Here is a 54,025-nt window from a genome sequence, read left to right as displayed (position 1 = left end):
CGGATCCGCGCCTGGACGACCTCGTCCGGATCGCGAGTTCGAAGGAAAAAATCCCGACCCGGCTGACCTTCGTGGACATTGCCGGGCTGGTGCGCGGCGCCTCCAAGGGCGAGGGCCTGGGCAACCAGTTCCTGGCCAACATCCGTGAGGTCGACGCGATTGCCCACGTGGTCCGCTGCTTCACCGACGGCGACGTCACCCATGTCGAGGGCAAGGTCGATCCGGCGGCCGATATCGAGACCATCGAGACCGAGCTGATGCTGGCCGATCTCGACAGCCTGGAGCGCCGGGCCGTCGCCTTGGAGAAGAAGGCCAAGGGTGCCGACAAGGAGGCCAAGGAGAGCCTCGACCTCGTCAACCGCGCCCTGCCGCTGCTGCGCGAGGGCAAGCCGGCGCGGCTGGTCGAGCGCAAGCCGGACGAGGAAAAACTGTTCCAGTCCCTCGGGCTGATGACCGCCAAGCCGGTGCTCTACGTCTGCAACGTCGACGAGACGGATGCCGACAAGGGCAACGCCTACTCGGATGCGGTGTTCGCCCGGGCCAAGGCGGAAGGCGCCATCGCGGTGGTGGTCTCGGCCAAGATCGAGAGCGAGATCGCCGTGATGCCCGAAGCCGACCAGGCCGAGTTCCTGGAGGCGGTGGGGCTGACCGAGCCCGGCCTCAACCGGGTGATCCGCGCCGGCTACGATCTGCTCGGCCTCGTGACCTATTTCACGGTCGGTCCCAAGGAGGCCCGGGCCTGGACGATCACCAAGGGCACCCGCGCCCCGGGCGCCGCCGGGGTGATCCACTCGGATTTCGAGAAGGGCTTCATCCGCGCCGAGACCATCGCGTTCCAGGACTACACCACGCTGGGCGGCGAATCCGGCGCCCGGGACGCCGGCAAGCTGCGGCTCGAGGGCAAGGACTACGTTGTGCAGGACGGCGACGTGCTGCATTTCCGCTTCGCCAACTGAGCCCCTCCCCCTGACGCACTGGACGAGGCTGCCATGCCGGACCCCGCGGTCGAGGACTTTTCCGTCGGCGACGTCATCGTCGGCGAGCCCCTGACGGTCAGCCGCGACGCCATCGTCGGTTTCGCGCGGGCCTTCGACTTCCAGCCGTTCCACCTCGACGAGGCGGCCGCGGAGGCGACCTTCGCGGGACGGCTGATCGCGTCGGGCTGGCACACGGCGGCGCTGGGGATGCGGCTGCTGCAGCGGGGGCCGTTCCAAGGCGGCTCGTCGCTGGGCGCGCCCGGGATCGACGAGCTGCGCTGGCTGGCGCCGGTCCTGCCCGGGGATGCCCTGACGCTGACCTTCCGGGTCGTGGGGATGCGGGATTCGGCCTCGAAGCCGGGGCTCGGCTTCGTGACGGCCGAGGTCGCCCTCGGCAACCCGCGCGGCGAGACGGTGCTGACCCAGCGCTTCACCTTCATGCTGGCCCGCCGCGGCACCGATCCCCTGCCCCCGCGCCCCGTCGAGATCGGCGAGCCGGAGCCGGTGGCGGAGCCGGAGGATGTCGAAATCCTGCCGTTCCTACGCGACGCCGAGATCGGCTGGGTCCGCGACCTCGGGGCCTACCCGTTCAGCGCCGCGGCGATCGTGGCCTTCGCCGAGGCCTACGACCCGCAGGCGTTCCATCTCGACCAGGCCGCGGCCCGGCGCAGCCATTTCGGCGGCCTGTGCGCCTCCGGCTGGCACACCGCCGCCGCCTACATGAACCGGCTGCTCACCACCCGCGCCCGCGACGCCGCCTACACGGCCACCCGCGGCCCCGTCCCGGAAGCCGGCCCCTCCCCGGGCTTCAAGAATCTGCGCTGGCTGAAGCCGGTCTACGCGGGCGACACGGTCCGGTTCAGCACGAAGCTCACCGACAAGCGCGCCTCCGCGTCCCGCCCCGGCTGGGGCCTGGCCTTTGCCCGCAACACCGGGGTGAACCAGCGTGGCGAGCCGGTCTTTTCGTTCGACAGCGCGGTGTTCCATCGCTGGGAGCCGTGAGGCGCAGCCTCGCGGTTCTCGACGTCCACCTCCGATTGCAACGCGATGGGCCGTGGTTCGAGGATCAGGCAGAGGTCAGCCGATGACGGATTTACTCGAGAAAGCGGTGGCGGCCGTGCGGCAGATGTCGACGGACGATCAAGATGCCATCGGCCAAGCTATGCTCAGCATGGCGAAGATCGCGGACCCGCTTGCTATCGAGCCCGAGCACGTGGCCGCCGTTATGGCCGGGCTGGAACAAGCCGAGCGCAGTACGTTCGTGGAGGGCGAGGCCCACACGATCATCGCTCGGGCCTTCGCCCGCGTTGCATCTGCTCAGCCATCGATATCCGCGTTCATCACGCATCCGGCATCGAACCGGGATCGCGGGCGCTGTGGCGAACGGCATGAACGATGATGGCCGCGTCCGTGACTTCGTAGAAGATCAGGTAAGGATAAGGGATCGTGGTCAGGCGGCGAATGGTCGGATCGTCGGTTTGCTGTCCGAGCATCGGGTAATCTGCGAGCCGCTCCAATGCGTCCTTGATCCGTCGCCGGACATGCCGAGCACCTTCCGGCGATCGAGCCTCGATATACTCGGTCAGCGCGGCAAGGTCGGTCAAAGCAGGACGGGTGAAGCGAAGTTTCACAGGCCGTGCTTCGTCCAGATCGCCCTCACTTCCTCGTCCGTCGCGAACTCGCCCCGCGCCGCAGCCGACTTCGATGCGGCGATGGCATCCCGTTCGTCCCGCGTCAGGATGACGGGCTCGGCCTCATCGCTGGCGAGATTCAACAGCATGCGCGCGAACGCATCTTGCGTCTCCGGGGGAAGCGCGCGGACACGCGCGATGGCCTGATCGAGAAGCTCAGTCATGCGCTCATCATGCACAGGATTGCCACACACACCATGTCGCCTCCGAAGCTCCCCTCACGCCGCCTTCCGCCGCTCCGGATACAGCCCGTACAAACCCTCTTCGGTGGCCGCGCAGATGCCGCGCTCGGTGATGATTCCGGTCACCAGCCGCGCCGGCGTCACGTCGAAGGCCGGGTTGGCCACCGGGCTGCCCGGCGAGACCACCTCGATCGTGGCGAAGCCGCCATCGGCGAGCCGGCCGGTCATGTGGGTGACCTCGCGGCCGTCGCGCTCCTCGATCGGGATCTCTCTCACGCCGTCGTGGAGTGTCCAGTCGATCGTCGAGAACGGCAGGGCCGCGTAGAACGGCACGCGGTTGTCGTGGGCTGCCAGCGCCTTCAGGTAGGTGCCGATCTTGTTGCAGACGTCTCCGCTCGCCGTGGTCCGGTCCGAGCCGACGATGCACAGGTCGACCCCGCCATGCTGCATCAGGTGGCCGCCGGCATTGTCGGCGATCACCGTGTGCGGCACGCCGTGGCCGTGGAGCTCGAAGGCGGTGAGCGCCGCGCCCTGGCTGCGCGGCCGGGTCTCGTCCACCAGCACGTGCACCGGCACGCCGCGCTCGTGGGCGGCGTAGATCGGCGCCAGCGCGGTGCCCCAATCCACCGTGGCGAGCCAGCCGGCGTTGCAATGGGTCAGCACCGTGACCGCCCGCCCGCCATTGGCCTTGTGCAGGTCGGCGATGATCTGGCCGCCATGGGCGCCGATCGAGCGGCAGCTCGCCACATCCTCCTCGGCGATGCGGCCGGCCTCCGCGAAGGCGCGCACGAAGCGCTCGGCCGGCTGGATCTGCCGCAGGTTGCCGGCGACCCGGTCCAGCGCCCAGCGCAGGTTGATCGCCGTCGGGCGGGTCGCGGCGAGCACCGCCACCGCCCGGTCGATCCCCTCCATCGAGGGATCGGCCCGCATCGCGAGCGCCAGCCCGTAGGCCGCGGTGACGCCGATCAGCGGCGCGCCGCGCACGATCATGGTGCGGATCGCCAGGGCGGCGTCGTCGAGGGTGGCGAGCCGCTTCAGCTCGAACGCGAAGGGCAGGCGTGTCTGGTCGATCACCTGGACGCTGACGCCGTCCGGGTCCGGGAAGATCGTGCGATAGGGCGTGCCGTCGATGTTCATGGCGGTTTCTGTGCCATAGCGGGGCGGTTTTTGCACCACCCCGCACTGGGTCCCGCGCGATCCCGGTGGGCACCGGGTCAGGCTTCCTCAACCTTAGCAGGTCGTTAAGGCCGGCATGACTAGCCTCGGGCGAGAGTCCCCGTTCGCGTCCGGTCCCGCATGCGCTCGCTTCGCCGTCCCGCGTCGCCCTACGACACTTACGTCGACAGCGTTCGCCCCTTCCTGGGCAAGCGCCTGACGGAGCTCGGAGGGCTCGTCCTGTTCACCGGCGCGGTCGCGCTGACCGTGGCGCTTGCCACGTGGTCGATCGACGACCCGAGCCTGAACCACGCCACCGACCATCCGGCCCACAACGTGCTCGGCCAGCCGGGCGCCGTCGTGGCCGACCTCGCCATGCAGATCCTCGGGCTCGGCGCCCTCGCCTTCGTGCTGCCGCCCGTGCTCTGGGGCGTGCGGCTGATGCGGGAGCGCGACCTGCCCCAGGGGGGCATGCGCCTGGCGCTCTGGATCATTGGCTTCTGCGCCGCGAGCGCGGTGGCGAGTGCCCTGCCCCCCACCGCCCGCTGGCCGCTCCCGACTGGGCTCGGCGGCGTCGCCGGGGACGGCCTGCTGTCGATGGCCCGGGTGATCGTCGGGGCCGTCTCGTCGGCGGCGGCCCATCTCGTCGGCTTCGTCTACGCCGCGGTGGCGATCCTCAGCCTCACCGGCGCCTGCCGGTTCGGCGCCGTCGAGGAGGATTCCTTCCACGACGAGCCCTATCCCGCCCGGCAGCAGCCCGTGCGGGGCCGCGACGAGCGCGAGGATGCGGACGAGCCGAGCCTCGGCCTCGTCGGCATCGGCGCCCTCGCCCAGGGCCTGATGCGGATGCGCGTCGCCTTGGCGCGGCGGATCGAGACCTGGCGGACCGGCCGAGTCGAGCCGTTCGACAGCGCCTCGCCGGCGCTCGCGGCACGGCGCGCCTTCACGGATGCCGACCTGCCCTGGGCCGAGCACCTGCCCGAAACCCCCCACCATCCGGGCGCGGAGCGGCGCGAGCCGGTGTTCGAGTCCCTCGATGAGCCGGCAGCGGCACCCGCCCGTCGGCTTGCCCTGCCCCCGGAGGACGACGAGCCGGACGCGTTCGAGACCTCTTCCCGCGAGGCCCCGCCCCGGCCGGCGCCGCCGCGCGCCCCGGAGCCGACCGCCTCACGGGTCGCGGCGCCGGCCGCCGCGCCGGTCCCGGCCCGCCGGGCGCCCGCACCGCAGATGCGGCCCGAGGATTACGCCCTGCCGGCCCTCGACCTGCTGGCCGCCCCACGCGGTCCCTCGCCGGCGAGCCAGGTCTCGGCCGATGCCCTGGAGCAGAACGCGACCCTGCTCGAGGCGACGCTCGGCGATTTCGGCGTGCGCGGCGACATCCTGGCCGTGCGCCCCGGCCCGGTCGTGACCCTCTACGAGCTCGAGCCGGCCCCCGGCACCAAGTCCAGCCGCGTGATCGCGCTCGCCGACGACATCGCCCGGTCGATGTCGGCGGTCTCGGCCCGCGTGGCGGTGGTCCCCGGCCGCAACGCCATCGGCATCGAATTGCCGAACGCCAAGCGCGAGACGGTGTTCTTGCGCGAGCTCCTGGCCTCCACGGACTTTGCCGAGAGCAAGCACAAGCTCGCCCTGTGCTTAGGAAAAAACATCGGCGGCGAGCCGATCATCGCCGACCTCGCGCGGATGCCGCACCTCTTGGTCGCCGGCACCACCGGCTCGGGCAAGTCGGTCGCCATCAACACCATGATCCTCAGCCTGCTCTACCGGCTGAAGCCGGAAGAATGCCGGCTGATCATGGTCGATCCCAAGATGCTGGAGCTGTCGGTCTATGACGGCATCCCGCACCTGCTCTCCCCCGTCGTGACCGATCCCAAGAAGGCGGTGATCGCCCTCAAATGGGCCGTGCGCGAGATGGAGGAGCGCTACAAGAAGATGTCCAAGATCGCGGTGCGCAACATCGACGGCTACAACGCCCGCGTGGCGGAGGCCGCCGCCCGCGGCGAGGTGCTGACCCGGACCGTGCAGACCGGCTTCGACCGGCAGACCGGCGAGGCGATCTACGAGGACGAGGCCATGGACCTCGCCCCCCTCCCCTACATCGTGATCGTGGTCGACGAGATGGCCGACCTGATGATGGTGGCCGGCAAGGACATCGAGGGCGCGATCCAGCGGCTCGCCCAGATGGCGCGCGCGGCCGGCATCCACCTGATCATGGCGACCCAGCGCCCGTCCGTGGATGTGATCACCGGCACGATCAAGGCGAACTTCCCGACCCGCATCTCCTTCCAGGTCACCAGCAAGATCGACTCGCGCACGATCCTCGGCGAGATGGGCGCGGAGCAGCTTCTGGGCCAGGGCGACATGCTGTTCATGGCCGGCGGCGGACGGACGACCCGCGTGCACGGGCCGTTCTGCTCGGACAGCGAGGTCGAGAGCGTGGTCGCCCACCTGAAGCGCCAGGGCCGGCCGAGCTACCTCGACGCCGTCACCGCCGATGACGAGGAGGGCGCGCCCGAGAAGGGCGCCCAAGGGAACGGCAAGGGCGGTAAGGCCGGGGCGGCAGAGCTCGAACTCGACGGCGCCGTGTTCGACCAGGGTTCCTTCGGCGAGGCCGGCGGCGACCTCTACGACCAGGCCGTGCAGGTGGTTCTGCGCGATCAGAAGGCCTCGACCAGCTACATCCAGCGCCGCCTCCAGATCGGCTACAACCGCGCCGCCTCGCTGATGGAGCGGATGGAGACCGAAGGCATCGTCGGCCCGGCCAACCACGCCGGCAAGCGCGAGATTCTTCTGGAGGATGCCGCGGGCTGAGGGCCTCTTGGCTCGGCCCGCGGTGGTAGCCCCGATCCCGCCGGCCTACGGTCTTCACACAATTCCGGACGAGGCGCGGGTTCCCCCTCTCCCCGCAAGCGGGGAGAGGGGAGGCTCACCCACGGACCGAATCTCAAAACAGCCCAAAAAAGAAACGCCCCTCTTGCGGAACCACCCCGCAAAGCAAACGTTACGCGCGTGCGAGGCTCGGAAACGAGTTCGCCGATTGGGCGCCGGTCCTGGTGTCCGGCGTCTCTTGTAGTCACGTTGCTCAACGGAGGATGTGGTTATGAGGACTTACGACGTTGCGCCCCTGTTCCGGTCGTCCATCGGGTTCGACCGTCTGTTCGAACTGCTGAACCAGGCCGAACGGGTCGAGACCACGGCCGCCTGGCCGCCCTACAACATCGAGAAGGTCGCGGACGATCAGTACCGCATCACCATGGCGGTGGCGGGCTTCACCCCCGACGAGATCGAGCTGACCCAGCAGGATACGGTGCTCCTCGTGTCGGGCCAGAAGGCGGCCCCGGAAACCGAGCGGCAGTACCTGCACCGTGGCATCGCGGCCCGCACCTTCCGCCAGACCTTCAACCTGGCCGACCACGTGAAGGTCGTGGGTGCGAACCTGGAGAACGGGCTCCTGACCGTCGCGCTCAAGCGCGAGGTGCCGGAGGCCCTGAAGCCCCGCCGCATCGCCATCGGCGGCGTCACGGCCACCTCCGGCCAGGACAACGCCCCCACGCAGATCGCCGAGGGCAAGGTTGCCCAGCCCAAGATCGCGGAAGCCAGGGTCGCCGAGGCCAAGGCTGCCTGATCGCGGGCGGTCCGGGTCCGGGCCGCCCGATCCGCGGGCCGCCCAGGCCCCCCTTTGGACGAAACGACACGCCGTGCGGGCCCTCAGGCCCGCGGGCCACCGACGGCTATCCGAATGAGAAGCCCATGACAGCAAACTGAAGGAGACAGCCATGAGCGTGAGAGACCTGATTCCGTGGAACCGCAGCACCGGCGCCCCTGCGCCGACTGCCCTGTCGAACGAGCCGGCCAATCCCTTCCTGACGCTCCACCGCGAGGTGAACCGCCTGTTCGACGACGTGTTCACCGGGTTCGGCTCGGTCCCGAGCGTAGCCGGGCGCAGCTTCGGCTGGCCCAATGTCGAGCTGGTCGAGGCGGATGGCGGGCTGCGGCTCTCGGCCGAGCTGCCCGGCCTCGACGAGAAGGACGTCGAGCTCCTGGTCGAGGACGGCGTGCTGACCCTGCGGGGCGAGAAGCGCGCCGAGACCACCGACCAGGCCCGTGGCTACTCGGAGCGCAGCTACGGCCGGTTCGAGCGGGTGATCGCCCTGCCGTTCCCGGTCGAGGAGGACAAGGTCGAGGCGTCGTTCCGGAACGGCGTGCTCACCGTGACCCTGCCGCGCTCGGAGAAGGTGCCGGAGCGGGGGCGCCGCATCGCCATCAACGGCGGCGCCGGCGCCCAGAAGACGGCCCATTGAGGCCGCCCGCCGATCCGGCGGGATCACGACGCATGACGCGGCGGCCGGCACGGTCCACCGAGCGCGGACCTGCCGGCCGCCCCAACCTTTGCTGACGCACAGGAGGGTCGCATGCAGCCCATCGAAACCACACCGATCGACACATCTATCGAGCGCCTCGGCCCGATGGCCGCGGCCAATCTGAGGGCGACGGCGGTCGACCCGTTCGAGGCCTTCGTGGCACCGGGCGACGTGTTCCGGCATCCCCGGGAGGTTTTGGCCTATCCCGGCCTGTCGCGCGCCGAGAAGCGGGCGATCCTGGCCTCCTGGGCCTCGGACGCCCGCGCCGTGGAGTCCTGCCCGACTTTGCGCTGCCTGCCCGGCTGCCGGTCCGAACCGGTCCCGATCGACGACGTCCTGGCCGCGCTCCAGGCCCTGGACGGCGCCCACGCCCCGAGCGCGCCCGCGACGCGCAAGCCGCGGATCCCGGTCGTACTCGGCCGCCGCGGACGGCGTGGCGCGGCGGCGCCGGATCCCGTCTTGAACTGAAGCCGGGAGGGAAACGATGACGACCTTCGACTTGAAGGACCGCTATCGGTGGTCGAGCCGGCTCCGGCGCAGCCGGACCGGACCGCCGGCCGAGGCGGTGGAGCGGGAGAGCTGGTCCACCCTCACCGGCTGGATCGCGTCCGCTGCCCTCTGCCTCGCCTTGGCGGCCTTGAGCCCGGCCCCGGCCATGCCCTGGGTGCTGGCGGGGCTGCTGAGCCTGTCGGGCTTCGTCTGGCTCGGCGCCGCGATCACCCGGGCCGGGCCGCCGGCCAACGCCACGCACCTCACCGCCTGGGACGCCGCCCTCCTCGCCTTCGCGGCGAGCTTCGGCGTCCAATCCGCCGCACGCCTCGGGCTGCTGAACGCCTGAGCGCGTCGCATCACCCCTGTCGAGTCGGCTCGACGGCCACGCCGTCGGGCCAAGCTCCAAGGAGGCAACCATGCAGACGACCATCCAGGATCGCACCATCGGCATCGGACACAACAATCCCCCCGCCTTCGTCGCTGCCGCCCCGTGGCTCGCCGGCCGAAGAGCCCTGATCCGGCGCCAGACGCGGCCCGTGGACACCGCCGGCCGCGCTCGGGAGGGCACGTGGGTCCTCACCTTCGCGCGCGAGACGCCCCCCGAGATCGAGCCCCTGATGGGCTGGACCGGCGGCGGCGATCCGCTCGCCACGGATGTGCGGCTCACCTTCCCAACCCGGGCGCAGGCCATCGCGTATGCCGAGCGCCAGGGCCTTGCGTACAGCGTGGAACCGGAGCCCGCCGGCGTGCCCCGCACGCGTCCTGTCGGCGCGGCGCGCTCGGATGAGCGGCGGCGACCCGGACGGCCGCCGCTCCGCGTGGTGCTCGGCCGGAAACAGGCGCCAACCGCGCCGCCGAGCTTCCCGGACGGGCCGGAGCTGGAACGGGCCCTGATCAACCCAGCCGCGGTCTTCGCCACGCCGGCCGCCGTGCTGGACCACCCGCGGCTGCTCCGCGAGGGCAAGCGCGAGATCCTCCGGCGCTGGGCCTGGGACGAGTACCTGAAGGAGGTGGCCGCCGCCGAGGGCATGGCCGAGGGCGAGCCCTCGCAGCTCGAAGCGGTCAAGGCCGCGCTGCTGGCGCTCGGCGAGACCTGGCGCCCGAAACCCTCCGCCCCGGCGGTCGCCGTTCCGGTCAAGCGGGAGGCGGACGAGGAGCTGGTTCTCGCGGCCTGAGCCGGGCGCGCCTCAGACCGGATCGAGGCCGAGTTCCCGTTTCAGGCCAATCCAGCCCGGCGGCGTGACCTGCACGGCGCGCGTCGTCCCGGAGCGGCGCAGCCAGCCTTTCGCGCAGAACAGGCTCATCAGCTGGACGCCCAGCGGGCCGGCGAGGTGATGCTCACGCTCGGTCCAATCGAGGCATTGCCGGGCCAGCCCATGCCGGCCCGGCTTCAGCCGGTCGACCTCCAGGCCGAGGCCAGCGAACCACGCGATGCCGGCCGGGGGCACTGCGAAGCGCTTGCCCTCGGCCGGCGCGAGATAGCCGCGCGCCTGCAAGGCGCCCGTGACGGCCACACCCAGGTGGCCGGCCAAGTGATCGTAGCAGCAGCGCGCGAACCGCAGCTCGCGTGCCTCCCGGCTCAAGGGTTTCGACCGGGCGGGCGCTGCCGGGCCGATCGCCGCGAGCGTCTCCAGCGCCAGGGCGACCTGCGGGCCGGCCAGGCGATAATAGCGGTGGCGCCCCTCGGTCTCGACCGCCAGGAGGCCGCCCGCCAAAAGCTTGCCGAGATGCGAGCTCGCGGTCTGCGCGGTCACGCCGGCGGCAAACGCCAGCTCGCCGGCGGGCCGCGCCTTTCCATCGAGCAGATGCATCAGCATCACGGACCGCGCCGGATCCGCGATCAGGAACGCCGCCGTGGCGAGGCTTGGTTGCGGATTCATGGGCGATCTCCTGCGAAGCCGGCCCACCATGCCATCGAAGCGGTACGGATGCTTCGACACGTATCGAAGCATCCGGCCTCGCCCCACCGCTAGGGTCCCGGTCATCGCATCCGATCCGAGGTTGCCATGACCGAGACGCCCGAGGCCGACATCCGCCACATCTACGAGCGCTGGCACGAGACCGTGCTCAACCGCGACATCGATGGCCTGATGGCGCTCTATGCCGAAGATTCCATCCTGGAGAGCCCGCTGGTCCTGGCCGAATCGGGGATCGATGCATCCGGAATCCTGACCGGCAAACCCGCGATCCAGCTTTTCTTCGACGCATCGTTGCGCAAGCCCGGCAGCGCGCTCGGCCGCTGGTACCGCACCGGCACGGTCTTTTCCGACGGCCGCCAGCTCACCTGGGAATATCCGCGCGCCACGCCGGAGGGCGACCAGGTCGATCTCGTCGAAGTGATGGACCTCGCGGCCGGGCTCATCGCCCATCACCGGGTCTACTGGGGCTGGGTCGGCTTCCGGGCGCTCGCTCCGATCCTGAATGAATCGGCGGGGTAATGCGCCGTCCGCCCTCACGCCACCGAGAACCGGAACGTCGTGACCGCCCGAAACACCTCGCCCGGCCGCAGAACCGCGGAGGGAAAGCCCGGCTGGTTCGGGGCGTCCGGGAATCCTTGCGTCTCGAAGCAGACACCGTCGCCGGAGCGGTAGATCCGACCGGAGGGGCCGATCAGCGTGCCGTCCAGGTTGTTGCCGGTGTAGAGCTGCAAAGCCGGCTGCGTGGTCGCCACGTCGAGCCGGCGGCCGCTGCCCGGATCGATGCAGGTCGCGGCCGGGCGCAGGGTTCCGGGGGGACCGCGCAGCACGAAGGTGTGGTCGTAGCCCTTGGCGAAGGCGAGCTGCGGGTCGCCGACCCGGATGCGCTCGCCCAGCGCGTGCGGGGTGCGGAAATCGAACGGGGTGCCGGTGACCGGCCGGATCTCGCCGGTGGGGATTTGGGTCGCGTCCGTAGGGGTGAACGCGTCGGCCTCGATCTGGACCGCGTGGTCGAGGACGCTGCCGGTCCCCTCCCCGGCCAGGTTGAAGTAGCTGTGATTGGTGAGGTTCAGGATCGTCGGCTGGTCGGTCACCGCCTCGTAATCGAGGCGCAGCAGCCCGTCCTCGGGCAGGCTGTAGCGCACGCGGACGTCGAGGTTGCCGGGAAACCCTTCCTCGCCGTCGGGGGAGCGGCGGCCCAGAGCGAGGCTCGTGCCGTCGGCCGCCTCCACGTGCCAGAGATGTTTTCCGAAATTCCGGTCGCCGCCATGCAGGGTGTTGGGGGCCTCGTTCACCGGTAGCCGATAGGTCTGGCCGTCGAGGCCGAAGCGCCCGCCCGCGATGCGGTTGGCGTAGCGCCCGACTATGGCGCCGAAGCTCGGGCTCACGGTCTCGTAGCCCGCGAGGCTTTCGAGCCCGAGGACGACATTGCCGCTGCGGCCAGCCCGGTCGGGCACCTCGATCGCCGTGATCACCGCGCCGAAATCGATGATGTGGACGCGCAGGCTCCCCCGGGCCAGCAGGTGCCGGGTGACCACCTGACCGTCCGCGGTGCGCCCGAAGATTTCAGCCGGCATGTCCCCTCCCCGCTCTCGGCAACGTCCCGGTTTTAAAAGGTCGTCGACCTTTTGCGGGTGCAGGGCAGAGCCCTGCGAAAGCGCGTCGCCAAACCGGCATCCCCTTCGGCGGCAAGCGCCCTAGCGCTTCCAGACGCCGAGCCGCTCGCTGCGGGCGTGATCCTCGGCGGCCACGAGTTCGGGGCTCGCCTCGGGGGAGGCCCGGCCGCCGCCGTTGAACAGCACGACCTCGGAGAGGTCGCGCCCGTTCACCAAGCAGTTCATGGTCTCGCTGCCCGGCGCCGGCTGGCAGGTCACCGAGCGACCGCCGATATAGCGGGTCAGCTCCTCGGCCTGGCCGCCGCGCACCCACTCGACGCCGAACAGGCGCACGACCTTGCCGGCGACCTTCAGGGTCGCGGTGTCGATCACCTGGGCCTGCCCGGTGATGGCATTGGCCGCGGGCGGCGGCGTGTCGGGCTCCGGATCGCCGCCGGTCTCGGGCGGGGGCGTCACCGTGTCGGGGGCTGTGGCCTGAGTCGCCGCGGATGGGGCCGCCGGAGGGTTCGCCGGAGCCGTGGTCGGTGCGTTGGCGACCTGGGGCGGCGCCGGCTGGGTGGTTGCAGGACGCGTGGATTCGGGCTCGCGGCCGGCCAGGACCAGCCCGGCCGCGACCACAGCCACCAGGGCGGCCGCGCTCGCACCCATGAGCCAGCGCCGATGCCGGCGGCCGCCCTCGTCGCCGCCGCCGAGGCCGAGCCGGTCGCGCAGATGGGGCAGGCTGTCGCGCACCGCCTCGCCGAGCCGCCCCGGACCGTCGTTCCACGCCGAGACCGGATCCGGGCCGGGCGCAGCGGCGTCGGGCCGGCGACCGAACCGGCTCCGCAAGCCGGTCCGCAGGGTGGCGAACCGGCCGGCCGCGTTCTGGGCCAGCGCCCGCCCCTGCACGGAGGAGCGCTCGGCGAGCGACCGGGCCCGCTCGGACTGGGTCTCGACGAAGCGGGCGGTGGCGGCCTTCATCTCGTAGGCGCCGGTCAGGATCGGGGAATCTTTGGGCTCCTCGGGGGCGGCGGCAGGCTGGGGCTCCGGCGGCAGGAACAGGGCCGGATGCCGCGCCTGCAGCTCCGCCACGAAGTCGGCGAGCGTCATCGGCTCGGAGGTCCCCGGGCGCAGGCGCGGGACGCCGTGGCGATCGAGCACCCGGTAGCCGTACGCCCCGGGCACGATCGCGGCCTCGGCCATCAGTTCGAGGGTCCGCACAGCCACCGGGCGCGGCCGCGCCCGAGCGACCGCCGCCCGGATCGCCTCGCGGAGGGCGGCGCGCTCCGGATCGTCGAGCGCCGGACGCGCCGGCGCCGCTTCCTGTTCCGCCGCCACCGTTGAAGACGTCATAAACCCGATCCCGGCCTCACCGTGCGCCGCACGGACGCCGCTTTACGCCTTGCCGGGCGAGGGGGCCAGGGTGCCGGCCTGGACGCTCCGGTGCAGGACCCGTCCGGTCTCGCCGACGATCACCGGGCGGTTGCCGGAGAAACTCACTTCCAGGATCAGCTCGGCCGCCCCGGTGGAGATGGCGCCGCGATCCGGGTTCGCGGTGCGGAAATCCACGATCGTGCGGATCGTGCAGGTCTCGGAATCGCAGGCGGTGCGGATCGTCCGCGGCTCGTAGCGGCGCTCGGGCCAGCGCTGCACGAAGCTGCGCTTCTCGGCCACCAGCCCCGCCAGGGTGATCGGGTGCCCGTAGAAGCGCACCCGCGTCCCGTAGAAATGCGGCGCGGTGCCGACCATCGTGTCGCCCGAGCTGGAGACGGTGGCGAGGTAGTTCGCCGCCAGCGCCCGGGCCACCGCAGCCCGCTCGCCGGAGGCGGCCGAGACCGGCGCCGGTGCGACGGCGGCCGGCGTGTCGGCGAGCCGGCGCGGATGCGGGGCCGGGCGCCGCAGGGCTTCGCGGGCCCGCGGACGCTCCAGGGCGGCCGCCCGCTTCGGACCGGCGGCCCGGGTCGTGGCGCCCTTGGGCAAGGCGTCGTTGGGCAAGGCATCGTCCGCGGGCTCGGGCTTGGCGGCCTGCCGGACCGGCTCCTTCTCCGGGACCGCCCGCTTCGCCTGATCGCCGGCCGGATCTTTCGGCTGCGCCTTGGCCGCGGCGGCCGGCGCGCTCCGGGCCGGCGGATCGACCCAGGAACTCTGGGACCCCGCCCCCTGCTGCTGGGCCGAGGCGGCGCCGACGAGGGCCAGCGGCAGGACCACGCCGAGGGCGAGGGCACGGGTGAGAGTGGTGGCGGGCATCGGTGCCTTCCTGGCGGCCGGGGCGGACGTGACGAGAACGCGCCCGCATGCCGAAGCGGTTCCACGGGTGTTCCGGGCGCACCCACGATTCTGCCGATCTGTGGGGTTCGCACCAGCCGGGGATTGCGTGGATGACGGGGTTGCGTTCGTCCGTTCTGCTACCAAGTGGGGACAATCTTGGCCGTCGGCCGTTTCAAGCGATCTTTCGCCCCGCGCATCGAGGTTCCCGTGCCCCGACCCGAGACCGAGGCGACCCCACAGCTGCATCGGAGCCCGCGATGAGCATTGCCCAGCGCCGGGCGCTGCTGATCTGCAACGCGAAGGCCCGCAACGGTGGCCTCGACCTCGACGAGGTGCGGGGGATCCTGCGGGCCGGCGGCATCGAGCCGGTGGAGCCGCCCCCGGACACCGATTGCCGCGAGGAAATCCGCGCACGCGCCAAGGATGTCGACCTGGTGATCCTCGGTGGCGGCGACGGCACCATGAACATGGCCGCGCCCGCCCTGGTGGAGAGCGGGCTTCCGCTGGCGATCCTGCCGCTGGGCACCGCCAACGACCTCGCCCGCTCGCTCGGCCTGCCGCTGGATCCCCTGGCCGCCGCCCGGTTCATCCCGGGGGCCGAGGCGCGGCCGGTCGATCTCGGCTGGGTCAACGGCCACTATTATTTCAACGTCGCCAGCATCGGCTTCTCGGCGGAACTGGCGGGCGAGCTCACGGCTGAATCCAAGAAGACCTGGGGGGTTCTGGGCTACGCGGTCGCTGCCATCCGGGTGCTGCGCCGGGTGCGGCCGTTCACCGTGACGATCGAGCATGACGGCACGGTCGAGAAGGTGACGACCATCCAGGTCTCGGTCGGCAACGGCCGGCACTACGGCGGCGGCATGACCGTGGAGGAGACCGCCACGGTCGATGACGGCAAGCTCGATTTCTACAGCCTGGAAGTCACCCATTGGTGGCGGCTGATCGCGCTCCTGCCGGCCCTGCGCCGGGGCACGCATGGCCGCGCCGCCGACGTGCGCGCCTTCCAGACCCAGGAGATCACAATCTCCACGCGCAAGCCCCGGCCGGTGAACACCGACGGCGAGCTGACCACGCATACCCCCGCGCATTTCAAGGTGTTCCCGAAGATCCTCCAGGTCTTCGCCCCCGACCCGGCGAGCCGCCCCGGCCCGTTCGACCTCACCGCCCTCGGCAGCCGCCTGTTCCCGACCAGCGAGACGCCCGACCCGTGACCGACCTGATCCAGCTTGCCAGCCAGCCGGCCGTCTGGGTCGCGCTCGCGACCCTCGTGGTGATGGAGGTCGTGCTCGGCGTCGACAACCTGATCTTCATCTCGATCCTGACCAACAAGCTGCCGGCCGACCAGCAGACCCGGGCGCGTCGCATCGGGATCGGGCTGGCCCTGGTCCTGCGGCTGGGGCTGCTCGGCACCGTCGCGTTCATCGTGCACCTGACCGAGCCGGTCTTCTCGGTGCTGGGCCAGGATTTCTCGTGGCGCGACCTGATCCTGATCGGCGGCGGCCTGTTCCTGCTGTGGAAGGCCACCAAGGAGATCCACCACAGCGTCGATCCCGACGAGACCGATGGGACGACGACCGGCGGCACGATCGGGTTCGGCGCGGCGATCGGCCAGATCCTGCTCCTCGACCTCGTGTTCTCGATCGACTCGATCATCACCGCGGTGGGCATGACCGAGCACGTGCCGGTGATGATGGTGGCCGTGGTGGTGGCGGTGATCGTCATGCTGGTCGCGGCCGAGCCACTCTCTGCCTTCATCGCCCGCAACCCGACCGTGGTGATGCTGGCGCTGGGCTTCCTGATCATGATCGGCATGACGCTGATCGCGGAAGGCTTTGGGGCGCACGTGCCGAAGGGCTACATCTACACCGCCATGGCGTTCTCGGCCGGCGTGGAGGGGCTCAACATGCTGGCCCGGGGGCGCCGACGCGCGGCGAGCGGAGGCCGGGAGCAGGGGCAGCGTTAATCGGCTCTGCTCCGCCGGCCTCCGGCGCGGGCACCCGCACCGTGTTGGAGACGCCCATGCGAATCGCGGCCATGCTGTGCGCCCTGCTGGTCTCGGCTCCCGCCGGCGCGGAGACGATCCCGATGACGCCCTCTCCCGCGATCCTGCACGACCTCGCCCCCACCGGAAGGCTGCGGGCTGCGATCAACCTCGGCAATCCGGTGCTGGCCCGGTCGGGGGCTGACGGCCCGGCGGGCGTGTCGGTCTATCTCGCCCGGGCGCTGGCGCAGAAACTCGGCGTGCCGGTGGCGTTCGTGACATTCCCCGGGGCGGGCGCCGTCTCGGGCTCGGCCGGGTCCGGGACCTGGGACATCTGCTTCCTGGCGATCGATCCGCAGCGCGCCGAGGGCATCGCCTTCACGGCGCCCTACGTGCTGATCGCCGGCAGCTACCTCGTCCCGGCCGCCTCGCCGATCCGGACCCCGGAGGCGGTGGACCGCGACGGGGTGCGCGTCTCGGTGGGACGCGGCAGCGCCTACGACCTGTTCCTGACCCGGGCGCTGCGCCACGCCACCCTGGTGCGGGCGCCGACTTCGGCGGAGGCGGTCACGGCCTTCGCCCGGGACGGGCTCGATGTCGCCGCCGGGGTCCACCAGCCGCTGTCCGCCTACGCGGCCGCCCACAAGGAGGTGCGGTTGCTGCCGGGACATTTCATGGACATCCCGCAGGCGATGGGCCTGCCGGTGGGGCGGGACGCGGGGGCGGCCTTTCTGGCCGAGTTCCTCGCGAGGGCGAAGGCGGATGGGCTCGTCGCGCGGAGCCTGGAAGGCAACGGGCAGGATCCGGGGCTGGCGGCGCCGTAGAGCTGGGTCTGCGGCAAGTCCAACCCGTCACCTCATCCTGAGGTGCCGAAGCGGAGCGAAGGCCTCGAAGGAGCCCTCCAGCCAGTCGCGCGATTCCCGGAGCCCTCCTTCGAGGCCCAGCGATCTTCGATCGCCGGGCACCTCAGGATGAGGGGGTGAGTGGGATAGACAGGCGCGCACCCGCGCGCAAACTCACACCACCAGGTTCACGATCCGCCCCGGCACGACGATCACCTTACGCGGCGGCTTGCCCTCCAGAATCTTCTGGACTGTCTCCAGGGCCAGGGTGGCGGCTTCCACCGCCTTGGGGTCGGCGTCGCGGGGCACCGTCACGTCCGCGCGCTTCTTGCCGTTGATCTGGACCGGCAGGGTGATCTCGTCCTCGACCAGGAGCCCGGCTTCCGCCTCCGGCCACGGCGCCTGGGCGGCGAGGCCGGGACGGCCCAGCGCCGTCCAGCATTCCTCGGCGAGGTGCGGCATCATCGGGGCGATGAGCTGCACCAGGATGCCGGCCGCTTCCGTCGCCGCGGCGCGCGAGACCGCCCCCCGGAGCCCGTCCTCGAGGGCATTGGCCAGGGTGTAGATATGGGCCACGCAGCGGTTGAAGCGCAGCCGCTCGATATCGTCCTGCACGGCGGCCAGAGCCCGGTGGGCGGCCTTGCGCAGCGCGAGGTCGGCAGCACCATCGCCGGTGGCCACCTGAGCGGCGTTGACCAGGCGCCAGACCTTCTGGACGAACCGGGCCGCGCCCTGCACGCCCTCCTCGCTCCAGATCACGTCGCGCTCGGGCGGTGAATCGGACAGCACGAACCAGCGCGCCGTGTCGGCTCCGTAGCTCGCGATGATGTCGTCCGGATCGACCACGTTCTTCTTGGACTTCGACATCTTCTCGATGGAACCGATCGCGATCGGCGCCTGAGTTTTCACGTGAAACGCGCGGCGCTCGCCCTCCTCGGTGGAGAAGCGGATCTCGGCCGGCGGCACCCAGGCGCCGACCGCGTCCTTGTAGGTCTCGTGGACGACCATGCCCTGCGTGAACAGGCCCGCGAAGGGCTCGGAGACGCCGGCCCAGCCGGTCTCGCGCATCGCCCGCATGAAGAACCGGGCGTAGAGCAGGTGCAGGATCGCGTGCTCGATGCCGCCGATATACTGATCCACCGCCAGCCAATGGTCGACCGTAGCCCGGTCGGTGGGGGCGTCGGTGAGCCAGGGCGCCGTGAAGCGGGCGTAGTACCAGGACGAGTCGACGAACGTATCCATCGTGTCGGTCTCGCGCCGAGCCGGCGCGCCGCATTGCGGGCACGGGACGTTGCGCCAAGCTTGGTCCCGCTCCAGCGGGTTGCCGGGCTGGTCGAAGGATACCTCCTCCGGCAGTTTCACCGGCAGGTCCGCGACCGGCACCGGCTGCGGGCCGCAGGTCTCGCAATGGATGATCGGGATCGGGCAGCCCCAGTAACGCTGGCGTGAGACGCCCCAGTCGCGCAGGCGGAACTGGACCTTGCGCTTGGCAACCCCCTCCGCCTCCAGCCGGCGCGCCACGGCCTCGAAGGCCTCATCGGTAGTCATGCCGTCGAGGAAGCGCGAATTGATCATCCGCCCGTCCTCGACATAGGCGGTGGTGGTGATCAGGAAGGCCTCCGGGTCCTGGCCCTCGGGGCAGACCACCGGGACGTTGCCGAGCCCATATTTGTTGGAAAAATCGAGGTCGCGCTGGTCATGCGCCGGGCAGCCGAACACCGCACCGGTGCCGTAGTCCATCAGCACGAAATTCGCGACGTAGACCGGCAGCTCCCAGGCCGAGTCGAGCGGGTGGCGCACGGTGAGGCCGGTGTCGAAACCGAGTTTTTCCGCGGTGTCGATCGCCGCCTGGGCGGTGCCGGTGCGCCGGCATTCCTCGATGAAGGCCTGGAGGTCGGGGTTATTGGCCGCCAAGGTCGCCGCAAGGGGATGGTCCGCGGCGATCGCCAGGAACCGGGCGCCGAACAGGGTGTCGGGCCTTGTGGTGTAGACCGTCACGGACTCGGCTGCACCGGCCGGCGGCCGGGCCAGGGCGAACCGGACTTCCAGCCCCTCGGAGCGGCCGATCCAGTTCTTCTGCATCAGCCGGACTTTTTCCGGCCAGCGGTCCAGCCCGTCCAGCGCGGTGAGCAGATCCTCGGCGAAATCGGTGATCTTGAAGAACCACTGGGTCAGCTCGCGCTGCTCGACCAGGGCGCCGGAGCGCCAGCCGCGCCCGTCGATCACCTGCTCGTTGGCCAGCACGGTGTGATCGACCGGGTCCCAGTTCACCTTGGCGGTGCGCCGGGTCACCAGACCCTTGTCCAAGAAGTCCAGGAACATGCGCTGCTGGTGCTTGTAGTAGTCGGGGTCGCAGGTCGCGATCTCCCGGCTCCAGTCGAGCGACAGGCCCATGGCCTTCAGCTGGTCGCGCATCGAGGCGATGTTGGCGTAGGTCCAGTCCCGCGGGTTGACCTTGCGCTCCATGGCGGCGTTCTCGGCCGGCAGCCCGAACGCGTCCCAGCCCATCGGGTGGAGCACGTTGAAACCCCGGGCGCGCTTGTAGCGGGCGACCACGTCGCCCATCGCGTAGTTGCGCACGTGGCCCATATGGATCCGCCCCGACGGGTACGGGAACATCTCCAGCACGTAGTATTTCGGGCGCCCGTCGGCGTTGTCGGTCTCGAACAGGCGCTGCTCCGCCCAGGCGGCCTGCCAGCGGGGCTCGGCATCCTTGGCGTTGTAGCGCTCGACGGCGGAGGGGGCGGTGCTGGTCATGGGTCCGGCTGGGTCAGAGGCTCGGCGGCTGATCGGGGATGGCCGCGGCACGTTGCGGCCCAGTAGCATATCTGCGCCGGAGCCGGTCAACGGATGCATGGCTTCGGGCTTGCGCCCGCCACGCAACGGCTTAGGTCGGCGGGCAGCACACGGTTCATGAGAGGGGCCCGCACCAGGGCGGTCCCACCCACCCCCTCATCCTGAGGTGCGGCGCAGCCGCCTCGAAGGAGGCTTCCAGCCAGCCACGCGATCCCTGGAGGCTCCTTCGAGGCCTCCGCTTCGCTTCGGCACCTCAGGATGAGGGGGTGGGTTGGATCGCCCTCCTCCCGGGACGATTAAGCATCGTCATCGGGACGTGTACCGCGGACAGCATAGACCGGCACCCGGCAGCGACAGGACAGGCACGCGATGGACGACGCGATCACCGACTCGAACGCTCCCCCGACGGACGGGATGGGGCAGCCAACCGCCAAGCCGCCGGTCGGCGAGGCCGATGTCGCCGCCGGGCTCGCCGAGGTCCGGGCCGCCATCGCCCAGGCGGCAGAGGATTCGGAGCGCGATCCCGCGGAGGTCCAGCTCGTGGCGGTCTCCAAGACCGTGCCGGCGGAGGGCATCGTCCCGGCCCTGGAGGCGGGGCAGCGGGTGTTCGGCGAGAACTACGTCCAGGAATCGGCCGCGAAATGGCCGGACCTGCGCGCCCGCTACCCGGATGTCGAGCTGCACCTGGTCGGGCCGCTGCAATCCAACAAGGCCCGCGAGGCGGTGGCCCTGTTCGACGTGATCCATTCCCTCGACCGGCTGTCGCTCGCGGCGGCGCTCGCCAAGGAGATCAATCGGTCCGGACGAGCCCCGAAGCTGCTGATCCAGGTCAATACCGGTGCGGAGCCGCAGAAGGGCGGCGTCCTGCCGGACCAGCTCGCCACCCTGCTGGCCGAGTGCCGCGACACCCACGGCCTCGCGATCCAGGGCCTGATGTGCATCCCGCCGGCGGACGATCCGCCGTCCGCCCATTTCGCCCTGCTCGCCCAACTGGCGCAGGCGCACAACCTGCCGATCCTCTCGATGGGCATGAGCGCGGATTTTCCCGCTGCGATCCAGCAGGGCGCCACCCATGTCCGGGTCGGGACGGCGATTTTTGGGGCTCGAACTCGGAAGGTGTGAGGGTCACCCCATCTGAACGATAGGCGGCCCTGGTGCTGAAAGGGCTATCAAACACCGCGATCCGTGATATGCTTTTTCACGCATATTTCGAGTCTCGGTTGCGGACTGATGGGCTCAAGCACGAAGCCGCCCCGGGGCACGGCATCTGGTATTGCGGATGCTCCGCCAGAAGCTTGGTCGGTTTCGTTTCTCGACGAGACCGTCGTTGCTGAAGTCGATGTATGGCCTGTCAAGCTTCGCGCCGCCCTGGACCGCATCGTCGCCCGGATCGAAACTCGGGGCCTGCTAAGCCTTACCGAGGAGCACGCCAAACACATCCGCGGTCGGATCTGGGAGCTGAGACCCCGGACCGACGGCATGACGGGCCGAGCCCTCTACGTCACCGTGACCGGCAAGCGGGTGATCATTGTCCTCTGCGCGATCAAGAAGACGCAGACTACGCCGAAGCGATGGATCGATTTGGCTGAGACGCGAGCGCGGACCATCGACACAGGAGAAACGACGTGACGATCCCCTTCAAGACCGTCCGGGAACGGTGGAACGCGGATCCCGCCTATCGCGAGGCGCATGCGGCCATCGGGCCGGAGATGGACCTCGGCCTCTCCATGGCCGAGGCCCGGGCGCGGGCCAAGCTGACCCAGGAAGAGGTCGCCCAGCGGATGCAGACGTCCCAGGGGCAGATCGCCCGTTGGGAACGCGGGCAGGTCATGCCGTCGACGGCCTCGCTGCGCCGCTACGCCGAGGCTGTCGGGGCGCGCCTCCGGATCCAACTCGAGGCGAAGGAGGCCTGACGGCCGCCCTCACCCGATCCGCAGATGCGTGCGCGGGCCGAGGCGCTTGAGGAGCCGCAGCAGATCCGCACGGGCCAGCGCCACGCAGCCCTCGGTGGGCCGGTAGCCGTCCCGGGCGATGTGCAGGAAGATCGCCGAGCCGCGCCCCTTCCGGATCGGCGTGCGGTTGTAATCGAGGTCGATCACCACGTCGTAGAGCCCGTCGTCGCGCCACAGCGATTCCGCGCTGATGCCGGGGGCCGGCAGGCGGATCGGCCGGTTGTAGCGGCGGTCCCGGCGATCGTCGCACCAGCCGTCGCCGGGCCGGGTCGCCCGGAGCGGCAAGGCCGTGCGTGGGCGCAGGCCGAGATGGTCGGGCCGGTAGGCGCCCCCCCGCAGGCGGAAGCGTCCGCGCGGCGAGCCGCCGTCGCCCTCGCGCTTGTCGCAGACGATGCCGCCCACCCCGAGGGCGCAGGGGATCACGGCCGGACCCACCAGGAGCTGGCCCCGGCGGCGGTCGCCGACCGTCGCGCGGACCCGGATCTCGTCCAGAGTCACGCGGACAGGTCCGAGCCGCGCATGCCGATATCCCCGCACCAAAGCCCCTCCCCTGCCTGCCGCACGCGCCCCACCCGGCCGCGGGTCCCGGGGCGGATCGGAGGGCGTTATGCCCGGTATCCAATACCGAAACCGTGAAAAATTGCGCACAAGGCAATTTCCGGCCACAAACGCAGCCCTATTCTTGCCGCGGAACCCAGGCCGCCGAAGCCGGGATTCGGGAGCGAACCAGCCCACCCCAGCGCCGGGGGGACCGAACGCCCTTGGATTCCGGTGCGGCGCGCCCTGCGCTTCCCTGGAGCCGGCCGTGTTGTCTCACGATGGACGGCGTGCTCCAGATCCTTGCCATCGCACGCTGCTCCCGGAGGCCGGGTTTCCCCGGTCCCGCAGCCTGCTCCAGGGCCCCGGACGATGTCGAATGCCTATCGCCTGCTGATCTGTGACGACGACGCGATCCTGCGCGACACGCTCACCGAGCAGCTCGACCTCTGCGAGGACTTCACCGTGGTCACCGAGGCCAATGCCGCGGACGCGGTCCGGCGGGTCGGGGCCGAGCGCATCGACCTGGCGGTGATGGATGTCGGCCTGCCCGACCTCGACGGGCGCGAAGCCGTGCGCCGGATGCGGGCGGGGGGGTTTCGCGGCCCGGTGATCATGCTCACCGCGCAGGACTCGGAAGCGGACCACGTCGAGGGGCTGGAGGCCGGCGCCAACGACTACGTCACCAAGCCGTTCAAGTTCGGCATCCTGCTCGCCCGGATCCGCGCGCATCTGCGCAGCCACGAGGCATCCGAGGACGCGGTGTTCCAGATCGGCCCGTACACGTTCCGGCCCGGCGCCAAGCTGCTGGTCGGCGAGCGCGGCTCGAAGCTCAAGCTCACCGAGAAGGAGACCGCGATCCTGCGCTTCCTGTACCGGGCGGGCCGGGCCGTGGTGAACCGCGACACGCTGCTCGCCGAGGTCTGGGGCTACAACGCCCACGTCACCACGCACACGCTGGAGACGCATATCTACCGGCTACGCCAGAAGATCGAGCCGAACCCCGCCACCGCGGCGATCCTCGTCACCGAAGGCGGCGGCTACAAGCTGCTGCCCTGATCGGATCGCGCTCCCGGAGCCGGCTGCGATTGCAACGCGATCGGGAACGGCTTTAGGGATTTGCGTGTACGCGAGGCGCAGGCTCGTTTGCACGCAGGCGGTGAGGCGGTTCCTTGGGGCTCGACGACGACATCGCGATCCTCGCAGACGCGCCGCTGTTCGGCTTCCTCGACCGGGACGCCCTGCGCCTGCTGACCTTCGCGGCCGAGCGGCGCGAGCTGGCCGATGGCGACCTGCTGTTCGCCCGGGGCGATCCGGCCGATGGCGGCTTCGTGGTGATGTCCGGTACGATCCGGCTCGCCCCCCGGGTGGCGGATGCCGAGCCGGTGCGCGCCGGGCGCTCAGCCCTGATCGGACAGCTCGCCCTGTTCGTGCGCGGCACCCGGCCGACCGAGGCCCGGGCCGAGGGCGCTACTGAGGTCATGCGGATCACCCCGACGCTGATGCGGCGGGTGCTGGAAGAATTCCCCGCGGCCGCGCAATCCGTCTACGACACCCTGGCGATCGACCTCGTCGACCTCGTGACCGATCTCGACCGGGTGCGGATTCTGCTGGAGGATTGAGCGGGGTGGATTGAGGCTGCCTGGGTGACAGCTCCGGTGCCCGCGAGTAAGCACGGGCTCCCGTCACAAGAGCATCGAGCGCCCATGCCCACCTCCGACCTCGCCAAGACCATCGAGACGGCCTGGGAGGAGCGCGCCGGCATCTCGACCACGACCCAGGGCGCCGTGCGCGAGGCGGTCGAGGAGGCGCTGAACCTGCTCGATTCCGGCAAGGCCCGGGTCGCCGAGAAGAGCGGCAACCACGATTGGGTCGTCAATCAGTGGCTGAAGAAGGCGGTGCTGCTGTCCTTCCGCCTCAACGACATGGCCGTGATCGACGGCGGCCCCGGCGGCGCGCCCTGGTGGGACAAGGTCGCCTCCAAGTTCGCCGGCTGGGGCGAGGCCGAGTTCCGCGCCGCGGGCCTGCGCGCCGTGCCGGGCTGCTTCGTCCGCCGCGGCTCCTACATCGCCCCGGGCGCGGTGCTGATGCCGAGCTTCGTCAACCTCGGCGCCTATGTCGGCGAGGGCACGATGGTCGACACCTGGGTGACGATCGGCTCCTGCGCGCAGGTGGGCAAGAACTGCCACATCTCCGGGGGCGCCGGCATCGCGGGCGTGCTCGAGCCGCTCCAGGCCAACCCGGTGATCATCGAGGACGATTGCTTCATCGGCGCCCGCGCCGAGGTGGCCGAGGGCGTGATCGTCGGCCAGGGCAGCGTGCTGTCCATGGGCGTCTATATCGGCGCCTCGACCAAGATCGTCGACCGCACCACCGGCGAGGTGATGTACGGCCGCGTGCCGCCCTACTCCGTGGTGGTCTCGGGCACGATGCCGGGCAAGGCGCTGCCGGACGGCACCCCCGGCCCCGGCCTGTACTGCGCCGTGATCGTCAAGCGCGTCGATGCCGGCACCCGCTCCAAGACCGCCATCAACGAGCTGCTGCGCACCTGATTCTTTTGGGACTTGGGGGCGGCTTGGTGGAGACGACGCGGAACCTGGACCTGACCGTGGCGGGCCGTCCGGTGCCGACCCCGTGCGACGTGATCGGCACGGGGCGCGACGCGCTGCTGCTGCCAGCCCTGTCGACGATCTCGGACCGGGCCGAAATGCGCGACCTCGCCCGCGCCCTCGGCTCGGAATACCGCTGCCTGATCCCCGACTGGCCGGGCTTCGGCGCCCGGCCGCGGACTCGCCTGCCCCTCGGTCCGGACACCCTGCACGCGTTCCTGGACGCGTTGCTCGCCGCCGCTCCCGGCCCCTACGCGATCGGGATCGCCGCTGGACACGCCGCCGGCTATCTGGTCGCGGCGGCGCGCAGGCACCCCCAGGCCTTCGAGCGTCTGGTGCTGGTGGCGCCGACCTGGCGCGGGCCGCTGCCCACCGCGATGCCGAGCCGCGCGCACTGGTTTCCCCGGATCCGCCGGGCCGTGGAGGCGCCGGTCTTCGGCGATGCGCTCTACCGACTCAACATCAGCCCGCCGATCATCGGCCGGATGATGCGCGCCCATGTCTACGCCGACCCGACCCACGTCACGCCGGCCCTGGTCCGGGCCAAGCACGCGGTCACCCGCCAGCGCAACGGCCGCTTCGGCACCGCCGCCTTCGTCACCGGCGGCCTCGACCCCGTGGCCGACCGCGGTGCCTTCCTGGACCTGTTCGGGGACGGCCTGCCGCCGACCCTGGTGCTGCGGCCGGAGAAAGCCCCCCGCCGCTCCGGCGCCGAGATGGACGCGCTGATCGCCCACGGTCGGGTTACGAGCGCGGCGATTCCCGGGGCACTGAGCCCGCACGAGGAGTTTCCGGCCGCGATCGCAGAGGCGATCCAGGCGCGTTAGCCAGCAAAGTAATGGTTTCAAAAGGTCCGCGACCTTTTGCGGATCCAGGGCAGAGCCCTGGCATCATCAGGGCTCGCCCTTTGGAAACCCATGTTCCGGCGGCATCGTGATCACGCCGCGATGGTAGGGGAAGCGGGCGCGCTGGAGCGGGTCCGGCCCAGTGAAGATCAGCCGCGTCCGAAACGAGACCGGGCTGACGCACATCAGATACCCCCGCAGGGGCTTCTCGTCGGGCACGAACAGGGCGGTCGCCAGATACCGGCTCTCGGCTCGGACCCAGCCCGGGATCGGCAGGCCCCAGCGCCGGGCCAGATGCTCCCCGGCCCCACCCAGGAACGCATCGGCCTCCGGCCGCCCGAGCAGGCCCGGCTCGTCGGCGATGAACGCCGCCTGCCGCGCGACGTCCCCGTCAGCCGCGTAGAAGGCGTCGAGGAAATCGCGCAGGTGGTGCTCCCAATCACCGTCCTCCCGCGCCCGCTCGACCACTTCCGACAGGGAATGCGGTCTCATGGCGCCACAGCGATCACAGCGGGAAACCGCGCCCGCACCTCCGGCGATGGGTCCTCTCCGTAGATCGAGCGATAGAGGCGTTCCAGCGCCTCCACATCCCCCAAGCCCAGGTGAGCCGAGAGGGCGCGCGCGTCGTTCAGATCCCGGTCGCCGCGGTCGAGGCTCTGCAAGGCGTGCAACTTCATCGCCAGGAGGTAGGCAGGGCTGGCCAGGACGGTCCGAAGTCCTGGTGTCCCACCGGTGGGATAAGTGCCGGACAGGGCGAACAGGGTCTCGTCCTCGTCGAGCGGGGTGAACATGCCGACGGCATCGTTGAGCCAGTCCGGCTCCAGTCCCAGCTGCTTAGCGACCCGGATCACCGAGGGCGCAAGAGCCGCCTCGTCGTAGCCGGCCCGCACGACGGCATCGACATCCTCGGTGGCGCGCCGCCACGCGAATTGTAGCATCAGCGCACCGCCGCCATAGACGGCGAGTTCGACGAACTGCCCGTGCTCGGCGAGGTCGGTGCCGAGCACCTCGAAGGCCTCCAGGAGGCGGGCGCGGTCGAGGGGCTGAGCCATGCGGTCGGAACTTCTGGAGGAGGACACGCAGGGTTTGCGCGGCCGGTGGCCCGGGTCAACCGCCGCCTCCCATCCGTCATGGCAGCCCCTGGACAGGATCAGAGGCCTGTGCACGGACTGAACCGTCTGGCCGAGCCGTTCGTTTGTCTGCGGGAGCGGTCCGCCTCCTGTCTCGTCCCTTCGCCCGTCACCGCCACGGATCCGATGCTGCGCATTCTCGCCCTGCCGGCCCTCGCCGTCCTGATCGCCGCGTGCCCGGTGCGCGCCGAGGAGCCGCCCCGCCCTGCCCCGTCGAACCCACCGGCGGCGCCGTCGCTGGGAGCCGACACGCTCAAGCCCGGCAAGCCGGCGGTGAAGCCCTATCTCGCCGAGACGGCGGGCCCCGATGCGACCCAGATCCTGCCGCCGCCGCCGGCCCACGACGCGCCCCTCGACAAGGCCGACCGGGCGGCCTTCAACGGCACCCGCGCCCTGAAGGGCAGCCCCCGTTGGGAGATCGCCGCCAACGACGTGTCCGAGGGCGCGTCCGCGGTGCTCGACAACTTCGCCTGCGTGCTCGGCACCCGGATCGACCAGGGCCGTGTGCCGGCGGTGCTCAACCTCTTGGAACGCACCCGGCTCGACCTCGCCCGGGCGACCCGCGGCCCGAAGGTGCATTACCGCCGGCTGCGCCCCTTCGTGGGCAACGAGGCGCCGATCTGCGTGCAGCGGACCCAGGCGCTCACCGACAGCTTCAGCTACCCCTCCGGCCATGCCACCCAGGGCTGGGCCTACGCGCTGATCCTGGCCTCCCTGGTGCCCGAGAAGGCGACCGCGATCCTCGCGCGCGGCCGGGCCTACGGCGAGAGCCGCGTCGTGTGCGGGGTGCACTGGCTCAGCGACGTGGCGGCCGGGCGGATCACCGGCTCCTCGGTCCTCGCCACGCTGATGGGCGATCCGGGCTTCCGGGCCGACCTGGACAAGGCGCGGGCGGAGCTCCGGGGCGCCCTGTCCGGAGGCGGCACGGCCCCCGACCAGGCCGTCTGCACCCGCGAGGCCGAGGCGCTGCGGGAGCCGCCACTAGAGTTTTGAATGCGAACAATTTCAGATTTGAACTCTTCTAAGTGTGTGATTGATAACACGTTTTCGGGTTGATCAACCACCCGTGAACGGTTGATCCTGAGATTGAAGTGCCGGCGAGCGGCGCATCTCAGGGTTCAATGTCCATGCGTCCCACCCGCCTCGGGTTGCTTGTCACCTCCACGGCCCTGGCCACCGCCGCCGTCACGCCCCTGGCTGCCGCGCAGGGCGCCGTGCAGCTCAACGAGATCTCCGTGGAGGCCACCCGCCCGGCTTCCGCGCCCGCGGCTGGGACCGGCTTCGGGGGCGCCAATGTCAGCGGCGGCGACGGCAACAGCGCGGCCACCAGCGGCGGCGGCGGCGGTCCTTCCGGGGTCACCGGCTACGTCGCACGCGTGAGCCCGACCGCCACCAAGACCAACACGCCGCTGATCGAGACCCCGCAATCGGTCTCGGTGGTCACCCGCGAGCAGCTCAACGATCGCAACGTGCAAAGCCTCAACGAGGCACTCGCCTACACGCCCGGCGTGTCGAGCAACGTGTTCGGCTTCGACCCGCGCGCGGACTCGTTCTACATCCGCGGCTTCGCCGAGACCTACGACGGGATCTTCCGCGATGGCCTGCGCCAGACGGGCGTCGGCTTCGCCGTCCCCCGCATCGAGCCCTACGGCGCAGAGGCGCTCACCATCCTGCGTGGGCCGGCCTCCGGCCTCTACGGCCTTGGCTCTCCCGGCGGCATCGTCGACGTGACCAGCAAGCGCCCGGTCTTCGCCCAATTCGGCGAGGTCTGGTTCCAGGGCGGCAGCTTCGATCGCTACCAGGGGAATTTCGACATCGGTGGCCCCGTCGAAGGCTCAGACGGAACCATGGCCTATCGGCTCACCGGCGTCGCCCGCCAGTCCGACACGTTCCTGCCAGGTCCCGACGTCCGGGACGACCGGTTCACCATCGCCCCCGCCTTCACGTGGCGGCCCTCGGCCGACACAACCTTCACGCTGCTCACGGAATTCCAGGAATCGAACGTCCCGGGCAATGCCAGTTTCTACAACTTCCCGGGGTTCCGCGTGTCGCGGATCTACTCGGGCGACGGCGCGCTCAACACCTACCGGACCGATCAGCACCGGATCGGCTACGCCTTCGAGCACGTGTTCACGCCGGACCTGATCCTGCGGCAGAACTTCCGCTATTCCGGCGTCGACGCCAACTTCTCGTACACGCAGGTCGACGCGGTGACGGGCCTCAGCGCGCAGCGGTCCACCGGCCTGTTCAAGCAGTCGCTGGCCTCCTTCGCGGTCGACACGCAGCTCGAGGGCCACCTCCAGACCGGACCGATCGCCCACACGCTGCTGACCGGCGTCGATTACTACCACTACGACTTCTCGAGCATCGCCGGTTTCGGCGTGGCGCCCGACCTCAACTTGCTCACCCTGAACTACGGCCGCCAACCGATCACCCGGCCGACCATCGACCGCTCGTCGCGTCAGGCGCAGGATCAGGTTGGCCTCTATGTCCAGGAACAGGCGAAGTGGGGGAGATTCGTCCTGACGCTGACCGGACGGCAGGACTGGGTCGCCTCCGACACGGCGAGCGTAACCCGAGGCGTCGTCGCCGGACCGCAGAGCCAGAACGACAGCGCCTTCACGTACCGCGCCGGCCTGAACTACGAGCTCGCGCCCGGCCTCGTCCCTTACGCCAGCTACGCCACGACCTTTACCCCACAGGTCGGCGTCAACGTCGTCACCGGCCGACCCTACAGGCCCGCCACCGGCGATCAGATCGAGGCGGGCGTGAAATACCTGATCCCGGGCACGAACATCAGCGCGGCCATCGCGGGCTTCGATATCAACCAGAGCAGCATCCTGCGCCAGGATCCCACGAACTTCGCCAACCAAGTGGCGACCGGTGAGGTCAATTCGCGCGGCTTCGAGATGGAGGCGACGGCGAACTTCGCGCCGGGGACCAACCTGACCGTCGCCTACACCCACCTCGACTTCCGCTTCGTCAAGCAGACCTCGGTCGTCACCGGTGCGGCGATCGACGGGAACCGACTCTCGGGCATCCCAGGTGACACCTTCGCGTCGTTCCTGACCTACCTGTTCCCGCCCTCCTCGGCGCTGCGCGGATTGACCGTCGGCGGCGGTATCCGGTTCAACGCCAACAGCTTCGCCGACGACGAGAATACGGTCCGCAACCCGACCGTGACCCTGTTCGATGCGCTGGTCGCCTACGATTTCGCGGCGCTCGATCCGAAGTACAAAGGCTTCCGGGCGCAGATCAACGCGTTCAACATCTTCGACCGGGATTACTACAACTGCCAGGCCGGCTTCTGCTATCGCGGCGCCCCCGCTACGGTGATCGGCAGTCTGATCTATCGCTGGTAACGGCTTCGCGGGGGCAGGGGCCGGCATGGCAGATCCTCGCCCCCGGCACTGGAGGGCGGGGCGGGATCCGCTTAAGGCCGGAGCCTCGTCCTCCGACCCGGGCCGCCCATGCTCTCGACCCTGCTGGTCGTGCTGCCGATCTTCGCGCTGATCTTTTCCGGCTGGCTGGCCCGGCGGATCGGCGTGCTCGGTGCCGCCGCGACCACCGAACTCAACCGCTTCGTGGTGTTCCTGGCCCTGCCGGCGCTGCTGTTCGACGTGACCGCGCACGCCCATTGGAGCGCGATCTGGAAGCCGGGCTTCATCGGCGCCTTCGGGTTGAGCAGCCTGGCGGTGTTCGCGCTCACGGTACTGATCCGGCGGGGGGAGGGGCACCCGCTCTCCGACGCCGCCGTGGACGGGCTCAATGCCGGCTATCCCAATGCCGGCTTCATGGGCTTCCCCCTGGCGCTGGTCGCCTTCGGCCCAGAGGCGCTGGCGCCCACCACCGTGGCGGCGATCCTCACGGTCTGCGGGGTGTTCGCGGTGGCGATCGTGCTGATCGAGACCGGCCTCCGGCGGGAAGCGCACGGGTCTGGGCAGGCCGGTTCGAACGTCCCGGTCTGGCGCGCGGTCGGCCGCTCGCTGATCCGCAACCCGTTGCTGATCCCGCCGGCGCTCGGCGCGCTGGTCCCGAGCGCCGGCCTCACGCTACCGGCATCGGCCGAGACATTTCTCAAGCTCCTCGGCGGCGCGGCCTCGCCCTGCGCCCTGGTGGCGCTCGGCCTGTTCCTGGCCCAGAAGCGCCGGCCCGGCAGCGCCCAGCGCCGGGCGGCCGCCCTGCTGGTCGGCTTGAAGCTCGTCGGGCAGCCGGCCCTCGCCTACGGTCTCGGCCGGTACCTGTTCGACCTGCCGCCGCTGCTGCTCCACGTCGCGGTGCTGATGGCCGCCCTGCCCACCGGGACCGGCCCGTTCATGCTGGCGGAATTCTACCGCCGGGAGGCCGACCTGACCTCCACGGTGGTGCTGGTCTCGACGATCCTGTCGATCGTCACGGTCTCGGGCTATCTGGCAACGGTCTGAAACCGGGCGACCACGCTCTCGCCGCAGAGGAATCGTAACGGTTGCCGCGTAGTCTCATGGCGCGGCCCTCCCGGTCCGGGCTAAGAGGGACTGCGACGAAGCGGGGCGGAACGGCGACGTGATGGTGCGTTCGGGAGTATCGGTTGCGGGCCGGATCGGCCGCCTCGCCTGTGTCGCCGGCCTGGCGCTGAACCTGTCGGCCTGTTTCCGCCCGCTCTACGGGCCGACCGCCTCCGGCGAGACCGTGCAGGCGCTGCTGGCCTCCGTGCAGGTCGACGATGTCGGGATGGCCCAGGGCCAGGAGCGGCTTGGGCATTACCTGCGCAGCGAACTGATCTTCGAGCTCGACGGGTCGGGCCAGCCGGCGAGCAAGCGCTACCGGCTGAAGCTCTCGGGCTCCGAGATCGTGCAGACCCCGATCGTCTCCTCCACCACCGGCCGCGCCGAGGCCGGCACGCTGGTGGCCAACATCAAGTACAGCCTGGAGGACATGGCCGGCACCAAGGTCTACTCCGAGGGCGTGGCGACCTCGACCGCGACCTACGACCGCTCGGTCCAGCGCTTCGCCAGCCAGCGGGCGGCCCGCGATGCCGAGATCCGCCTCGCCAGCGTCCTGGCGGACCAGATCAAGACGCGCCTCGCCGCCGTGCTCTCGACCAAGCCGTGAGCCGGCTTTGACCGCGGTCAAGGCGGGCGAGATCGAGGGCCTGATCCGGCGCGGGCCGGATCCGCGCATCCCGGTGATCCTGGTCTACGGGCCGGATACCGGTCTCGTGACCGAGCGTGCGCGAAAACTCGCCGAGGATTTCGTCACCGACCCGGGAGATCCCTTCGCGCTGGTGCGGATCGACGGCGACACCCTCGCCTCCGATCCGGGCCGGCTCTGCGACGAGGCCGGGACCATGGGCCTGTTCGGCGGCCGCCGGTCGATCTGGGTGCGGCCGGGCAGCCGCAACTACGCGCCGGCCGTCGAGGCGGTGCTCGCCGCCGACGTGGCCGATGCCCGCATCGTCGTGGAGGGCGGCGACCTCGCCAAGAACAACCCGATGCGGGTCCTGTGCGAGCGCTCCCCCAAGGCGCTGGCGATTCCCTGCTACGCCGACGACGAGCGCACGCTCTCGGATCTGATCGACCGCACCCTGCAGGAGCGCGGCCTGCGCATCGATCGCGCTGCTCGGGAAGTCCTGGCCCGCAGCCTCGGCGGCGATCGCCGGGCCAGCCTGATGGAGATCGAGAAGCTGGCGCTCTACGCGGGCGGGGAAGGGCAAGGGGACAAGGTCGTCACCCTCGACCATGTCGAGGCCGTCACCAGCGACGTCGCGGCCAGCGTGCTCAACACCCTGATCGACGCCGCCTTCGACGGCCGCCGGGAGGCGGTGGAGCGCGACTACCGGCGGTTCCGCCACGAGGGCCTGGATCCCGGCGTGGTGCTCGGCTCGGCCCTGCGGCACGCCCTGACCCTGCTGGCGACCCGCCTCGACAACCCGGATAAGACGCCGTCCCTGATGGTGGCTTCCTGGCGGGGGCTGCATTTCAAGCGCAAGGCCAGCATCGAGGGCCAGCTCGGCACCTGGCCGGCCGGCACCCTGCGGCAGGCGGTCAAGGCCCTCCAGGAGGCGATCCTGGCCTGCCGGCGGGCCGAGCCCGAGCTGGCGCACGCCCTGGCCTCCGCGGCGCTGCTGCGGGTGGCGGAGGCGGGCGCGCGGCGGCGGCGCTAGGAATCGTGTCAGCCTCGCTTCCGAGGAAGCGAGACGGCTTGCATCGATCCCACCCACACCCTCATCCTGAGGTGCTGCGGAGCAGCCTCGAAGGAGCCCTCCAGCCAGCCATGCGATCCCTGGAGGCCTCCTTCGAGGCCTCCGCTGCGCTCCGGCACCTCAGGATGAGGGAGATGATTCGGATGCGCGTCGTTGTGCGGCCGGGCGCTGGACGAACCCCGGCAACCGCCGTCAGCCCTGTTCCGGCTCCGACACCTTGAACCGGTTGAGCAGCCCCTCGAGCTCGTCCTGGGTCTCGTAGCGGATGCGGATCTCGCCCGATGCCTCGTCCTTGGGCTTGTAGATCACCTCGACCCCCAGGGCCCGGCGGATCCGTAATTCCAGGTCGCGGACCGGGGCAGGGCGCTCGGCCGAGAGGCGCGGGCGGCCGGGGCGGGGGGTGTCGGGGGCAGCAGCCTCGGCGGCCTCGGCGGCGGCCACCGCCTCGACCTCGCGCACCGACAGGCCCTCGGCCACGACCCGGCGGGCCAGGGCTTCGGGATCGCGCACCGCCAGGAGCGCGCGGGCATGGCCGGCGGTGAGTTCCCCGGCGGTGACCCGATCCTGCACGGCGGGCGGCAGGTTGAGCAGCCGCAGGGTGTTGGCGAGGTGGCTGCGGCTCTTGCCGAGGATCTCGGCCAGCTCCTTCTGGGTGTAGGCGAAGTCCTGCATCAGGCGCTCGTAGCCGGACGCCTCCTCGATCGGGTTGAGGTCGGCCCGCTGGACGTTCTCCAGGATGGCGAATTCGAGGGAGGCGCGGTCGTCGATCTCGACGATCACCACCGGCACCTCGTCGAGCCCGCCCTTCTGGGCCGCCCGCCAGCGCCGCTCGCCGGCCACGATCTCGAAGGCGCCCGGCACGTCGGCGAGCGGCCGCACCACGATCGGCTGGATGATGCCGCGCTGGGTGATCGAGGTCGCGAGTTCCGCCAGTTCCGCCTCGCCGAAGCTGCGTCGGGGGTTGCGCGGATTCGGGCGCAGGAACTCCACCGGGACCTTGCGCTGCGGCTCGATCTTCCCGTCGAGCTTGGCCGCCTGTCCGGCATCGCCGAAATCACCGATCAGCGCCGCGAGCCCGCGCCCGAGACGGGGTCGTGCCCCCTCCTCCGCCATCCTTGTCACCCGTGTCACGCTCCGCACTCGATCCCCGGTTTTTTAGGGGATCACAAGAAGTCAGGCCGCCGCCGGCACCCGGCCTTCGCGCTGGATCACCTCGGAGGCGAGGCGCAGATACGCTTGGCTGCCGGCGCATTTCAAATCGTAGAGCAAAGCCGGCTTGCCGTGGGACGGCGCCTCGGAGATGCGGACGTTGCGGGGGATCACGGTCTCGTAGACCTTGTCGCCCATGAAACCGCGGACATCCGCCACCACCTGGGCGGAGAGGTTGTTGCGCGGGTCGAACATTGTCAGCACGATGCCCTGGATGGTCAGCTTCGGGTTCAGCGCACCGCGGACCTGCTCGACGGTGCGCAGCAGCTGGCTCAAACCCTCAAGGGCAAAGAACTCGCATTGCAGCGGCACCAGCACCGCGTCGGCGGCAGCCAGCGCGTTGATGGTCAGCAGGTTGAGCGAGGGCGGGCAATCGATCAGCACGTAGCTGATCCGCTCCAGGCCCTTGGCATGGGCGATGTCCTTGAGCACGCCGCGCAGCCGGTGGGCCCGGTCGGGGAGGGTGGCCAGCTCCATCTCCAGGCCGAGGAGATCCATGGTCGAGGGCGCGATCGATAGGCGCGGCACCGCCGTGGGGATCACCGCCTCGGCCAACGTCGCCTCGCCGGTCATGACGTCGTAGGTCGAGACCTGGCGGCGAGCCCGGTCGATTCCCAGCCCCGTGGAGGCGTTGCCCTGCGGGTCGAGATCGAGCACCAGCACGTCCTCGCCGATCGCCGCCAGCGCCGTGCCGAGGTTGATCGCCGTCGTGGTCTTGCCGACGCCGCCCTTCTGGTTGGCGAGCGCCAGGATCCGCAAGGGATGTCGCACGGACGGTCTTTCGGCGGGGGGCAAGACGGGATCGGCGGACGGATCCACGGACCGGTCGGCGGAATCGCCGAGGATCGCTTCGGTCATCGATGGCTCGGGGCGGCGAGGGCAGTGACGCGCACGATCCGGGCTTCGGAATCAGTCCGGCTCGGCACGAGGTCGTTAACGACTCTCCACTGCGCGGCGGCCTGGGTCAATTCAGCTTGCACGTCCCGGCCCTTCGGAAACAGCCCGGTGGTGCCCGTTTTCAACAGCGGCTCCGTCCAGGCGAGGAGCTGCGTCATGGGCGCCAGCGCGCGGGCGCAGACGATATCGACGCCCTGGTAGTCGCCGATCACCGCCTCGATCCGGGCGTTGCGCACGCGCGCCGGCGTGCCAGTGAGACGGGCGGTCTCGGTGAGGAAGGCGCATTTGCGCGCGTTGCTCTCGATGAGATCGACCTGGATGCCGCGCTCGCGGCCGGCGATGGCGAGGATCAGGCCGGGAATACCGGCGCCGGAACCGAGATCCAGCCAGGTCCGGGCCTCCGGCGCGAGGTCCAAAAGCTGGAGCGCGTCGTCGATATGGCGGCTCCAGACCTCCGCGAGGGTGGCCGGGCCGACGAGGTTCTTGATCGGCTGCCAGCGCCGGAGCTGGGCGACGTAGAGGTCGAGCAGCTCCGCTGTTTCACGTGAAACACCGGAGGCGCCGAGGATTCGGGCGCGGTCCGGATCGCTCACGAGGCGCGACGCCCGGCATCGGGCGCAGCCCGTCGCGCATGGGCGGCCAACAGGGTGAGGGCGGCTGGGGTTACGCCCTCGATCCGGGCGGCCTGGCCGAGGGTGCCCGGCCGGACGGTCTCGAGCTTCACCCGCATCTCGTTCGAGAGGCCGCTGATCCCGGCATAGTCCAGGCTGGCCGGAAGCCGCACGGCCTCGTCGCGTCGGAAGGCGGCGATGTCGGCGTTCTGGCGATCGAGATACACCGCGTAGGTCGCGTCGGTCTTGAGCCGGTCGGTGACCCGCGGCGATGTCTCGGCCAGCGCCGGCCAGATCGCGGCGAGCTGCCCCCAGGCGATCTCGGGATAGGCGAGTAGCTGGAACGCGCTCCGGCGGATGCCGTCGCGGTTCAGCAGGATCCCATGCGTCGCCGCCTGGCTTGGGGTGAGGCTGACGGCATCGAGCAGGCCGCGCGCCTCTCGAAGGTCCGCCTGCGAAGCCGAGAAATGCTCAGCCCGATGCCGGCCGACACAGCCCAGGGCGATGCCCCGGGGCGTCAGCCGCTCGTCGGCATTGTCGACCCGCAGGGAGAGCCGGTATTCCGAGCGCGAGGTGAACATCCGGTACGGCTCGCTGACCCCGTGGGTCACGAGGTCGTCGATCATCACCCCGAGATAGGATTCGGCCCGGTCGAAGGTCACGCAGTCGAGGCCGCCGGCGCCCCGGGCGGCGTTGAGCCCCGCCACCAGCCCCTGGCCGGCCGCCTCCTCGTAGCCGGTGGTGCCGTTGATCTGGCCGGCCAGGAACAGGCCGGGCAGACGCTTGACCTGGAGCCCGGCATCGAGCTCGCGCGGGTCGACGTAATCGTACTCGATGGCGTAGCCCGGCCGCAGGATCGCGGCCCGCTCAAGCCCCGGGATCAGCCGGATGATCTCGCGCTGAACCTCCTCGGGCAGGGCCGTGGAGATGCCGTTCGGGTAGATGGTCGGGTCGTCCAGGCCCTCGGGCTCGAGGAAAATCTGGTGGCCCTCCCGGTCGCCGAAGCGCACGATCTTGTCCTCGATCGACGGGCAGTAGCGCGGCCCCCGGCTGGCGATGCCGCCGGAATACATCGGCGAGCGGTGCAGGTTGGCCCGGATCAGGTCGTGGACCGCCTGATTGGTCCGGGTGATGCCGCAGCGGATCTGCGGCGTGGTGATCTTTTGGGTCAGCGTCGAGAACGGCACCGGCTCGGCATCGGCCTCCTGCATCTCCAGGCCCGACCAGTCGATGGTCCGGCCGTCGAGGCGGGGCGGGGTGCCGGTCTTGAGCCGACCGAGCCGCAGGCCGAGCCGGTCGAGGGTCTGAGCCAGCCCGATCGCCGGCGCCTCGCCGACCCGGCCGGCGGGGATCTGCCGTTCGCCGATATGGATCAGCCCGCGCAGGAAGGTGCCGGTGGTGAGCACGACTGCGGCGCAGGCGATCGCCCGTCCATCCGCCAGCACGAGGCCGGAGAGCCGGCCCTCCGAGTCGAGGACCAGATCCTCGCAGGCGCCCGCCACCACCGTGAGGCCCGCGGTCTCGGCGATGGCCGTCTGCATGGCGGCGGCGTAGAGCTTGCGGTCGGCCTGGGTGCGGGGACCGCGCACGGCCGGCCCCTTGCGGCGGTTGAGCAGCCGGAACTGGATGCCGGCCGCATCGGCGACCCGGCCCATCAACCCATCCAGGGCATCGACCTCGCGCACGAGATGGCCCTTGCCAAGCCCCCCGATGGCGGGATTGCACGACATGGCCCCGATCGTGGCGGGGTCGTGGGTGACCAGGGCCGTCCGGGCGCCGCAGCGCGCGGCCGCCGCAGCCGCCTCGACGCCGGCATGGCCGCCGCCGACGACCACGACGTCGAACCGGTCGGATGAGGTGGTAAGCATGCGGGTGATTACGCGGGCGTGGCCGGGCCGGTCAACGCATCCGGGTGCGGGACCCTTGGATCGAGGCGGGGAGGGCGCTTTCTTGTCGGGGCCTGATACCGCCGACGACCGGGCGCCTCACGCGCCAGCGCAATGACTACAGTCCTCACCTTCGATCGGACAGTCATCGCGGCCGAACTCGAGGCCCGGTGCACACATCGCGACCGGTTCGTTGGGGGCTTCAAGACTTCATTCGCGTCTTGATCGTTTTCGCCGGTCGTGCCAGCATCCGAATACAAACGAAATCCTGAACGGACAACGGCGTCCGGCAGGCCCCGGAATGGGACTGTTTCGCAGCGTCGAGGGCGACGCGCGATGAGGAGGGATTGCCATGTCCGCGTTGACGATCGGCCTGGGCGTCGCCTGCTGCGCGGCGGGCGCCGCCGCCCATTTCTTCGACCCCACGCAGCGCAAGGAAGGCCTGTTCGGCCTGGCAGCCTTCGGGCTGCTGCTGACCGGGATGTTTCTCAGCCGGTCGTAGGCGCCCACGGCGCTTCAGACCGGAGGAGATATCCCGATCTCGCCCTCATCCTGAGGTGCTGCGCAGCAGCCTCGAAGGAGGCCTCCAGGGATCGCGCGGCCGGCTGGAGGGCTCCGTCGAGGCTCGCTTCGCTCACACCTCAGGATGAGGGCGAGGACGGGAGACACCGATCCGGCACGCCCCTCACCCGGTCATGGCCGTGGCGGTGTAGCCGGCTTTGGTCAGGGCCTCGGCGATGACCAGGGCCTGGGCGTCGGTGCGGATCGCGACGCGGCCGGATTCGCGGTCGACCCGGATCTCGGCCGCCGGGTCGATCCGGTTCACCGTGCGGGTCACCGCGGCGGCGCAGCCGTCGCAGGTCATGCCCTCGACCTGCATCAGCAGGTCGGCGTGCGTCTCGTCCATCCGGGCCTCCGTGAACAACGTCACCGGAATGTCGGGGCCGGGCGGTGCCGGCGCAAGACGCGTCAGAACTGCGCCGGCATGCGGAACGCGTAGTCGATCTTCAGGCCGAACTGGAACTGATCGGGGTTGCCGAACGGGCGCCGCACCAGCGGGCTGTCGCCCGACGCGCCCAGGATCCGGGTGTAGCCGGCATAGCCCGTATAGGCCCAGGTCTCGTCCTGGGTGTAGGTCACGGCGCCGAGCACGCCCGCCGCGTAGAAGCTGTCGGGATTGTACGGGGTCACGCGGCCGTTGAGCGCCGCCTCGGCCGGCGACACGCCGAAGTATTTCCGGGCGTAGCTGGCATCGCCGACGTTCAGGCGCGGGCCGAGCGAGAACAGGAACTGGCCCACCGGCATCAGATAGTCGGCCGCGATCGAGCCGACCGTGCCGTGATGGCCGTACACGCCCTGGCGGATTTCGACGCGGGTGCGGATGGAGGGCGAGGGGTAGAACTCGGCGAACACCCCCGGCTCAAGGGCGATGCGGGCGTCCCGGAAGCCGAACAGGTGGCGCCGGTCGTCGCCGTAATAGCGGCCCGGCACGATGCGGGCGGTCGGGCCGATCCGGAACACGGGATCGTCGTAGAGCGAGACGCTGAAGCCGTCATCCGGCGTCGAGAAGCGGCGCGGCTCGCCGGCCTTGCGGATGTCGATCCCGGGATAGCCGACCGCGGTGTAGTCCGACGCGCCGGGATAGCGCGGGATCGCCTGGAGCGAGGCGCTGACGGTGACGATCCAGGTGCTCGGATCGACGGCGCCCGGATCGACCTGGGTGAAGACCGGCATCGGGCGCGACGGCGCCGCTCCGAGATCCGCGGCCAAGGTCGGCCCAGCGCCGAGGGCGAGAACGAGGGCGCCGACGGACGAGCCGACACGACGGAGGGAACGGAACATCGGGACGCACTTCGGAACACTTGGAGGCACGATCGTCATAGCCACGCTTTATGGCGCCTTTTCTTCCCATCCACATAAGCGCCCGGCGCAACCCTCGTGCGATCGCGTGCAAACCGCCCGGCCGTGACGATTCCGCAACGTTTCCGCGGGCGCCGGCATCACACCGGGCGGAATTCGCATGCCCTCGCCTTGCCGGGCGGGCCGCGCGGCGACAAAGATCGTCGCATCGGTCTTCGCCCGCCGAATCAGCGCCCGGGACTTCTCCCGGCGGCCGGTGCAGGCCCCTGTTAGGTGTTGTCACGATGATCCCGGTCCTCCGCCGGTACGCGGGGTTGTTGGCAGCCGGGCTTCTGGCGCTCGTCGTGCTCGGGCCGCTCGCGGTGTTCGCGCCGGCCACGAGCGCCCTGGCGCTCGGCGCGCTCGCCGCCGTCGCGGCCGGCCTCGCCCAGACGCGTGCCGCCACCCTGAAGGCGCGCTGCGACAAGCTGTCCGGCGAGGTCGACCTGCTGTCCCGGCGCCTGCTGAAGGCCGAGACCGCGGCCGCGCCGCCGCGGCCGGAGGGGGGCGACGCCGCGCTCCGGGCCGAGGTCGAGGAATTGACCGTCGAGCTCGGGCTGCTCAGCGGCATCGTACGCGACCTGACCCATGTGGTCGGAACCCAGGATTCCGAGATCGCCAGCTTGAAAGCTCGGCCGGAGCCGCGTCCGGAGCCCCTCCCCACCGTCGCCACCCCCCAGGCTCATGCGGAGCCGGCGCGCACCCAGGCGCCTCCGGAACCCGAGCGCCCGGCATCCCCGAGCCCGCAGAATGCAGCCCCTTCGCGGGCGCCGATCGAGCCGCGCCCGATCGCCCAGGACGCCCCGCCCGAGCCGGTGCCCGCACCGCGACCGATCCCGCCGCGCCCCGTCCCCCGTGCGCCCGCGCCCTGGGCCGAGAGCGAGGCCGAGATCGTCCGGGCCTTCGAGGCGGACGCGCTGGAGATCCACCTGCAGCCGGTGGTGACCCTGCCCCAGCGCAAGGTCACGGCCTACGAGGCGCTGGCCCGCCTGCGGGTCGAGGGCCGGCTCATCGAGCCCGAGGCGTTCCTGCCGGCTCTGGAGCGCTACGGCCGCACCACCGAGCTCGACCGGCGCATGCTGCAGCGGGCCGCCATCGTGGTGCGCCACCTCGCCCGCCGGGGCAGCGAGACCATGCTGACCTACGGTCTGTCGCCGCTCTCCCTGTTCGAGCCCGGCCTCCTCCGGGAGCTGGCGCGCAACGTGGCCGAGGATCCCGCCCTGGCCGGGCTGGCGATCGCCCTGCCCCAGGCGAGCTGGCACGGCCTCGACGGCGGCCAGCGGGGCCTGCTCCTGCCCCTGCGCGGCCGGATCGGGTTCAGCCTCGACCGGGCGGACGATTTGCGCTTCGACGTGGCCCAGCTCGCCGGGCTCGGGGTCGGCCAGGTCAAGGTGCCGGCCGAGATGCTGCTGCGGCCGGGCTCGGATCGGCGCAGGCTGTCGGACATCGCCATCGAGGATCTGGCGCCCGCCCTGGCCCGGGCCGGCATCCGCTTGGTCGCCACCGGCGTCACCGACGAGGCGGACGTGCCGGACCTGATCGACCTCGACGTGCCCTACGCCCAGGGCGCGGCCTTCGCGGCGCCGCGACCGGTGCGGGCCGAAGTTTTGGCCGCGCCGCCGCCCGAGGCGCCCGCGCCATCGCCGCCGGCCGAGCCGGAGCCCGAGCGGCGGCCGTTCCGCTCGGTCCTGCGCAGAGCCGTCTGACGAGCGGTCCGAGCCGCGGGTCTCACCAGTAGATCTGGAGCCGTCCCAGGACGGTGTCCACCGAGAACGGCGCGGTGCCGAGCGCGTCGGACTGGGCCGTGCCCGGCTGCACGCGGCCGTGGATGACGTTGGCAATCAGGCGCAGGTTCGGCTCGGGGTACCAGCTCAGGCCCAGGCTCACGTCCTGCTCGGCGCCGCCGCGAAACCCTCGGGCGTTCAGGGTGATGGCGCTGTAGCGGGCGGACAGCTCGAACACGCCGATCCCGCCCCGGGAGATCCTTTGGTCGTCCCGGGGCTGGACGCCCTTGAAGGTGGCGTAGGTGGTGCCGCCCTGCGGGGCCAGCGCGTAGGCGCGGCCCGCCCCGTTTAGCACCCAGCCGGCCTCGACATAGCCGCCCTGGAAGGCGAGGGTGGGGACGGTCTCGCCCGGGCCGCCGAACCGGTCGATCGCGGCGCGGATAACCTCGGCCTGCACCAGGAACGGGCCGTTGCGATAGGCGAACTCGGCGCCGATCCGGGACACCCGCGCCACGTCCGGCAGGTCGCCGGTATCGACGAACGGACGCGTGAACAGGAACGCCTCCGGCGGGGTCGAGAAGCTGAAAGGCCCGTCGCCCCGGGCGCGGCTCTGGTAGATGCCGGCCAGCCCGAGATGCAGGGTCTCGCGCTCCTCCAGGATCGGCGCCACCGTGGCCCGGCCCGCGGCAGCCACTCCGTCGCCGGTGATGCCGTTGCTGGCGGCATCACCGAACACGCTCGCCACGGCGGTCCAGGCCTGCCCGTGATGCCCGATCGCGAAGCCGAAGCGGCGATCCGGCACGAAGGCGTTGGCCAGGGAGCGCTCGGCGAACAGGGTGTCGTTGTTGCTCTGCAGCCATTCGAGGCTGAACGGCACCTTCATGTTGCCGACCGTCAGGATCGTGTCCGGCAGCCCCTTCCAGGCGACGAAGGCGTCGTTGATCGGCAGCATCGGATCGCTGAAATCGTACTGGAAGGCGACCACCCAGTCCTTGCCGATGGTGAGGGTCGGCTCGATCCACGAGCGGCGCACCGCGACGCTGTCGGGGAAGGTCGCGGCGAGGCCCGGCCGGCTGAAGCTCGCCGCGCCGGCATCGAGATGCAGGCGGCCGCCGATCTGGAGCTTCACCTCGGGCTCGGGAAAGGTCAGCGTCAGGCCCTTCGCGTCGTAGCGCAGGCGCTCGCCGGAGGGGCCGGCCATACCCTCGATCGCGTCCTCGATCGCGTCCTGGGCCGCGCCGGCGGGCGACGCGGCGGCCAGCGACAGGGCCAGCAGGGCAGGGGCACGGCGCATTCCCATCACCCGGCCACAGAGCAGGTCGGGGGACCGGTGCCAATCACGTCCGGCAGCGAACGCCCGAATCGCCGAGGGCGTGGCCCGGCGGCCACGGCTTGGCGATGGGCAGAGGACCGCAGGGCGGATTTCGTATCCCGTCAGGGCCTCCCGGTCCCGGCCGGCCGCGCAAGCGGCAATCGGGCGGCGGCCAACAGCCCGATCAGGGCAGCGCCGGCCAGCAAAGCCATCACCCGGGAAAAGCCGTCTTCGCCGAACGCCACGGTGCCGAGGGTGACGCCGATGCTGCCGCCCAGCAGCGTGCAGCTGTTGACGATGCCGGAGCCCTGGCCCGCCTGCGGCCCGGGAATCTCGGCGAGCGCCAGGCGCGGCGCGATCGCGTAGGGTACGGCCAGGCCCGCCCCGAGCCAGAACAGCCCGAACCCGAGGAGCGGGAGCGCGCGGGCTTCGAAGGCCCACGCCACACCCGGGGCCGCCGCGGCGACCAGCACCAGCGCCGCCCCGATGGGCCGCCGCACCCCGAACCGCACCGCGAGCCGGGGGGCGAGCAGCGCGAAGGCGAGCAGGCCGGCGCTCATCGGCAGCAGCAAGGCCCCGGCGGCGATCGCGCTGAGGCCGAGGCCGTCCGGTTTCTGGGCTTCGAGGTTGAAGAACAGCAGCAGCGGCAGGATGAAGACCATCGCCGTGGTGGCGATGACCAGGGCCGGCCTGAAGCCCCGCGTCGCGAACAGGCCGAAATCGACCAGGGGGTCGGGCCGGCGCCGCTCCTGGCGCACGAACAGCGCGAAGGCCAGGAGCGCGAGACCGAGCGGCACGGCCAGCCGGAGGGGCGCCCGGCCGACATGGGCGAGCCCCTCCAGGGCGAAGATCGTGGCGACCATCGCGACCGCCAGGGACACGAAGCCGACCCCGTCGAAGCGGTGCCGCCCGGTTGCCGGCAGCGCGGGTCGGCGCGGGCCCGCGAACCACAGGCCGCACGCGGCCAGCAGGATGGCGGCCCCATCCGCCCAGAAGATCACGCGCCAGCCGGTGAGGTGGGTCAGAATACCCCCGATCAGCGGCCCGATGCTGAAGCCGAGCATCAAGGCCCCGCCCCAGGCGCCGATCGCCGCCGCGCGGCGTTCGGGCGGGCTCGCGGTGCTGATCGCCGCCAGGGTGCTGGGGATCGACAGGGCCGCGCCGAGGCCCTGGAGCGCGCGGCCGGCGAGCAGCATGTCCGCATCCCGCGCCAGGGCGATCACGGCGGAGGCCAGGGCGAACAGCAGCAGGCCGGCCACGGAGGCCCGGGCGGCACCGATCCGGTCGGTCACGGCGCCCCCCAGCATCACGCAGGCGGCGGCCGCCGCGAGATAGGCATTCACCGCCCAAGCCAAGTGGCCGGCATCCAGCGCGAGGTCGCGCCGCATGGTCGGCAGCGCGGTCATGATCGCCGTGCCGTTGATCCCGATCGCTAGCATGCCGACGCAGCACGACAGGACGATGAGACGCGGGCCCGCCGGCCCGGCCGTCATGCGCCGGACGCCCCGTCCAGCCGCGCCCGGATGAACCGGCCCGCGCTCGCCAGGGAGCGCCGGCCGGCCGCGACCTCCGGGTAGAACAGGTGCCAGGCGTGGATCATGTGCGGCCAGACCTCCAGCGCGACCGCCACATCCGCCGCCGCGGCCACCCCGGCGAGCCGCAGGGCGTCGTCGAGGAGGGTTTCCGCGGAGCCGACCTGGATGAGCGTCGGCGGCAGGCCGGCGAGGTCAGCCTGGATCGGGGAGACCAGCGGGTCGCGCGGATCGGCGCCGTTGAGATAGGCGGTGGCGAGCTCAGTCAGGTAGGCCCGGCTGATCAGCGGATCGACGGCGGCCTTGGTGTCCAGGCTCCCGCCGGTGAGCGCGAGATCGGTCCAGGGCGAGCTGAGCCACAGGCAGCCGGGCAGCGGCATCCCCCGCGCCCGCAGCGACAGGGCGGTCGCCACGGCGAGGCCGCCCCCCGCGCTCTCGCCGGCCAGGGCGATGCGCTCGGGCGCGAACCCGGCTTCGAGCAGGAACCGGTAGCCGGCCAGCGCGTCGCCGATCGCCGACGGGTACGGGTGCTCGGGCGCGAGCCGGTAGGCGAGGGCGAGGGTGCGCGTCCCCGCCTCCCGGCCGGCCTGGGCCACCATGTGGCGGTGGCTCGCCAGCGACCCCGAGACGTAGCCGCCGCCATGCAGGAACAGGATCACCCGGTCCCGGTCGGCCTCCGGCGTCGCGGTCCATTCCGCAGGCACGTCCCGGGCCTTGGCCGGCTGGACATGGACATCGTCCGGCAGCGGATAGTTTGCCCCGAGCGCATCCACGCGGGCGCGGCGGGCCGCGAGATCGGCCGGTCGCGGGCTGGCGGCCAGACGGGCGCGGATCCGGTCGATGTCGCTGGCATCAGGCGAAGGGGTCGGCATCGTCGGGTCTCGGCGTGGCGGGAATACAGTCACGATGACCGGAGCCACGTGATCGGCCAAGATGAGCGCGATCCCGCTGCTGACGCAACTGGGGGTTTTAAGGGGTGAGAGTTTGCAGGGCTCTGCCCTGCACCCGCAAAAGGTCACGGACCTTTTGAAACCTTGGGTTTCCCGTCGATGCGCTTGTGGGCGCCGGACGAACGCTAGACCGCCACGTTGTCGATCAGCCGGGTTCGGCCGAGGAACGCGGCCACGAGAGCCCGGGCGGGTGCGTCCACCCGCTCAACGGGGCTCAGGGTCCGGGCGTCACAGACCGCGAGGTACTGCACCTGGAAGCCCGCCGCCTCCAGGGCCGCGCGTCCCTCGGCGACCGGGCCCGCGACCGGGCTGCCGCTGCGAGCCGCCGCGGCGATCTCGGCCAGTACCGCGTGGAGCCGCGGGGCCACCGCGCGCTCCTCGGGCGAGAGGTAGCGGTTGCGCGACGACAGGGCGAGGCCGTCCCCTTCCCGCACGGTCGGCACGCCCCGGATCTCCACCGGCAGGTCGAGATCGGCCACCGCCTGCTGGATCACCCGGAGCTGCTGGAAATCCTTCTCGCCGAACAGGGCGACATCCGGCCCGACCTGGTTCAGGAGCTTGGTCACCACCGTGGCGACCCCCGAGAAATGCCCGGGCCGGAACGGGCCGCACAGCCCCTCGGTCAACCCGGCGACATCGATCCGGGTGGCGAAGCCCGGCGGGTACATGGTCTCCACCGCGGGCGTCCAGGCGGCGTCGGCACCGGCGCGGCCGAGCAGAGCGAGGTCGGCCTCGAGGTCGCGCGGGTAGCGCGAAAAATCCTCGTTCGGGCCGAACTGGGTCGGGTTCACGAAGATGCTGGCGACGACCCGCCGGCCGATCCGCCTCGCCTCGGACACCAGGGCGAGATGGCCCTCGTGCAGGGCCCCCATGGTCGGCACCAGGACGACGCGCGCACCCGCGCCGCGCCAGGCGGCCACGCTCCGGCGCAGGGCGGCGAGATCGCTGAAACGCTGGGGGGTCGATTCGGGCACGGGTCGGGCTCCGCGGCGGGGCGCCGATCTAGAGCATGATCCGCCGGAGTGGAACCCGCCTGCGCGGGATCAGGGGCAGTACGGCAGCAGCGACCGGCCGAACGGATCGTCGACGCCGAGCGGCGGCGTGAAGCCGTAATAGCTCGGATGCGACAGGCCGTATTCGGAGCCGACATAGCTCGGATCGTCCGGCGCGTTGGTCGGCACCGGCACCCGGCGGGGCGTGCAGCCCACCGGAACCGCCCGCGTGCGAAGGCTGTAGACCGGTGGCCGGTCGATCCCGTCGTTGCGCGGGAAGAAACGCGGGCCGCTGCGGGTCACCGTCTCGTAGCCGCCGCGCACGTCAAGATCCGCCGCGGGGGCGTGGTGCCCGGTGATCAGCAGAGCCAGGCCGAGCGCCGTCCCGATCGCGTATCGCCCCGTCACCCGCATGCCCGACCCATCCCCGTTCCGGCGGCAGGGTGCGGGAACAGGGTAAACGGCAGCTTACGCCCGCGCCGCGGTTCAGGTCAGCGGCACCACCAGGGCCGCGAGGGCGGCTACGAGATCGCCCTCGGTCAGGCGGATCTGCAGGCCACGCCCGCCGCCGTTGATGTGGATCTCGGCCGCCGGGTCCCACAGCGAGCCGGCATCGATCGCGGTCGGAAACACCCGCTTCTGCCCGAGCGGGCTGATGCCGCCGACATGGTAGCCGGTCAGGCGCTCGGCGTCGGCGGGCTTGAGCATCGCCGCCGCCTTGCCGGAAAACGCCGCGGCGACCCGCTTCATCGCAACCTCCTTGTCGGAGGCGACCAGCAGGCAGACGGTCTTGCCGTCCACCGCCGCCATCAGGGTCTTGAGCACCCGGCTGGGCGCGACGCCGAGCGCCTCCGCGGCCTGGAGGCCGATGCGCGGCGCCTCCGGGTCGTACTCATAGGCGTGGAGGCTGTAGCGCAGGCCGACCTTGTCGAGGGCCTGGGTCGCGCGGGTGGTCTTTGCGGGCGTCTTGGCCATGGCCGTCTCGGTTCAGGCTCCCCCCGCCCGCGCGGCGACGAGCCGGCCGATCTCCGCATAGGCCGCCTCCACCGCCTCCGCCGGGACCTGGGCTCCGGTGATGTACACGCAGGCGAAGACCGGCGCATGGCCCAGCGGCCGCAGGATCGCCACGTCGTTGAACGTGCCGTTGTCGCCGGTGCCGGTCTTGTCGCCTGCGGTCCAGTCCGGCGGCAATCCGGCCCGGATGCGCTTCAGCCCGGTCCGGGACGCGACCATCCAGGACTCCAGCCGCGCGCGCGAGGCCGCCAACAGGACGGGGCCAACCAGCACGCGCCCGAGGGTGTCGCGCATCGCCGCCGGGCTGGTGGTGTCGCGCGGGTCGCCGGGCAGCGCGGTGTTCAGGGTCGGCTCGTTGCGGTCGAGGCGGGTGACGGGATCGCCGACGCTGCGGAGCCAAAGGGTCAGTGCCTCGGGACCGCCCAAGGCCGTGAGCAACAGGTTGGCTGCGCTGTTGTCGCTCCATTCGAGCGCGGCGGCGCAGAGATCCGAAACCGTCATCCGCCCGGTGCCGCCGCCGGCTTCCAGCGTTTTTCGGGTGATCGGTGCGTAGCTGAGAAGATCGTCGGGTCCAAACGCGATGGCCCGGTCCAGGGATTCGCTCCCCGCATCGACCCGGGCCAGCACGGCGGCGGCGGCCAGGACCTTGAAGGTGCTGCACATCGGGAACAGCTCATCCGCCCGATGGCTCAGAACAACGCCCGCCTGCGTGCCCGCCGAGACCCCAAGCCGCCCGCCGAGCCGACGCTCGATCGCGGCCAGGTTGGGCTCAGACTCCTCGGCGCGGGCGAGCCCGCTGCGCAGGATCAGCGGCGCGGCGAGGGCGCTCAAGCAGGCGGTGCGGCGGGTCCAGGATGTCATGGCGCGACTCGGTCTTTCGACAGCATCGCCGGCCGATGTGATGGCCTAGCTTGGCCATTCGATGGCGGCGGTGGAGCGATGGCGCTCAGATGCTAAGGAGCGGACGCGCGTGTTTCACGTGAAACGCGCCTTCGAGACTCCACGCGGATGCCGATCCCCGCCGGCGACATCACCATGACCGAGACCGAAACCCTCTTCGCCCCCGCCAGCGGCTTCGGCCGGGCCGCCGTCTCGGTGATCCGGGTGAGCGGACCGGCCGCCGGGCAGGTGCTCGTCGCCCTCGGCGGCCCCCTGCCTCCACCCCGCCGGATGTCCCTTCGGACCTTGCGGGACCCCGCCGACGGCATGGAACTCGACCGGGCGCTGGTCGCATGGTTTCCCGGCCCAGACACCTATAGCGGCGAGGACATGGCCGAGCTGCACCTCCATGGCGGTGCGGCGGTGCGGATGGGGGTGCTCACGGCCCTGGCCCGGATGCCGGGCTGCCGCGCCGCCGGCCCGGGTGCCTTCACCCGCCGGGCGGTGCTGAACGGCCGGATGGACCTCGCCGAGGCCGAGGCGGTGGCCGACCTGATCGATGCCGAGACCGAGGGACAGCGCCGTCAGGCCCTGCGTCAGCTCGATGGCGCGTTGAGCCGCCAGGTCGCGGCGTGGCGAGCCGAGGCGATCGATTGCCTCGCCGCCGCGGAAGCCGCCCTCGATTTTTCGGACGAGGGCGATGTCGACGAATCCGGTCTCGACGCCGCCCTGTTCGGCCGCGCCGCCGCCCTGCGCGAAGACATCGCCACCGCGCTCCACGACGGCCGGCGGGGCGAGCGCCTGCGCGACGGCTTTTTCGTCGTGCTGGCGGGCGCGCCCAATGCCGGGAAATCGACCCTGCTGAACGCCCTCAGCCGCCGGGACGTGGCGATCGTGTCGGACGTGCCGGGCACCACCCGGGACGCCATCGAGGTCCGCCTCGATCTCGGCGGCCTGCCGGTATTTTTAGTGGACACCGCCGGCCTGCGTGACACCGCCGAGCCGGTGGAGGCCGAAGGCATCCTCCGCAGCCGCGCCCGCATCGGCGCCGCGGATCTGGTACTGGCCCTCGTCCCCCCGGGCGGCGCGATGCCCGACCTCGGCGAGGCGGGGGTTCGGACGCTGACGGTGCACACCAAGGCCGATTTGTTCGCCGGCTCATCACAAGACATGCTGCCCGGTGTGCTTGCCGTCTCGGCCCGGACCGGAGCGGGCCTGGAAGCGCTGCTGGATGCGATCCAGGCTGAGGCTGAGGTCGGCCTTGGCGCCGGCGATGCATTGGTCACCCGAGCGCGCCACCGTGCGGCGCTGGAGGCCTGCGTCGCGCATCTCGACCGGCTGCTCGCAGGGGAGGGCGCACTTCCCGAACTCGCCGCAGAGGATCTACGCCTGGCTGTCCGGTCCCTCGGCGAGGTCGGCGGCCATGTCGGCGTCGAGGATGTTTTGGACCGGCTGTTCTCGGGATTCTGTATCGGAAAGTAGTTTTATTAGTCGGCGCATCAATTAGAACGCGGCCGGCGTTTGTGATGATTTGGAAACGGATTCCCGGGTCTCTCCCACCCACTCCCTCATCCTGAGGTGCCGCGTCAGCGGCCTCGAAGGAGGGCTCCAGGGATCGCGCCGCCGGCTGGAGGGCTCCTTCGAGGGCTTCGCTTCGCTACGCCACCTCAGGATGAGGGAGAGGTTTGGAGCTCTGTGGTCTCGAACCGCAAGCGGTCGACCTAGTGCGGGATCCGCAGGATCCGCGGGCGCCAGATCCCCAGGGCGACGTTGGCGGTCGCCACCGCCAGCAGCACCCACAGCGTGCCGCGCTCGCCCTCGAGCGAGCGGGCCAAGGCCGCGGGATCGAGCAGACCGGCCAGCGCCCGGGCGCTCTGCTCGGCCTCACGCTTCATCGGGCCCTGGATGTAGACTAGGCCGCCCTCGAACATCAGGACACCGGTGGCGAGCTTGATCCAGGCCCAGCCGGCATTGAGGTAGGCGCGGTTGAGCGCCATCGCCAGCAGGCCGGACATCAGGGTCACGGCCAAGGACGGCAGGAAGATCCAGGTGGCGACGGCACCCATGGCGCCCCGGATCGCGGCGTAGCCGGGCAGGGCGGCCGGCGCCGGGGCCAAGCTCACCATGACCACCAGGGCCGCCATCGCGCCCAAGAGGCCGGCGGATCCCATCGTGTGCAGGAATTTCAGGACGCGTCGCACGCTGTCTCGGCCCCCAGGGTTGGGCCGAGCATAGCGCCGGACATCCAGGTCGGGAGCAGGCCCGAAGGTCGCGCCCCGGGCCTGTCAGCTGCGCAGGCCCGGCGCCTCCTGGCCGGTGCGGGCGACGTATTCGGTGTAGCCGCCGCCATACTGGTGGATGCCCTCGGGGGTCACCTCCAGCACCCGGTTCGACAGGGCCCCGAGGAAGTGACGATCGTGGGAGACGAACAGCATCGTGCCCTCGTAGGCGCCGAGTGCCGCGATCAGCATCTCCTTGGTGCCCATGTCGAGGTGGTTGGTCGGCTCGTCGAGCACCAGAAAATTCGGCGGGTCGTAGAGCATCAGGGCCATGACCAGCCGGGCCTTCTCGCCCCCGGATAGCACCCGGCAGCGCTTCTCGACATCGTCGCCCGAGAAGCCGAAGCAGCCGGCGAGCGCCCGGAGCGAGCCCTGGCCCGCCTGCGGGAACGCGTCCTCCAGGGTCTGGAACACGGTGCGGTCGCCGTCGAGCAGGTCCATGGCGTGCTGGGCGAAGTAGCCGAGCTTGACGCTGCCGCCGACCGTGACCGAGCCATCATCCGGCTCGGTGGTGCCGGTGACGAGCTTCAGGAGCGTCGACTTGCCGGCGCCGTTGATCCCCATCACGCACCAGCGCTCCCGGCGCCGCACCGAGAAGTCGAGCCCCTCGTAAATCGTGCGGCTGCCGTAGCGCTTGTGCACGCCCTTGAGCATCACGACGTCGTCGCCCGAGCGCGGCGCCGGCTGGAACTCGAAGGCCACGGATTGCCGGCGCCGGGGCGGCTCGACGCGCTCGATCTTGTCGAGCTTCTTCACCCGGCTCTGGACCTGGGCGGCGTGGGAGGCCCGGGCCTTGAACCGCTCGATGAAGGCGATCTCCTTGGCGAGCATCGCCTGCTGGCGCTCGAACTGCGCCTGCTGCTGCGCCTCGTTCAGCTTCCGCTGCTCCTCGTAGAAAGCATAATCGCCCGAGAAGGTGGTGAGCGCGCCGCCGTCGATCTCGATCACTTTGGTGACGATGCGGTTCATGAACTCGCGGTCGTGCGAGGTCATCAGCAGGGCGCCGTCATAGGCCTTCAGGAACGATTCGAGCCAGATCAGGCTCTCCAGGTCGAGGTGGTTCGACGGCTCGTCGAGCAGCATCACGTCCGGGCGCATCAGCAGGATGCGGGCCAGCGCCACGCGCATCTTCCAGCCCCCCGAGAGGGCGCCGACATCCCCGTCCATCATCTCCTGGCTGAAGCTGAGGCCGTCGAGCACCTCCCGGGCGCGGCCTTCCAGGGCGTAGCCGTCGAGCTCCTCGAACCGGGCCTGGACCTCGCCGTAGCGCTCCACCAGGGCGTCCATCTCGTCGGCGCGGTCCGGGTCGGCCAGCGCCGCGCCGAGTTCGGCGAGTTCCGCCGCCACCGCGCTCACCGGCCCGGCCCCGTCCATCACCTCGGTGACGACACTGCGGCCGGCCATCTCGCCGACATCCTGGCTGAAATACCCGATGGTGATGCCCCGGTCGGCGGAGACCTGGCCCTCGTCGGGCTGCTCCTGGCCGATGATCATCCGGAACAGGGTGGTCTTGCCGGCCCCGTTGGGACCCACGAGCCCGATCTTCTCGCCCCGCTGCAGGGCGGCCGAGGCCTCGATGAAGACGAGCTGCCGCCCGTTCTGCTTGGTGATTTTGTCCAGGCGTATCATGAAGGGCGGTTGCCGTGTCCGGGGGAAGGCTTTCTTCAGGCCGCTTACGGCATGGATCGAGACGGCGCAAAGACGGAGCCGGGATCGCGGGCTGTGGGATGCTTCACGCAACCGTGGTCGGGGGACCGGGAGCCAAGGGCAGGCTGGGCCGTTGTGCCCCGCGCGACGCCTTGGGTTGGGCATCATCTTTATCTAGACGCCGGCACATACCTGTCGGGCTGAGGCTCGCGAGACGAGGACCACGATGCTGTTCGGTTGGTGGAAGACGAGCCTCGACATGGCGATGCTGGGGCTGGAAGCGCAGGGAGTGATCGCCCAGCGCATGGCGATGTTCGCGGTGGGCGGCCCGGCCGCGCAGCTCGAGGCGCAGCGCATGGTCACGGAGAAGATCATGGCGGCGAGCGAGGCGGCCCTGATGGTCGCCTCCGGCGCCTCGAACAGCAAGGTGATCCGCAGCTACCGCCGGAAGGTCCAGGCCAACGCCAAGCGGCTGAGCAAGGGCTGAGGTATCCCGACCGGGGCCGCGTTCAGGATAGGAGCTGCGCGGCCTCCCCTTGCTGGGACAGCAGCGCCACGGCCTTCCGATCGAAGGACATGAAGGTCTCGCCGCCAAGCCATCGGCCTTCATAGGCAATGACGCCGTCGGCCTCGAGCAGCCTGAGCCCGGCTTCCACGGCGGGCCGATTCATGGCGACGTTCCCGGTATTAACCAAGGCGCGGATCGCGCCTGCGATATCCGCTGTCGCGAGCTTGGCCCCGCGCCGGAGGATCCAGACCAGTTCGCACAGGCACGGCAGCGGGACCGCGATCGTGGTCGCATCTGTGAGAAGCTTTCGGGCTGAGCGGCCCTGCGCGGGATCGTCCGCTAGAATCGCGCGCACCAACACGTTGGTGTCGACGGCATGTTCATGCGTCGTCCGACACGCCGGCCCACCCCGCTTCGGTGATGGCGTTCATCGCCTCGATCATTAGCGGTTGATCCAGCGTCACCTTTCCGTCGAGGGCATGCAGGAAGTCGTCGATGCTGCCGGTCGGCCGTGCCGCCCGCACCCGCAACTCACCGGCGGGCAATTTCTCGAAGTCGATCCGCTCGCCGGGCTTGACGCCGAGATGTTGCAGCAAGTCACGTTTGAGCGTGACTTGCCCTTTCACTGTTACCGCGAGGGACACCATCGCGATCTCCATAGGTCGGACTGGATCGAACGGAAGGTGAAATGACATTCCTGTCAAGGTGGAGCCATTTAGTCAGGATGCCGTAGGGGCAGAAAGCGATGGGCTCGCTTCAACGATTGCGGGAGGTCCAGGCCAACGCGAAGCGGCTGAGCAAGGGCTGACGCGGGATCGAGGCGGATTTCACATACGGAGTTTTCCGCCAAGCGTTTGAATCACAACGCTTTCCCCTTCCCCCTCTGCCTACGGGCTACACAGGTTTCGAGCGTAGCCGTGATCATGCCGTGGGCGCAGAAGGCGCGGGTCCCCTCTCCCATGCGGGCTACGATGGTCACACATCGTTGCCGGATGGAAGCAACGGCCGGACCCAAGCGCGTCTCCCGCCCCCCTCTGCGGGGGAGGGTGGGCCCCGCGTCAGCGAGGGTCGGGAGAGGGGCACGCGGGTTCCGGAGGAGGCAGCGCCGGAGTGCAGGCCGGAGCTTGTTCTTGCACCGGCGACGCGTCTGTGCGACTCGCTTGGGGTGCCTCCCTC

General features: G+C 70.8%; 57 protein-coding genes (1 of these 57 cut by a window edge). 29 read left to right on the top strand and 28 right to left on the bottom strand.

Going from position 1 to position 54,025, the window contains the following annotated elements; genetic code table 11:
* The 3 genes from ychF to MKL20_RS14465 form a co-directional block, all read left to right on the top strand.
* Positions 1–956, top strand: partial view of a redox-regulated ATPase YchF gene (gene ychF / locus MKL20_RS14475; protein ID WP_244037259.1) — the 3' portion only. It extends 142 nt beyond the left edge of the window; only the last 956 of its 1,098 coding nucleotides appear in the window; the start codon falls outside the window, past its left edge; its stop codon occupies positions 954–956.
* Between the two features lie 33 nt (positions 957–989).
* A complete protein-coding gene (locus tag MKL20_RS14470) occupies positions 990–1,979 on the top strand; it encodes a MaoC/PaaZ C-terminal domain-containing protein (RefSeq protein WP_244037258.1) in 990 nt (329 codons plus the stop codon).
* 82 nt (positions 1,980–2,061) lie between these two features.
* Positions 2,062–2,376, top strand: coding sequence for a hypothetical protein (locus tag MKL20_RS14465; RefSeq protein WP_244037257.1), 315 nt, complete (start codon positions 2,062–2,064; stop codon positions 2,374–2,376).
* Here MKL20_RS14465 and MKL20_RS14460 read toward each other — a convergent pair.
* The 3 genes from MKL20_RS14460 to mtnA are packed head-to-tail and all read right to left on the bottom strand — an operon-like array spanning position 2,318 to position 3,987.
* On the bottom strand, positions 2,318–2,608 hold the full coding sequence (locus MKL20_RS14460) for a type II toxin-antitoxin system RelE/ParE family toxin (protein ID WP_244037256.1): 291 nt from the start codon (positions 2,606–2,608) through the stop codon (positions 2,318–2,320). The genes MKL20_RS14465 and MKL20_RS14460 overlap by 59 nt on opposite strands.
* Positions 2,605–2,832 (bottom strand): hypothetical protein, encoded by a 228-nt coding sequence (locus tag MKL20_RS14455; RefSeq protein WP_244037255.1) that lies wholly within the window; start codon positions 2,830–2,832, stop codon positions 2,605–2,607. Before MKL20_RS14455 ends, MKL20_RS14460 begins: the two co-directional genes overlap by 4 nt.
* 54 nt (positions 2,833–2,886) lie before the next feature.
* Entirely contained in the window at positions 2,887–3,987 is a 1,101-nt protein-coding gene (gene mtnA, locus MKL20_RS14450) for an S-methyl-5-thioribose-1-phosphate isomerase (protein WP_244037254.1), read from the bottom strand.
* A 159-nt stretch (positions 3,988–4,146) separates the two neighbouring features.
* Here mtnA and MKL20_RS14445 point away from each other — a divergent pair, with 159 nt between their 5' ends.
* From MKL20_RS14445 to MKL20_RS14420, 6 genes are all read left to right on the top strand, one after another.
* On the top strand, positions 4,147–6,816 hold the full coding sequence (locus tag MKL20_RS14445) for a DNA translocase FtsK (RefSeq protein WP_244037253.1): 2,670 nt from the start codon (positions 4,147–4,149) through the stop codon (positions 6,814–6,816).
* Positions 6,817–7,105: 289 nt separating this feature from the next.
* Complete coding sequence (locus MKL20_RS14440) at positions 7,106–7,630, top strand: Hsp20 family protein (protein WP_244037252.1); 525 nt, start codon at positions 7,106–7,108, stop codon at positions 7,628–7,630.
* Positions 7,631–7,781: 151 nt separating this feature from the next.
* Positions 7,782–8,306 (top strand): Hsp20/alpha crystallin family protein, encoded by a 525-nt coding sequence (locus tag MKL20_RS14435; protein WP_244037251.1) that lies wholly within the window; start codon positions 7,782–7,784, stop codon positions 8,304–8,306.
* A gap of 111 nt (positions 8,307–8,417) precedes the next feature.
* A complete protein-coding gene (locus MKL20_RS14430; RefSeq protein ID WP_244037250.1) occupies positions 8,418–8,834 on the top strand; it encodes a hypothetical protein in 417 nt (138 codons plus the stop codon).
* A 16-nt stretch (positions 8,835–8,850) separates the two neighbouring features.
* Positions 8,851–9,204, top strand: coding sequence for a hypothetical protein (locus MKL20_RS14425; RefSeq protein WP_244037249.1), 354 nt, complete (start codon positions 8,851–8,853; stop codon positions 9,202–9,204).
* A 70-nt stretch (positions 9,205–9,274) separates the two neighbouring features.
* A complete protein-coding gene (locus tag MKL20_RS14420) occupies positions 9,275–10,033 on the top strand; it encodes an NADH dehydrogenase ubiquinone Fe-S protein 4 (RefSeq protein WP_244037248.1) in 759 nt (252 codons plus the stop codon).
* A gap of 12 nt (positions 10,034–10,045) precedes the next feature.
* Here MKL20_RS14420 and MKL20_RS14415 read toward each other — a convergent pair whose 3' ends face one another.
* Complete coding sequence (locus MKL20_RS14415) at positions 10,046–10,738, bottom strand: ArsR/SmtB family transcription factor (RefSeq protein ID WP_244037247.1); 693 nt, start codon at positions 10,736–10,738, stop codon at positions 10,046–10,048.
* A gap of 126 nt (positions 10,739–10,864) precedes the next feature.
* On the opposite strand from MKL20_RS14415, the gene MKL20_RS14410 reads away from it, so the two are divergent.
* Positions 10,865–11,296 carry a nuclear transport factor 2 family protein gene (locus tag MKL20_RS14410; RefSeq protein WP_244037246.1) on the top strand — a complete coding sequence of 144 codons (432 nt, stop codon included), beginning with the start codon at positions 10,865–10,867 and terminating at the stop codon, positions 11,294–11,296.
* Positions 11,297–11,310: 14 nt separating this feature from the next.
* Here MKL20_RS14410 and MKL20_RS14405 read toward each other — a convergent pair whose 3' ends face one another.
* The 3 genes from MKL20_RS14405 to MKL20_RS14395 all read right to left on the bottom strand — a co-directional run bounded on the left by MKL20_RS14405 (position 11,311) and on the right by MKL20_RS14395 (position 14,616).
* Positions 11,311–12,351: an aldose epimerase family protein gene (locus MKL20_RS14405; RefSeq protein WP_244037245.1), complete on the bottom strand. Its 1,041-nt coding sequence runs from the start codon at positions 12,349–12,351 to the stop codon at positions 11,311–11,313.
* A gap of 120 nt (positions 12,352–12,471) precedes the next feature.
* The gene (locus MKL20_RS14400; RefSeq protein WP_244037270.1) at positions 12,472–13,722 is read right to left on the bottom strand and encodes a thermonuclease family protein; all 1,251 of its coding nucleotides are present in this window, start codon (positions 13,720–13,722) and stop codon (positions 12,472–12,474) included.
* Between the two features lie 42 nt (positions 13,723–13,764).
* Entirely contained in the window at positions 13,765–14,616 is an 852-nt protein-coding gene (locus tag MKL20_RS14395; RefSeq protein WP_244037244.1) for a hypothetical protein, read from the bottom strand.
* 278 nt (positions 14,617–14,894) lie between these two features.
* Here MKL20_RS14395 and MKL20_RS14390 point away from each other — a divergent pair, with 278 nt between their 5' ends.
* From MKL20_RS14390 to MKL20_RS14380, 3 genes are read left to right on the top strand one after another with little or no spacing between them, the layout of a single operon-like run.
* Positions 14,895–15,848, top strand: coding sequence for a lipid kinase (locus tag MKL20_RS14390; RefSeq protein WP_244037243.1), 954 nt, complete (start codon positions 14,895–14,897; stop codon positions 15,846–15,848).
* The gene (locus tag MKL20_RS14385; RefSeq protein ID WP_244037242.1) at positions 15,845–16,600 is read left to right on the top strand and encodes a TerC family protein; all 756 of its coding nucleotides are present in this window, start codon (positions 15,845–15,847) and stop codon (positions 16,598–16,600) included. Before MKL20_RS14390 ends, MKL20_RS14385 begins: the two co-directional genes overlap by 4 nt.
* Before the next feature lie 56 nt (positions 16,601–16,656).
* Positions 16,657–17,442: an ABC transporter substrate-binding protein gene (locus MKL20_RS14380; protein ID WP_244037241.1), complete on the top strand. Its 786-nt coding sequence runs from the start codon at positions 16,657–16,659 to the stop codon at positions 17,440–17,442.
* A 192-nt stretch (positions 17,443–17,634) separates the two neighbouring features.
* On the opposite strand, the gene leuS is transcribed toward MKL20_RS14380, so the two are convergent.
* A complete protein-coding gene (leuS, locus tag MKL20_RS14375) occupies positions 17,635–20,217 on the bottom strand; it encodes a leucine--tRNA ligase (protein WP_244037240.1) in 2,583 nt (860 codons plus the stop codon).
* A gap of 408 nt (positions 20,218–20,625) precedes the next feature.
* Between leuS and MKL20_RS14370 the strand changes: the two genes are divergently transcribed.
* From MKL20_RS14370 to MKL20_RS33155, 3 genes are all read left to right on the top strand, one after another.
* Complete coding sequence (locus tag MKL20_RS14370; protein ID WP_244037239.1) at positions 20,626–21,378, top strand: YggS family pyridoxal phosphate-dependent enzyme; 753 nt, start codon at positions 20,626–20,628, stop codon at positions 21,376–21,378.
* A 108-nt stretch (positions 21,379–21,486) separates the two neighbouring features.
* Positions 21,487–21,885, top strand: coding sequence for a type II toxin-antitoxin system RelE/ParE family toxin (locus MKL20_RS14365; protein WP_244037238.1), 399 nt, complete (start codon positions 21,487–21,489; stop codon positions 21,883–21,885).
* Positions 21,882–22,169, top strand: coding sequence for a helix-turn-helix domain-containing protein (locus tag MKL20_RS33155; protein WP_244037237.1), 288 nt, complete (start codon positions 21,882–21,884; stop codon positions 22,167–22,169). The genes MKL20_RS14365 and MKL20_RS33155 overlap by 4 nt, the downstream gene beginning before the upstream one ends.
* A 9-nt stretch (positions 22,170–22,178) precedes the next feature.
* Here the strand turns inward: MKL20_RS33155 and MKL20_RS14355 are convergent, their stop codons facing one another.
* The gene (locus MKL20_RS14355; RefSeq protein WP_244037236.1) at positions 22,179–22,706 is read right to left on the bottom strand and encodes a L,D-transpeptidase; all 528 of its coding nucleotides are present in this window, start codon (positions 22,704–22,706) and stop codon (positions 22,179–22,181) included.
* 411 nt (positions 22,707–23,117) lie between these two features.
* On the opposite strand from MKL20_RS14355, the gene MKL20_RS14350 reads away from it, so the two are divergent.
* The 4 genes from MKL20_RS14350 (at position 23,118) to MKL20_RS14335 (ending at position 26,181) form a co-directional block, all read left to right on the top strand.
* On the top strand, positions 23,118–23,804 hold the full coding sequence (locus tag MKL20_RS14350) for a response regulator transcription factor (protein WP_244037235.1): 687 nt from the start codon (positions 23,118–23,120) through the stop codon (positions 23,802–23,804).
* A gap of 113 nt (positions 23,805–23,917) precedes the next feature.
* The gene (locus MKL20_RS14345) at positions 23,918–24,367 is read left to right on the top strand and encodes a cyclic nucleotide-binding domain-containing protein (protein ID WP_244037234.1); all 450 of its coding nucleotides are present in this window, start codon (positions 23,918–23,920) and stop codon (positions 24,365–24,367) included.
* Positions 24,368–24,451: 84 nt separating this feature from the next.
* Positions 24,452–25,297, top strand: coding sequence for a 2,3,4,5-tetrahydropyridine-2,6-dicarboxylate N-succinyltransferase (dapD, locus tag MKL20_RS14340; protein WP_244037233.1), 846 nt, complete (start codon positions 24,452–24,454; stop codon positions 25,295–25,297).
* 26 nt (positions 25,298–25,323) lie between these two features.
* A complete protein-coding gene (locus MKL20_RS14335) occupies positions 25,324–26,181 on the top strand; it encodes an alpha/beta fold hydrolase (protein ID WP_244037268.1) in 858 nt (285 codons plus the stop codon).
* A gap of 66 nt (positions 26,182–26,247) precedes the next feature.
* Here MKL20_RS14335 and MKL20_RS14330 read toward each other — a convergent pair whose 3' ends face one another.
* Together MKL20_RS14330 and MKL20_RS14325 are read right to left on the bottom strand one after the other, a co-directional pair.
* Positions 26,248–26,691 carry a hypothetical protein gene (locus MKL20_RS14330; RefSeq protein WP_244037232.1) on the bottom strand — a complete coding sequence of 148 codons (444 nt, stop codon included), beginning with the start codon at positions 26,689–26,691 and terminating at the stop codon, positions 26,248–26,250.
* Positions 26,688–27,251, bottom strand: a complete 564-nt coding sequence (locus MKL20_RS14325) for a hypothetical protein (protein WP_244037231.1) — start codon at positions 27,249–27,251, stop codon at positions 26,688–26,690. Before MKL20_RS14325 ends, MKL20_RS14330 begins: the two co-directional genes overlap by 4 nt.
* A 204-nt stretch (positions 27,252–27,455) precedes the next feature.
* Between MKL20_RS14325 and MKL20_RS14320 the strand changes: the two genes are divergently transcribed.
* From MKL20_RS14320 to holA, 5 genes are all read left to right on the top strand, one after another.
* Positions 27,456–28,322 (top strand): acid phosphatase, encoded by an 867-nt coding sequence (locus MKL20_RS14320; RefSeq protein WP_244037230.1) that lies wholly within the window; start codon positions 27,456–27,458, stop codon positions 28,320–28,322.
* 128 nt (positions 28,323–28,450) lie between these two features.
* Positions 28,451–30,691: a TonB-dependent siderophore receptor gene (locus MKL20_RS14315; RefSeq protein WP_244037229.1), complete on the top strand. Its 2,241-nt coding sequence runs from the start codon at positions 28,451–28,453 to the stop codon at positions 30,689–30,691.
* 108 nt (positions 30,692–30,799) lie between these two features.
* Positions 30,800–31,753 (top strand): AEC family transporter, encoded by a 954-nt coding sequence (locus MKL20_RS14310; RefSeq protein WP_244037228.1) that lies wholly within the window; start codon positions 30,800–30,802, stop codon positions 31,751–31,753.
* Positions 31,754–31,874: 121 nt separating this feature from the next.
* Positions 31,875–32,420 (top strand): LPS assembly lipoprotein LptE, encoded by a 546-nt coding sequence (gene lptE / locus MKL20_RS14305; RefSeq protein WP_243972460.1) that lies wholly within the window; start codon positions 31,875–31,877, stop codon positions 32,418–32,420.
* A gap of 7 nt (positions 32,421–32,427) precedes the next feature.
* Entirely contained in the window at positions 32,428–33,471 is a 1,044-nt protein-coding gene (gene holA, locus MKL20_RS14300; protein WP_244037227.1) for a DNA polymerase III subunit delta, read from the top strand.
* Positions 33,472–33,702: 231 nt separating this feature from the next.
* Here the strand turns inward: holA and MKL20_RS14295 are convergent, their stop codons facing one another.
* The 4 genes from MKL20_RS14295 to mnmG are packed head-to-tail and all read right to left on the bottom strand — an operon-like array spanning position 33,703 to position 38,095.
* Positions 33,703–34,623: a ParB/RepB/Spo0J family partition protein gene (locus MKL20_RS14295; protein ID WP_244037226.1), complete on the bottom strand. Its 921-nt coding sequence runs from the start codon at positions 34,621–34,623 to the stop codon at positions 33,703–33,705.
* Positions 34,624–34,683: 60 nt separating this feature from the next.
* On the bottom strand, positions 34,684–35,577 hold the full coding sequence (locus tag MKL20_RS14290; protein WP_244037225.1) for a ParA family protein: 894 nt from the start codon (positions 35,575–35,577) through the stop codon (positions 34,684–34,686).
* Complete coding sequence (rsmG, locus tag MKL20_RS14285) at positions 35,574–36,209, bottom strand: 16S rRNA (guanine(527)-N(7))-methyltransferase RsmG (protein ID WP_244037224.1); 636 nt, start codon at positions 36,207–36,209, stop codon at positions 35,574–35,576. Before rsmG ends, MKL20_RS14290 begins: the two co-directional genes overlap by 4 nt.
* Positions 36,206–38,095, bottom strand: coding sequence for a tRNA uridine-5-carboxymethylaminomethyl(34) synthesis enzyme MnmG (mnmG, locus tag MKL20_RS14280; protein WP_244037223.1), 1,890 nt, complete (start codon positions 38,093–38,095; stop codon positions 36,206–36,208). Before mnmG ends, rsmG begins: the two co-directional genes overlap by 4 nt.
* A 370-nt stretch (positions 38,096–38,465) precedes the next feature.
* Here mnmG and MKL20_RS14275 point away from each other — a divergent pair, with 370 nt between their 5' ends.
* Positions 38,466–38,615, top strand: coding sequence for a hypothetical protein (locus tag MKL20_RS14275; RefSeq protein WP_243972455.1), 150 nt, complete (start codon positions 38,466–38,468; stop codon positions 38,613–38,615).
* Between the two features lie 183 nt (positions 38,616–38,798).
* Here the strand turns inward: MKL20_RS14275 and MKL20_RS14270 are convergent, their stop codons facing one another.
* Positions 38,799–39,020, bottom strand: coding sequence for a heavy-metal-associated domain-containing protein (locus MKL20_RS14270; RefSeq protein ID WP_244037222.1), 222 nt, complete (start codon positions 39,018–39,020; stop codon positions 38,799–38,801).
* A 62-nt stretch (positions 39,021–39,082) separates the two neighbouring features.
* The gene (locus MKL20_RS14265; protein WP_244037221.1) at positions 39,083–39,955 is read right to left on the bottom strand and encodes a MipA/OmpV family protein; all 873 of its coding nucleotides are present in this window, start codon (positions 39,953–39,955) and stop codon (positions 39,083–39,085) included.
* A 302-nt stretch (positions 39,956–40,257) separates the two neighbouring features.
* On the opposite strand from MKL20_RS14265, the gene MKL20_RS14260 reads away from it, so the two are divergent.
* Positions 40,258–41,718, top strand: a complete 1,461-nt coding sequence (locus MKL20_RS14260) for an EAL domain-containing protein (RefSeq protein WP_244037220.1) — start codon at positions 40,258–40,260, stop codon at positions 41,716–41,718.
* Between the two features lie 22 nt (positions 41,719–41,740).
* On the opposite strand, the gene MKL20_RS14255 is transcribed toward MKL20_RS14260, so the two are convergent.
* The 7 genes from MKL20_RS14255 to bla all read right to left on the bottom strand — a co-directional run bounded on the left by MKL20_RS14255 (position 41,741) and on the right by bla (position 48,397).
* Entirely contained in the window at positions 41,741–43,030 is a 1,290-nt protein-coding gene (locus tag MKL20_RS14255; RefSeq protein WP_244037219.1) for an OprO/OprP family phosphate-selective porin, read from the bottom strand.
* Between the two features lie 140 nt (positions 43,031–43,170).
* Positions 43,171–44,541, bottom strand: a complete 1,371-nt coding sequence (locus MKL20_RS14250; protein WP_244037218.1) for an MFS transporter — start codon at positions 44,539–44,541, stop codon at positions 43,171–43,173.
* On the bottom strand, positions 44,538–45,452 hold the full coding sequence (locus MKL20_RS14245; protein WP_244037217.1) for an alpha/beta hydrolase: 915 nt from the start codon (positions 45,450–45,452) through the stop codon (positions 44,538–44,540). Before MKL20_RS14245 ends, MKL20_RS14250 begins: the two co-directional genes overlap by 4 nt.
* Positions 45,453–45,655: 203 nt before the next feature.
* Positions 45,656–46,504 carry a pantoate--beta-alanine ligase gene (panC, locus tag MKL20_RS14240; RefSeq protein WP_244037216.1) on the bottom strand — a complete coding sequence of 283 codons (849 nt, stop codon included), beginning with the start codon at positions 46,502–46,504 and terminating at the stop codon, positions 45,656–45,658.
* 69 nt (positions 46,505–46,573) lie between these two features.
* Positions 46,574–46,936, bottom strand: coding sequence for a hypothetical protein (locus tag MKL20_RS14235; RefSeq protein WP_243969221.1), 363 nt, complete (start codon positions 46,934–46,936; stop codon positions 46,574–46,576).
* A gap of 72 nt (positions 46,937–47,008) precedes the next feature.
* Positions 47,009–47,497: a YbaK/EbsC family protein gene (locus tag MKL20_RS14230; RefSeq protein WP_244037215.1), complete on the bottom strand. Its 489-nt coding sequence runs from the start codon at positions 47,495–47,497 to the stop codon at positions 47,009–47,011.
* A gap of 12 nt (positions 47,498–47,509) precedes the next feature.
* Positions 47,510–48,397 carry a class A beta-lactamase gene (bla, locus tag MKL20_RS14225; protein WP_244037214.1) on the bottom strand — a complete coding sequence of 296 codons (888 nt, stop codon included), beginning with the start codon at positions 48,395–48,397 and terminating at the stop codon, positions 47,510–47,512.
* Between the two features lie 174 nt (positions 48,398–48,571).
* Between bla and mnmE the strand changes: the two genes are divergently transcribed.
* Positions 48,572–49,897, top strand: coding sequence for a tRNA uridine-5-carboxymethylaminomethyl(34) synthesis GTPase MnmE (mnmE, locus tag MKL20_RS14220; protein ID WP_244037267.1), 1,326 nt, complete (start codon positions 48,572–48,574; stop codon positions 49,895–49,897).
* Between the two features lie 239 nt (positions 49,898–50,136).
* On the opposite strand, the gene MKL20_RS14215 is transcribed toward mnmE, so the two are convergent.
* The gene (locus MKL20_RS14215) at positions 50,137–50,616 is read right to left on the bottom strand and encodes a hypothetical protein (protein WP_244037213.1); all 480 of its coding nucleotides are present in this window, start codon (positions 50,614–50,616) and stop codon (positions 50,137–50,139) included.
* Positions 50,617–50,700: 84 nt separating this feature from the next.
* Positions 50,701–52,323, bottom strand: coding sequence for an ABC-F family ATP-binding cassette domain-containing protein (locus tag MKL20_RS14210; protein WP_243969229.1), 1,623 nt, complete (start codon positions 52,321–52,323; stop codon positions 50,701–50,703).
* A gap of 244 nt (positions 52,324–52,567) precedes the next feature.
* On the opposite strand from MKL20_RS14210, the gene MKL20_RS14205 reads away from it, so the two are divergent.
* The gene (locus MKL20_RS14205) at positions 52,568–52,828 is read left to right on the top strand and encodes a hypothetical protein (protein WP_243969231.1); all 261 of its coding nucleotides are present in this window, start codon (positions 52,568–52,570) and stop codon (positions 52,826–52,828) included.
* A 22-nt stretch (positions 52,829–52,850) separates the two neighbouring features.
* Here MKL20_RS14205 and MKL20_RS14200 read toward each other — a convergent pair whose 3' ends face one another.
* Positions 52,851–53,210: a type II toxin-antitoxin system VapC family toxin gene (locus MKL20_RS14200; RefSeq protein WP_409568151.1), complete on the bottom strand. Its 360-nt coding sequence runs from the start codon at positions 53,208–53,210 to the stop codon at positions 52,851–52,853.
* A 19-nt stretch (positions 53,211–53,229) separates the two neighbouring features.
* Positions 53,230–53,496, bottom strand: coding sequence for an AbrB/MazE/SpoVT family DNA-binding domain-containing protein (locus MKL20_RS14195; RefSeq protein WP_244037211.1), 267 nt, complete (start codon positions 53,494–53,496; stop codon positions 53,230–53,232).
* Positions 53,497–54,025 lie beyond the last annotated feature (529 nt).

Origin of the sequence: Methylobacterium sp. E-066 (genome assembly GCF_022829635.1) — a bacterium.
In the GTDB taxonomy this organism is placed as follows: Bacteria; Pseudomonadota; Alphaproteobacteria; order Rhizobiales; family Beijerinckiaceae; genus Methylobacterium.
This window is presented reverse-complemented; position numbering and strand designations above follow the sequence as displayed.

Excerpts from the sequence above, each read along its gene's own strand:
- MKL20_RS14395 (WP_244037244.1), bottom strand. The coding sequence starts at position 14,616 with ATGCCCGCCACCACTCTCACCCGTGCCCTCGCCCTCGGCGTGGTCCTG.
- MKL20_RS14440 (WP_244037252.1), top strand. The coding sequence starts at position 7,106 with ATGAGGACTTACGACGTTGCGCCCCTGTTCCGGTCGTCCATCGGGTTC.
- MKL20_RS14425 (WP_244037249.1), top strand. The coding sequence starts at position 8,851 with ATGACGACCTTCGACTTGAAGGACCGCTATCGGTGGTCGAGCCGGCTC.
- MKL20_RS14245 (WP_244037217.1), bottom strand. The coding sequence starts at position 45,452 with ATGCCGACCCCTTCGCCTGATGCCAGCGACATCGACCGGATCCGCGCC.
- MKL20_RS14235 (WP_243969221.1), bottom strand. The coding sequence starts at position 46,936 with ATGCGGGTGACGGGGCGATACGCGATCGGGACGGCGCTCGGCCTGGCT.
- MKL20_RS14365 (WP_244037238.1), top strand. The coding sequence starts at position 21,487 with ATGGGCTCAAGCACGAAGCCGCCCCGGGGCACGGCATCTGGTATTGCG.
- leuS (WP_244037240.1), bottom strand. The coding sequence starts at position 20,217 with ATGACCAGCACCGCCCCCTCCGCCGTCGAGCGCTACAACGCCAAGGAT.
- MKL20_RS14430 (WP_244037250.1), top strand. The coding sequence starts at position 8,418 with ATGCAGCCCATCGAAACCACACCGATCGACACATCTATCGAGCGCCTC.
- MKL20_RS14415 (WP_244037247.1), bottom strand. The coding sequence starts at position 10,738 with ATGAATCCGCAACCAAGCCTCGCCACGGCGGCGTTCCTGATCGCGGAT.
- mtnA (WP_244037254.1), bottom strand. The coding sequence starts at position 3,987 with ATGAACATCGACGGCACGCCCTATCGCACGATCTTCCCGGACCCGGAC.
- MKL20_RS14255 (WP_244037219.1), bottom strand. The coding sequence starts at position 43,030 with ATGCGCCGTGCCCCTGCCCTGCTGGCCCTGTCGCTGGCCGCCGCGTCG.
- MKL20_RS14325 (WP_244037231.1), bottom strand. The coding sequence starts at position 27,251 with ATGGCTCAGCCCCTCGACCGCGCCCGCCTCCTGGAGGCCTTCGAGGTG.
- mnmG (WP_244037223.1), bottom strand. The coding sequence starts at position 38,095 with ATGCTTACCACCTCATCCGACCGGTTCGACGTCGTGGTCGTCGGCGGC.
- MKL20_RS14310 (WP_244037228.1), top strand. The coding sequence starts at position 30,800 with ATGCTCTCGACCCTGCTGGTCGTGCTGCCGATCTTCGCGCTGATCTTT.
- MKL20_RS14315 (WP_244037229.1), top strand. The coding sequence starts at position 28,451 with ATGTCCATGCGTCCCACCCGCCTCGGGTTGCTTGTCACCTCCACGGCC.
- MKL20_RS14295 (WP_244037226.1), bottom strand. The coding sequence starts at position 34,623 with ATGGCGGAGGAGGGGGCACGACCCCGTCTCGGGCGCGGGCTCGCGGCG.
- MKL20_RS14205 (WP_243969231.1), top strand. The coding sequence starts at position 52,568 with ATGCTGTTCGGTTGGTGGAAGACGAGCCTCGACATGGCGATGCTGGGG.
- MKL20_RS14455 (WP_244037255.1), bottom strand. The coding sequence starts at position 2,832 with ATGACTGAGCTTCTCGATCAGGCCATCGCGCGTGTCCGCGCGCTTCCC.
- MKL20_RS14230 (WP_244037215.1), bottom strand. The coding sequence starts at position 47,497 with ATGGCCAAGACGCCCGCAAAGACCACCCGCGCGACCCAGGCCCTCGAC.
- MKL20_RS14265 (WP_244037221.1), bottom strand. The coding sequence starts at position 39,955 with ATGTTCCGTTCCCTCCGTCGTGTCGGCTCGTCCGTCGGCGCCCTCGTT.
- MKL20_RS14470 (WP_244037258.1), top strand. The coding sequence starts at position 990 with ATGCCGGACCCCGCGGTCGAGGACTTTTCCGTCGGCGACGTCATCGTC.
- lptE (WP_243972460.1), top strand. The coding sequence starts at position 31,875 with ATGGTGCGTTCGGGAGTATCGGTTGCGGGCCGGATCGGCCGCCTCGCC.
- MKL20_RS14195 (WP_244037211.1), bottom strand. The coding sequence starts at position 53,496 with ATGGTGTCCCTCGCGGTAACAGTGAAAGGGCAAGTCACGCTCAAACGT.
- MKL20_RS14260 (WP_244037220.1), top strand. The coding sequence starts at position 40,258 with ATGATCCCGGTCCTCCGCCGGTACGCGGGGTTGTTGGCAGCCGGGCTT.
- MKL20_RS14370 (WP_244037239.1), top strand. The coding sequence starts at position 20,626 with ATGGACGACGCGATCACCGACTCGAACGCTCCCCCGACGGACGGGATG.
- MKL20_RS14210 (WP_243969229.1), bottom strand. The coding sequence starts at position 52,323 with ATGATACGCCTGGACAAAATCACCAAGCAGAACGGGCGGCAGCTCGTC.
- MKL20_RS14350 (WP_244037235.1), top strand. The coding sequence starts at position 23,118 with ATGTCGAATGCCTATCGCCTGCTGATCTGTGACGACGACGCGATCCTG.
- MKL20_RS14435 (WP_244037251.1), top strand. The coding sequence starts at position 7,782 with ATGAGCGTGAGAGACCTGATTCCGTGGAACCGCAGCACCGGCGCCCCT.
- dapD (WP_244037233.1), top strand. The coding sequence starts at position 24,452 with ATGCCCACCTCCGACCTCGCCAAGACCATCGAGACGGCCTGGGAGGAG.
- mnmE (WP_244037267.1), top strand. The coding sequence starts at position 48,572 with ATGACCGAGACCGAAACCCTCTTCGCCCCCGCCAGCGGCTTCGGCCGG.
- bla (WP_244037214.1), bottom strand. The coding sequence starts at position 48,397 with ATGACATCCTGGACCCGCCGCACCGCCTGCTTGAGCGCCCTCGCCGCG.
- MKL20_RS14290 (WP_244037225.1), bottom strand. The coding sequence starts at position 35,577 with ATGACCGAAGCGATCCTCGGCGATTCCGCCGACCGGTCCGTGGATCCG.
- MKL20_RS14270 (WP_244037222.1), bottom strand. The coding sequence starts at position 39,020 with ATGGACGAGACGCACGCCGACCTGCTGATGCAGGTCGAGGGCATGACC.
- MKL20_RS14410 (WP_244037246.1), top strand. The coding sequence starts at position 10,865 with ATGACCGAGACGCCCGAGGCCGACATCCGCCACATCTACGAGCGCTGG.
- MKL20_RS14405 (WP_244037245.1), bottom strand. The coding sequence starts at position 12,351 with ATGCCGGCTGAAATCTTCGGGCGCACCGCGGACGGTCAGGTGGTCACC.
- MKL20_RS14390 (WP_244037243.1), top strand. The coding sequence starts at position 14,895 with ATGAGCATTGCCCAGCGCCGGGCGCTGCTGATCTGCAACGCGAAGGCC.
- MKL20_RS14445 (WP_244037253.1), top strand. The coding sequence starts at position 4,147 with ATGCGCTCGCTTCGCCGTCCCGCGTCGCCCTACGACACTTACGTCGAC.
- MKL20_RS14320 (WP_244037230.1), top strand. The coding sequence starts at position 27,456 with ATGCTGCGCATTCTCGCCCTGCCGGCCCTCGCCGTCCTGATCGCCGCG.
- MKL20_RS14330 (WP_244037232.1), bottom strand. The coding sequence starts at position 26,691 with ATGAGACCGCATTCCCTGTCGGAAGTGGTCGAGCGGGCGCGGGAGGAC.
- MKL20_RS14250 (WP_244037218.1), bottom strand. The coding sequence starts at position 44,541 with ATGACGGCCGGGCCGGCGGGCCCGCGTCTCATCGTCCTGTCGTGCTGC.
- MKL20_RS14400 (WP_244037270.1), bottom strand. The coding sequence starts at position 13,722 with ATGACGTCTTCAACGGTGGCGGCGGAACAGGAAGCGGCGCCGGCGCGT.
- MKL20_RS14380 (WP_244037241.1), top strand. The coding sequence starts at position 16,657 with ATGCGAATCGCGGCCATGCTGTGCGCCCTGCTGGTCTCGGCTCCCGCC.
- MKL20_RS14275 (WP_243972455.1), top strand. The coding sequence starts at position 38,466 with ATGTCCGCGTTGACGATCGGCCTGGGCGTCGCCTGCTGCGCGGCGGGC.
- MKL20_RS14465 (WP_244037257.1), top strand. The coding sequence starts at position 2,062 with ATGACGGATTTACTCGAGAAAGCGGTGGCGGCCGTGCGGCAGATGTCG.
- MKL20_RS14420 (WP_244037248.1), top strand. The coding sequence starts at position 9,275 with ATGCAGACGACCATCCAGGATCGCACCATCGGCATCGGACACAACAAT.